General features: G+C 45.3%; 37 protein-coding genes and 2 tRNA genes (2 of these 39 running past the window's edge). 9 read left to right on the top strand and 30 right to left on the bottom strand.

Annotated features, from left to right (window positions below; all coding sequences use genetic code 11):
- From BLR32_RS21110 to BLR32_RS21080, 7 genes are all read right to left on the bottom strand, one after another.
- Positions 1–1,068, bottom strand: the 5' portion of a protein-coding gene (locus BLR32_RS21110; RefSeq protein WP_089834841.1) for a glycoside hydrolase family 30 protein. The gene continues 390 nt to the left of window position 1, outside the view; only the first 1,068 of its 1,458 coding nucleotides appear in the window; its start codon is at positions 1,066–1,068; the stop codon falls past the left edge of the window.
- A complete protein-coding gene (locus BLR32_RS21105; RefSeq protein ID WP_089834840.1) occupies positions 1,065–1,922 on the bottom strand; it encodes a glycoside hydrolase family 16 protein in 858 nt (285 codons plus the stop codon). Before BLR32_RS21105 ends, BLR32_RS21110 begins: the two co-directional genes overlap by 4 nt.
- Positions 1,923–2,019: 97 nt before the next feature.
- On the bottom strand, positions 2,020–2,877 hold the full coding sequence (locus tag BLR32_RS21100) for a cupredoxin domain-containing protein (protein ID WP_089834839.1): 858 nt from the start codon (positions 2,875–2,877) through the stop codon (positions 2,020–2,022).
- 38 nt (positions 2,878–2,915) lie between these two features.
- The gene (locus BLR32_RS21095) at positions 2,916–4,454 is read right to left on the bottom strand and encodes a RagB/SusD family nutrient uptake outer membrane protein (RefSeq protein ID WP_089834838.1); all 1,539 of its coding nucleotides are present in this window, start codon (positions 4,452–4,454) and stop codon (positions 2,916–2,918) included.
- Between the two features lie 21 nt (positions 4,455–4,475).
- Entirely contained in the window at positions 4,476–7,832 is a 3,357-nt protein-coding gene (locus tag BLR32_RS21090; protein ID WP_089834837.1) for a TonB-dependent receptor, read from the bottom strand.
- Between the two features lie 300 nt (positions 7,833–8,132).
- Positions 8,133–9,320, bottom strand: a complete 1,188-nt coding sequence (locus BLR32_RS21085) for a FecR domain-containing protein (protein WP_089834836.1) — start codon at positions 9,318–9,320, stop codon at positions 8,133–8,135.
- Positions 9,321–9,399: 79 nt separating this feature from the next.
- Positions 9,400–9,990, bottom strand: coding sequence for an RNA polymerase sigma factor (locus BLR32_RS21080; protein WP_089834835.1), 591 nt, complete (start codon positions 9,988–9,990; stop codon positions 9,400–9,402).
- A 216-nt stretch (positions 9,991–10,206) separates the two neighbouring features.
- Between BLR32_RS21080 and BLR32_RS21075 the strand changes: the two genes are divergently transcribed.
- A tRNA-Asp gene (locus BLR32_RS21075) sits at positions 10,207–10,280 on the top strand.
- A gap of 3 nt (positions 10,281–10,283) precedes the next feature.
- On the opposite strand, the gene BLR32_RS21070 is transcribed toward BLR32_RS21075, so the two are convergent.
- From BLR32_RS21070 to BLR32_RS21055, 4 genes are all read right to left on the bottom strand, one after another.
- Complete coding sequence (locus tag BLR32_RS21070; protein ID WP_089834834.1) at positions 10,284–10,961, bottom strand: PDDEXK nuclease domain-containing protein; 678 nt, start codon at positions 10,959–10,961, stop codon at positions 10,284–10,286.
- The gene (locus BLR32_RS21065; protein WP_089834833.1) at positions 10,954–11,595 is read right to left on the bottom strand and encodes an NAD(P)-dependent oxidoreductase; all 642 of its coding nucleotides are present in this window, start codon (positions 11,593–11,595) and stop codon (positions 10,954–10,956) included. Before BLR32_RS21065 ends, BLR32_RS21070 begins: the two co-directional genes overlap by 8 nt.
- Positions 11,596–11,668: 73 nt before the next feature.
- Positions 11,669–12,916 (bottom strand): MFS transporter, encoded by a 1,248-nt coding sequence (locus BLR32_RS21060; protein ID WP_089835077.1) that lies wholly within the window; start codon positions 12,914–12,916, stop codon positions 11,669–11,671.
- 24 nt (positions 12,917–12,940) lie between these two features.
- Complete coding sequence (locus tag BLR32_RS21055; protein WP_089834832.1) at positions 12,941–14,089, bottom strand: FAD-dependent oxidoreductase; 1,149 nt, start codon at positions 14,087–14,089, stop codon at positions 12,941–12,943.
- Between the two features lie 190 nt (positions 14,090–14,279).
- On the opposite strand from BLR32_RS21055, the gene BLR32_RS21050 reads away from it, so the two are divergent.
- The gene (locus tag BLR32_RS21050) at positions 14,280–15,149 is read left to right on the top strand and encodes a helix-turn-helix domain-containing protein (RefSeq protein ID WP_089834831.1); all 870 of its coding nucleotides are present in this window, start codon (positions 14,280–14,282) and stop codon (positions 15,147–15,149) included.
- A gap of 98 nt (positions 15,150–15,247) precedes the next feature.
- The gene (locus BLR32_RS34640; RefSeq protein WP_089834830.1) at positions 15,248–15,379 is read left to right on the top strand and encodes an alpha-L-fucosidase; all 132 of its coding nucleotides are present in this window, start codon (positions 15,248–15,250) and stop codon (positions 15,377–15,379) included.
- A gap of 203 nt (positions 15,380–15,582) precedes the next feature.
- Here BLR32_RS34640 and BLR32_RS21040 read toward each other — a convergent pair whose 3' ends face one another.
- The 19 genes from BLR32_RS21040 to BLR32_RS20955 all read right to left on the bottom strand — a co-directional run bounded on the left by BLR32_RS21040 (position 15,583) and on the right by BLR32_RS20955 (position 51,273).
- Positions 15,583–16,485, bottom strand: coding sequence for an alpha/beta hydrolase (locus tag BLR32_RS21040; RefSeq protein WP_218124230.1), 903 nt, complete (start codon positions 16,483–16,485; stop codon positions 15,583–15,585).
- A gap of 125 nt (positions 16,486–16,610) precedes the next feature.
- Positions 16,611–16,745, bottom strand: coding sequence for a hypothetical protein (locus tag BLR32_RS34500; protein WP_262487430.1), 135 nt, complete (start codon positions 16,743–16,745; stop codon positions 16,611–16,613).
- A 95-nt stretch (positions 16,746–16,840) separates the two neighbouring features.
- Complete coding sequence (locus tag BLR32_RS21035) at positions 16,841–18,433, bottom strand: RagB/SusD family nutrient uptake outer membrane protein (protein ID WP_089834829.1); 1,593 nt, start codon at positions 18,431–18,433, stop codon at positions 16,841–16,843.
- An 18-nt stretch (positions 18,434–18,451) separates the two neighbouring features.
- On the bottom strand, positions 18,452–21,475 hold the full coding sequence (locus BLR32_RS21030; protein ID WP_245705486.1) for a SusC/RagA family TonB-linked outer membrane protein: 3,024 nt from the start codon (positions 21,473–21,475) through the stop codon (positions 18,452–18,454).
- Positions 21,476–21,594: 119 nt separating this feature from the next.
- Positions 21,595–24,450, bottom strand: coding sequence for a TIM-barrel domain-containing protein (locus tag BLR32_RS21025; RefSeq protein ID WP_089834827.1), 2,856 nt, complete (start codon positions 24,448–24,450; stop codon positions 21,595–21,597).
- 274 nt (positions 24,451–24,724) lie between these two features.
- Positions 24,725–26,500 carry a hypothetical protein gene (locus tag BLR32_RS21020; RefSeq protein WP_143011536.1) on the bottom strand — a complete coding sequence of 592 codons (1,776 nt, stop codon included), beginning with the start codon at positions 26,498–26,500 and terminating at the stop codon, positions 24,725–24,727.
- A gap of 391 nt (positions 26,501–26,891) precedes the next feature.
- Complete coding sequence (locus tag BLR32_RS21015) at positions 26,892–28,847, bottom strand: sialate O-acetylesterase (protein ID WP_245705485.1); 1,956 nt, start codon at positions 28,845–28,847, stop codon at positions 26,892–26,894.
- A gap of 65 nt (positions 28,848–28,912) precedes the next feature.
- Positions 28,913–29,203, bottom strand: a complete 291-nt coding sequence (locus BLR32_RS21010; RefSeq protein WP_089834825.1) for a hypothetical protein — start codon at positions 29,201–29,203, stop codon at positions 28,913–28,915.
- Positions 29,204–29,231: 28 nt separating this feature from the next.
- On the bottom strand, positions 29,232–31,319 hold the full coding sequence (locus BLR32_RS21005; RefSeq protein ID WP_089834824.1) for a beta-galactosidase: 2,088 nt from the start codon (positions 31,317–31,319) through the stop codon (positions 29,232–29,234).
- 2 nt (positions 31,320–31,321) lie between these two features.
- On the bottom strand, positions 31,322–33,511 hold the full coding sequence (locus tag BLR32_RS21000) for a glycoside hydrolase family 3 C-terminal domain-containing protein (protein ID WP_245705484.1): 2,190 nt from the start codon (positions 33,509–33,511) through the stop codon (positions 31,322–31,324).
- A 20-nt stretch (positions 33,512–33,531) separates the two neighbouring features.
- Entirely contained in the window at positions 33,532–35,475 is a 1,944-nt protein-coding gene (locus BLR32_RS20995) for a glycoside hydrolase family 97 protein (RefSeq protein ID WP_089835074.1), read from the bottom strand.
- A gap of 24 nt (positions 35,476–35,499) precedes the next feature.
- Positions 35,500–36,954, bottom strand: a complete 1,455-nt coding sequence (locus BLR32_RS20990; RefSeq protein WP_089834822.1) for a cellulase family glycosylhydrolase — start codon at positions 36,952–36,954, stop codon at positions 35,500–35,502.
- Between the two features lie 29 nt (positions 36,955–36,983).
- Positions 36,984–38,201 (bottom strand): glycan-binding surface protein, encoded by a 1,218-nt coding sequence (locus BLR32_RS20985; protein WP_089834821.1) that lies wholly within the window; start codon positions 38,199–38,201, stop codon positions 36,984–36,986.
- Between the two features lie 22 nt (positions 38,202–38,223).
- Positions 38,224–39,801, bottom strand: a complete 1,578-nt coding sequence (locus BLR32_RS20980; protein WP_089834820.1) for a RagB/SusD family nutrient uptake outer membrane protein — start codon at positions 39,799–39,801, stop codon at positions 38,224–38,226.
- Between the two features lie 28 nt (positions 39,802–39,829).
- On the bottom strand, positions 39,830–42,988 hold the full coding sequence (locus tag BLR32_RS20975; protein ID WP_089834819.1) for a SusC/RagA family TonB-linked outer membrane protein: 3,159 nt from the start codon (positions 42,986–42,988) through the stop codon (positions 39,830–39,832).
- 381 nt (positions 42,989–43,369) lie between these two features.
- Complete coding sequence (locus BLR32_RS20970; protein ID WP_176842372.1) at positions 43,370–47,452, bottom strand: hybrid sensor histidine kinase/response regulator transcription factor; 4,083 nt, start codon at positions 47,450–47,452, stop codon at positions 43,370–43,372.
- A 95-nt stretch (positions 47,453–47,547) separates the two neighbouring features.
- Positions 47,548–49,182 carry an alpha-L-fucosidase gene (locus tag BLR32_RS20965; protein WP_245705483.1) on the bottom strand — a complete coding sequence of 545 codons (1,635 nt, stop codon included), beginning with the start codon at positions 49,180–49,182 and terminating at the stop codon, positions 47,548–47,550.
- A gap of 228 nt (positions 49,183–49,410) precedes the next feature.
- A complete protein-coding gene (locus tag BLR32_RS20960; RefSeq protein ID WP_089834816.1) occupies positions 49,411–50,208 on the bottom strand; it encodes a helix-turn-helix domain-containing protein in 798 nt (265 codons plus the stop codon).
- 18 nt (positions 50,209–50,226) lie between these two features.
- The gene (locus BLR32_RS20955; RefSeq protein ID WP_089835073.1) at positions 50,227–51,273 is read right to left on the bottom strand and encodes an SDR family oxidoreductase; all 1,047 of its coding nucleotides are present in this window, start codon (positions 51,271–51,273) and stop codon (positions 50,227–50,229) included.
- 196 nt (positions 51,274–51,469) lie between these two features.
- Here BLR32_RS20955 and BLR32_RS20945 point away from each other — a divergent pair.
- The 6 genes from BLR32_RS20945 to BLR32_RS20915 all read left to right on the top strand — a co-directional run.
- Positions 51,470–51,541 (top strand) — tRNA-Met (locus tag BLR32_RS20945).
- Between the two features lie 267 nt (positions 51,542–51,808).
- Positions 51,809–52,738, top strand: coding sequence for a pentapeptide repeat-containing protein (locus tag BLR32_RS20940; RefSeq protein WP_089834814.1), 930 nt, complete (start codon positions 51,809–51,811; stop codon positions 52,736–52,738).
- Positions 52,739–52,748: 10 nt separating this feature from the next.
- Positions 52,749–53,498 (top strand): ABC transporter ATP-binding protein, encoded by a 750-nt coding sequence (locus tag BLR32_RS20935; protein WP_089834813.1) that lies wholly within the window; start codon positions 52,749–52,751, stop codon positions 53,496–53,498.
- A gap of 9 nt (positions 53,499–53,507) precedes the next feature.
- A complete protein-coding gene (locus BLR32_RS20930) occupies positions 53,508–54,275 on the top strand; it encodes an ABC transporter permease (RefSeq protein ID WP_089834812.1) in 768 nt (255 codons plus the stop codon).
- A gap of 68 nt (positions 54,276–54,343) precedes the next feature.
- Positions 54,344–55,966, top strand: a complete 1,623-nt coding sequence (locus BLR32_RS20925; protein ID WP_089834811.1) for a serine hydrolase domain-containing protein — start codon at positions 54,344–54,346, stop codon at positions 55,964–55,966.
- A gap of 336 nt (positions 55,967–56,302) precedes the next feature.
- A protein-coding gene (locus BLR32_RS20915; RefSeq protein WP_089834809.1) for a SusC/RagA family TonB-linked outer membrane protein crosses the window boundary here: on the top strand, positions 56,303–57,671 show its start. It continues 1,706 nt past the right edge of the window; the window shows 1,369 of its 3,075 coding nt (coding positions 1–1,369); the start codon lies at positions 56,303–56,305; its stop codon lies beyond the right edge, outside the window.

The raw sequence follows: 57,671 nt of genomic DNA, 5'->3' as shown, positions 1-57,671 counted from the left end.
CCACTTCAGGTCATTTGCGAAGTTGCCGGGGCCGCCTACCCATTGTTCTGTGAAGTAAATATTCTTTTCAGGGTAAGCATCATGCAACTGCGTCAGTGCGGTGATACTGCCACCATACAGATGAAAGGCCGAACCATCTACATAAGGATAAGCAGCTGCATCGCTCAGGATAGCGGCAGGATACTCAGGCTTATCTGCATTATGGTCGTATACGATGATTTTTGTAGTAAGACCGGCGGCTTTAAAAGCAGGTCCCAGGTGATTCTTTACGAAGTCAGCCTGTTCATTGGCCTGCATGACCATACTGGGGTTATTACCGCCGTGTAAGGGCTCATTCTGCGGCGTAATAGCATCGATCGTAATACCTTCTGCCTTCATTGCCTGGATATATTTCACAAAATATAAAGCATAGGCAGCATAGTATTCAGGCTTCAGACTACCGCCTTTGGATGCGTTGTTTGTTTTCATCCAGGAAGGAGCAGACCAGGGCGATCCCAGTATTTTGATATTGGGCGCCAGGGTAACTATTTTCTTCAGTACAGGCAGCAGGTCTTTCTTTTCCATGTCAATGCTGAACTTCGCCATGCTGGCATCTGTTTCACCTGCAGGAAGATCATTGTAGGTGAAAGGCGCTGCGCTCAGGTCAGAAGCGCCAATGCTCACACGCAGATAGCTCACACCGATATGTGTACTATCTGTCAGGAACAGTTCTTTCAATAACGCATCCTGTACATCTGCAGAAAGAGAATTGATCAGCGTGGCGCTGCCACCTGTCAGGCAATAACCGAAACCGTCTATGGTCTGATATGCCTGTGCATCATCTACTTTAATATCAGGATAGATATTGGTTGTGTCTTTAAAGAGCAGTCTTACCTGTTGTTTTTTAAACAGCACTGTTTTATCTCCGGTCGTCAGCCACATATTTACATCTGTGGTATCGGCCATGGGTGGGTCAACAGTGGGGTCGGGCACTTCTCCCCCATTTTTATCTTTGCAACCTGCAAAGGAGATCAGACCTGTCATCAGCAATACAGCCAGGCTGATCGATGTTTTATTAAAGCATCTCATTTTTCAATCATTTTATAAACTCTTACATAATCCACATCCATTGTTACCGGATAAATGGACTCGTCCATACCCTGTGCGCCGCCCCAGTCGCCGCCAACAGCAATATTCAACAGGAGATGGAATTTCTTATCGAAAGGCCATACCTGGTAGCCTTTTCCTTCATTAGCAAACTCAAAGATGAGCTGATCGTCGATATAGCCACGCAGTGCGTAAGGCGTCCAGTCCATTCTGTACACATGGTATTCTGTACTGGCGTTCTGTATTTTCTTAACGCTTGTTTTCTGTGTGTTTATTTTGAAGTAATAAGCTTCTGTATGCGCGGTGATATGGATCACATCCTGATCATATCCTACATGCTCCATAATATCGATCTCTCCTGATTTTGGCCAGCCTCCGTATGCCCAGTCGGTAGGCAGCATCCAGATAGCAGGCCAGGTACCTTTACCGGCAGGCAGTTTTGCTTTGATCTCAAAGCGGCCATACAGGAAGTCGCCTTTCCCTTTAGTTACCAGTCGTGCGGAGGTATAGTTACGGTTCTCCTTCACTTCTTTCTTAGCTGTGATGGTTAGTTTACCATTACCTACTGACGCATTGTCAAGGCTGTTGGTATAATATTCCAGCTCATTGTTCCCCCATCCACCGCCACCGATATCATATCCCCATTTGGTATTGTCAGGCAGTCCGGTATAATCAAATTCATCTGCCCATACCGGCGTTGTTTCAAAAGTCCAGTGCTTGTCTACCGGCCCCTGCGGACTTACAGGATTCGTTGTAGTATCCTTGTCGCCTTTTCCTGAACAGGAAAGAATATTAAAGCCCAGCAACAGGAAAGGAAGGAATTTCAATGTTTTCATACGCGATCTTTAGTAGATAAAAAATTAGGAATTGGGACCAGGAACCAAGCTATGCACCCTATTCCCGATCCGCAATTCCTAATCCAAAAAATTGGCTTTATTTCTCTTCCAGGAATTTCACATCGTCGATAGTGATACCGCCGGTTCCCAATGTACCACCGGAGCTACCTGCTTTAATCACAATATAAATATCTCCTGCCTTAGTAAAGGTCATAATACCGTTTTTATCTTTACCAGTACCATCACAACCGATCTTAGCAAGATCGTTGTCAAACGCTACAGTACCACAACCGGACCAGGTGTTCAGAGAAATGAACTTATTTCCGCTATAGTCCGAACCCTGTTTAGGCACAGCTGCATCAATGTAAACTTCAAACCAGGAATTAGTAGCGCCGCTACCCTGAACACGTCCTGAGAAAACATAGGATTTACCGGTCTTTACAGTCACCTTCTGATAGATAGCGCCATTGCTGTTGCCGGTATTACTGAAGACCATTTTTCCATTCTCTATTTTGATACTGGTCTGTGTACCTCCGGTGTTCAACAGTGTCCAGTATTGTTCACTACCTGCTTCCATATTACCACCCTGCAGGATATCCTGTGTTTCAGCATTCTGGGCGATAGTAATTTCCTTAGCTGTTTTTGCATATCCGCCGCTGGTGAATACTGTAAACTGGATCTTATATTTTCCGGCCTGGAAAAAGCTCAGCGTATCAGTTTCACGTTTGGATTTATGTCCTGCATCATCTGTCCATTCAAAGAGAAAGCCCCCCTGTGTTGTATTCTTTACAACGATCTTATTCGGGTTGCCGTTCAGTGGCTCAGCGGTGAAAGACGCTGTAGGCAGCGGGCCTAGTTCATTATCAGATGATTCCGGCGTACAGGCGGAAACAGCGCCGGCCAGCAGAGCGGCCATTGCTATAGTACGTGTATGTTTTATATACAGAAAGTTCATTAGTGCTGTTTGTTAGATCATGAATGCTGTTAATACGCTTATTTCCACTCAGGATTTTGCTGAAGCTTTGTATTCTCCAGTTCCAGTAATGGAATAGGCAATACTTCATGTTTACCTGTTTTGAAACCGCGGTCGCCCAGTGCTGCTGCCGCTCTGCCGGTACGTACCAGGTCAAACCAGCGGTGACCTTCACCAGCCAGTTCGAGGCGTCTTTCTTTGAAGATGTTATCATCTGTTGCCTCAATAGGATTGAGGCCTACGCGTGCACGTACAGCGTTCAATAATTCATATGCACGTGAACCTGCACCACCGCTCTGACCTGATTTCACCAGCGCTTCCGCTTCCATCAGATAAGTATCTGCCAGACGGATCTCATACAGGTTCTGCGGGAAGTTCAGCTCCATGTTACCAGGACCGGTAGATTTATCACTTACTTTCGCGGCAAATTTATTCAGGAACCAACCGGTATCATCATGTCCGGGAGAATAGCTGGCGATACCGTTTGCCTTCAGACTATCCATGTTTAATACGGTAGCATTATAACGCGGATCAAAGTGAATAGCATCAAACAGGCTTTTTGTAACAACCAGGAAACTCCAGCCGGATACCATCTGGGGTGCAGTAGGTTTCAAAGCAGTATAACCTCTGGGGCCTACCATGATGTTCAATACATTACCTTCGGTACACCCTACACAATTCCAGTTACCACCTGATTTAGAACTAAACGCTGCTTCGAATATTGATTCACTATTGAATTTATTGGCGTTGAATTTCCAGAGGTCAGCATAATTGGCCAGCAGCTTATAACCGTATTTCGGGCTTGTCTGTCCTGGTGTACCGTTTACCTCTGCCAGTTCTGCAGCAGCTTCCGCCCATTTCTCCTGGTACAGGTATACCTTACCCAATAGTGCGTGTGCAGCACCTCTCGTAGCACGTCCACCCAGTGAATCTACTGGCACCTGATCAGGGAAGTTAGGCTCTGCAATAGCATCCTTGATGTCCTGGATGATCAGATTGTATACATCAGCAGGAGGAGACTGTACCACATTGTACATTTCCGAAGCAGTTACGGATGTGGTCAGCAAGGGAATATTTCTGAATAAACGCACAAGGTCGAAATAGAAGAATGCCCGGAGGAATTTACATTCAGCGACAAAACGTTTCTTCAGATTGTCATCCATAGGAACATTAGGCAGCTTGCCTAACAACGTGTTTGCACGGAAAATGCCAGCATAACCTTTTTTCCATAGCTCTTCCTGAGGGCCCTGATCGGGAGCGAGTGTATATTTTGAAAATACCTGGAAGGCAGTCACATCACTCGCACCACCACCACCGGCCAGATGGTCATCTGAACCGGCATCCATAGCACCTACTTTGGTAACATAGCCACCACCCTGCCAGCTTACCACATCATATACTGCCACCAGGCCATTATAGGCTTCTGTTGCATTACGGTAATAGTTGGCTTCGAGGTCAGTACCTATTGGTCGTATTTCGAGAAATTTGTCGCTACAGCCGGCAGCCAGGTTTAATCCCATGGCCATGGCAATTATATATGGAATTTGTCTTGTTTTCATCTTGTTATCAGCTTTAAATAATTAGAACGTAGCATTTACACCTACCATGAAGGAGCGTGCCTGCGGATAGATACCTCTGTCGATGCTGAATACACCACCACCAATTTCAGGATCGTAACCGCTATATTTAGTCAGGGTCAGCAGGTTTTCACTCATCAGGTAAACACGGAATTTCTCGATGTATGCTTTCTTCAGCAGGGAAGCAGGCAGATTGTAACCGATCTGCAGGGATTTGATCCTTGCATAGTTGCCACTTTCCAGATAGAAATTGGATGGGTTCGTGAAGTTATTATTGTCGTTACCTGGTTTTGTAGTCAGACGTGGATAGTCATTGCTTGTACCTGGACCTGTCCAGCGACCCAATGCTTTGGTCTGCCAGTTGGCGGTCGGGATATCCAGACGACGCAGCCCCTGAAAGATCTTGTTACCAGCGGCCCCCTGTACGAACAATACCAGGTCAAAGCCTTTATAACCGGAATTCACTGTAAAGCCATATGTCCAGCTTGGAGTAGGATTACCCAGGAACTTACGATCACCTTCATATTCTATTTTGCCGTTGCCATCAAGATCTACCCAACGGAAATCACCAGGTACCGCACCAGGCTGAATTTTCGTACCATCTTTGTTTACATAAGCATCTACTTCCTGTTGTGTCTGGAAAATACCATTGGTCTGGAAACCAAAGAATGAACTATATGCCTGTCCAACAGCAGTACGTGTGATTGGCTTGCTGGTAGATTGAATGGATTCTCCGCCGGATAGATAGGCAATATTACGACCAAGGTTGGTTACCTTATTCTTCAGGTAGGAAACATTACCATTGATAGCGAAATTAACGTCGCCAAATTTCTTCCGATAACCCAGTTCCAGTTCCACGCCTTTGTTTTCCATATCAGCTACGTTAGCTGCAGGATTGGAGATGGCCCCTACGTAGAATGGGATACGTGGATACTGCAGGATGTCTTTCGTTGCCTTTCTAAACAAGTCGAATGACACGGTAATGTCGTTCAGCACTGTTGCTTCAAAACCGATATTTGTCTGGCTGGTGGATTCCCATTTCAGATCAGGGTTGGGAGGCGCATTAGGACTGTTTCCAACCACGTATGAGTCGCCTGTTCCAAAGCTATAGTTCCTTCCTCCGCCAACAGTAGAGAGGAATAAGAGGTCGCCGATATTGTCATTACCTACCACACCGTAACCACCACGAACCTTCAGGAAGTTGATGATCTCGTTACCCGACAGGAAACCTTCACTGGAAGCCACCCAACCTAGTGAGAAGGATGGGAAGATACCATATTTCTTATTGGCGCCGAAGCGGGAGGAACCATCACGGCGGACAATAGCCTCTGCAAGATATTTTTCATTATAGTTATAGTTCACACGTGCAAACAGAGATGAGAGCTTGTGATCTGAACTTTCACTACCGCTTGCGTCCTTCTGAGATGGCTGTACACTATACTTCAGTGATGCGTCTTTCAAACTGGTTACAGGAAGGTCATAGAAGGTCACAGAACTTGACCTGGTGTGGTTATCAACATACGCACCCTGTCCAACTAACAAGGTTACATTATGCTTGTTAAATGCTTTCGTATAGGAGACGGTATTTTCCACGTTCCAGTTAAAACCGTTGTTATAGCCACGGTTAAAGTTGTTACGGGAAGAGATGGTAGATGAGTTAAGATAAGATATCGGCGTAAAGGTCTCACTTCCCCAGAAAGCGATCTTGGAACCTAAGGTAGAGCGTAATTTCAGACCTTTGATCGGCGATACTTCCAGGTAAGCATTACCTACGATATTATGAGACCAGTTATACCTGTTGTCCTTACGGGTAGCTATATATGCCAGCGGATTGGTAATCTCCTGGAATACTGCGTTTGAAAGACCATAATAATTCCCATTAGCATCTTTCGGTACTCTTGGATCATATGTCGCTGCAACCGCAGGATCGGTGATAGTAACCGGAGTAATCGGATCCAGGTTAATAGCAGATGCCAGCGGACCGCCAAACTCACTATTTGTGTTACCCAGACCGATAGACTTATCGTATGCATATCCGACGTTCTGGCCGAAAGTTACCCACTCAGACAGTTTATGTGTAGAGTTCAGACGGAAGTTGATACGCTGGTATTTTGAGATGTCAGAAGCAACAATACCCTCCTGGTTCAGATAGCCGAAGGAAGAGTAGAAGGTAGATTTCTCACTACCACCGCTAACACTGATTTCATGATTCTGACGGATAGCATTGTTATTGAAGATCTGTGCCTGCCAGTCAGTGCCCTGTCCTAAAGACTGAGGATTGGCATATTTAATGCCTTCTCCGCCGGCCATAGAGGCTTCGTTGACTAAGGTGGCATACTGAGTGGCATTCAGCAGTTTCAGCTTACGTGCAGGAGCGGAAGTGCCATAATAACCATTGTAGTTCACGCTCAGCTTTCCGGCTTTACCTTTCTTGGTAGTGACCAGGATAACCCCTGCTGCAGCACGTGCACCATAGATAGCCTGGGAAGCCGCATCTTTCAGTACTTCGATAGACTCGATATCGTACTGGTTGAGATAACCAATACCACCGTTATCCACCACAACACCATCCACGACCCACAGCGGATCGTTGTTGTTGAAGGTGGTAATCCCTCTTACCCTTACAGAAGACCCTGAACCTGGCTGACCAGAGCTGGAAGCAATGGTAACACCGGAAGTTCTACCCTGCAGGGCGCTTTCAACACGGGTAATAGACTGGCTTTCCAGGTCGGAAGCTCTCACGCTGGTGATAGCGCCGGTTACCACGCTTTTCTTCTGTACACCATAACCCACCACAACGGTTTCGGTCAGGGAAGTTTCAGAACCTTTCAGTCTGATGGAGAGGTTGCCATTACCCACGGCCTGCGTATAGGTCGCAAACCCCAGGGCGCTGAATACCAGTGATCCTTCGGCAGGTGCTTTCAGTTTGAAGCGGCCGTCCGGATCGGTAGCAGTACCGATGGAACTGTTCTTTACGCGAACGCTTACACCGGGAACAGGCTCCCCTTTCTCATCCGTCACCCTTCCGGTCACGTTGATGGTCGTATCTGCCGCAGGTTTATCTCCTGGCAGGCTTTTTACGATGATGCGGGCGCCATCGATAGTATAGGCAAATGGTTGATTGCTGAGGCAGATATCAAGCACTTCTTTAACGGTAGCGTTTTTAATATCGATAGTTACCGGACTGGCCGTTGCGAGTAATGTTTCATCGTACACTATAGAAATTCCTGCCTGACGTGCTACCTGGCGAAGCACTTTCTTGAGGGGAGCTTTCTTTTCAGATATAGAGATCTGTTGCGATACCCCTTTTGCGCTGATCTGCAAACAAACCACTAGCAACAAAAAGGTGGTTAGTTTCATAACGGTGACAATTTTGGCTGGTAGAGGCGTCTGCGCACAGAAAGCCCTACCACTAAAGTTTAAATGCATACTTTTGTAGTGTTTGGGAATTTAGAAGATCAATAGTTATTAACGTGACGTGGTTTTTCAGAATGTCCCGGACAAGTCTGCCGGAAGTGTTGCAAGCGCTTCCGGTTTTTGTTTCATGGGACAATCCGCTTCTTTAGTTAATTTGTTTCAGTTACTAATTCCATAACGTAATCGTTTTTACTTGAATAATATCCCTGTCTGTTTTTACGTGGATTCAGTACAGTACAGGCTTTACTTTCCCGATGTAACAGTTAGCTTTCTTCCTGACAGTAAGAATGTAGATCCATTTGCTTCCAGCATATGCAGAATATCAGATAGAGGTAAGCTCCGGCTAATACGTCCCCCAAAGAGCCGTTCATTTCCCGTCTGGTTGTAACTAATGTCAATATCATACCACCTGGCCAGTTGACGTAGAATAGCTCCGAGGCTGGCGTTGTCGAATTCAAAAAAGCCTGTTTTCCAGGCAATTACCTGATCAACATCTGCCTGTTTTACTACCATGCTACCGGTAGCCGGGTCCACGATGGCCTGTTGTCCTGGTTTCAGTCGTTGTTCAGTTGTCCCATTTTTTACGTTTACGAGTCCTTCAACCAGTGTTGTATTGATACTCTTTTCGTCGGCATAGGCCATAATATCAAAGCTGGTACCCAGTACCTGTACTTCAAGATTGTTCACTTTTACGAAGAATGGCTGGCGGGCATTAGGCGCCACTTCAAAATAGCCCTGTCCCTGTAATTCCACCTCCCGATGATCGCCGTTAAAGGCGGTAGGATATCTCATACTGGAGGCCGCATTCAGCCATACACGGCTGCCATCGGGCAATACGATATTGAACTGACCTCCCCTTGGCACGGTCAGCGTATTATAAACAACGGCATCACTGTTGCCTTGTACGGCGTATTCCAGCTGTCCATTCTTCTGGCGAACGATGGTCTGCCCCTGGTTGATCACCTGATTACCGGCGCTGTCCAGCGTTACCACATCGCCGTTGGCCAGTATCAGTATAGCTTTATTAGTACCTGGCGCAATATCTCCGGTATCAGCCACCGCATTGTTACTTGTGGTAAACGTCTTGCGGGACGAGACGGCGCTCATATAATAATACATGCCACTTCCCAGCAGCACCAGTATTACAGCAGCTGCAGCCCAGCGTATGCGGGTACGCTGCCGGAATTTCACCACTTTCCCGCGGGATATATCCTGTAAAAGTCTTGTTTCTATCCTGTCGCTCACTTCAGAAGGGATCTCATGGTGTTCTCCCATGGTCTTTTGGAACTCCTGCTGCATAGCTGCAAGCAGGGAACGGTGGGAACCGGTCGATTGAAGCCAGGCGTATAATTCCTCGATTTCGGCCACAGTACATTGGCCGTCAAGGTATTTTTGCAAAAGTTTTTCGTTGTGGTCCGTGGATGATGACATAAATGATAAGCACCTTTTGCGGGTACTGTATATATTATCCGCAAATCATCAAACAGGGTACCTCCATCTTAAAAAAAAGTTAAAGAATTTTTCCGGCGAGGTAAATGGCGAGCAGAATATCGCCATGCCGGTGCACATAATCGTATATGAAGCGCATGCTCAGGACCATATGTTTCTTAACGGCATTTCTGGAAATACCCAGCAAAAAGGCTACTTCGTCATAGCTTTTCCCCTCCTGCCGGCATAATTTGAATACGTTCAGCCGTTGGGGAGGCATTCTTACCAGCGCTTCCTGGAATAAGCGTTCATATTCCCTGGCCCGCACCTCCTGTTCCGGCTGGGTACCGGCGGCTTCATTCAGCTGGTTGTATAACTGGTCTCTGAGCACTTTATCAGTGGCGAGTTTGTCGATCGTCTTTATAACATGGTTCCTGGCGATCCTGTATAAATATCCTGTAAAGGACAGTTCCGGGTTAATACGATCCCTGATCTCCCATACCTTGAGGAATACATCATGTACCAGATCTTCTGCAAGCGAAGGAACCTTGCAAAACCGCAATACATAGATGTAAAGAGAGGCGTGATAGTGCCGGTAGATCTTCGTGAACGCAGACTCATCTCCCTGCTTCATCCTTAACAACACCTCTTCCTCGGATGGCATACGATCCATATCAAATTGTACATTAGTAGGAACCCCCTAAATGGTGTAAATCTAAAGAAAAGTGGTAAATGTACAAATTAGTCAGGATTTCATGCAGACAGGCGCTGGAAGGGTACTTTTTACGCATATCTGTTGCGGGGATTTCAGAGTTGTAAATATTTCTACATAATTTATTTGCGCAATTGAAATAAATGTTCATATATTTGCACCCCCGACAAACGGGAAGGATCAGTAGTTCAGTTGGTTAGAATGCCGCCCTGTCACGGCGGAGGTCGCGGGTTCGAGTCCCGTCTGGTCCGCAACTAAGTAAAAGTGGGTATAATCGAGCAAAAGTGCTTAATTGTACCCACTTTTTTATGGTGATATAATTCCATTTGGCTTTTATGGCCATGCTCAAATTTACCCAGCTTTAGATCTATTGCGACCAGACGTCTTAACTTACGATGATAAAATAAAAGATCTATATAATAATCGGTATCATCGATAGAAATACGTTTTTGCCGGGATAAAAATGCGAAGTCATTACCCAGCTCCAAAATAAATAACTGCAACTGATATATAATACTTTGCTCCAGATCTCTTTCGCTATAGCTATCCTGTAACCCTAAAAAATTCAGAATATATGGATCTTTAAATGTAAGATCCGTTGTCATTTCTTTATTGCTCCGTAAGAGTTCAAGATCATTTTGAATGATTAACTCTGGCTTCTTGCTAATAGCTGTACGCTCATACAACATAGAATTTATCCGCTCCTGCAGTTGGCGGCTGCTCCATCTTTCATTTGACGCCATTGTCAGGTAAAATTCACGTTGTAGCTCATCTTTGAGATAAACAATTGATTTTATATGTGTCCAGCTTAATTGTCTCTGCACTGCGGAGACAATTTGTGCTTCGGAGAAAGTCTCTGCACAGCGGAGACAATGCCGCAGCGTCTTGTCATCCCACCCTTTGCCAAAGGCTTCTATCAGCTGGTCAGACAATTTCTTTACAACCTGTTAACGCAACATGACAATGTAAAAATTTGGAATGTTCTGCTTCTTTGACAAGATAGTCTGCTACATCTGCTCTGGAAATCTTGCTTATTTTTATTCCTTTAAATAGTTTACTTATTACCTTGTAGTTTGATGTTAGTGGTCCATTAGTTAACATTCCAGGTTTCACAAACTCCCAGTTCATAGAGCTCTCAGAGATTATTTTCTCCAAACGTGTCTTGTCCTTATATTGATCCTTTAGAAAAAGATTGATGACCAGGCGCAGAAAAAAGGTTAAATAACGAGCGCTTTCGCCAGTGCCAAAGCCGGTGACTATAATCACTGCCCCCATGTAGTTCAATTCCGATGTGACCATTAACAAGGTTTTAGCCAGATCGGAAAACAAGGTCGTTCCTTTTTTCTTTTTAGTTCCAACGGTCACAATCACTGCGTCCGTTCCGGCAATAGATTCTTTAAGATCACCCGCTGATAATGCAGTGCCGGTTATCTTAGTTAATGACTCATGTTCGGGCAGAGATGCATTGTTTCTTGAAAGCGCCCTGATTGAATGCCCACGCTCCAATGCGAGTTTTACAGCTTCTGCACCTATTCCTGCAGAAGCACCTATGATCGCTATTTTCATTATAAGTTTTTAAAAAAATTGATTTATCAGGTAAGTAAAATATATGTAACAGAGAAAATTATAATCGCCATATTCAATTTACATCTAAGCTTGTATCAGCACTACTTAGCCGGTTTATTCTAAACAGTCTATAGAACACAGCAACGATCAAAAGACCTGCTATTCCCTGACACAACATAGTCATCGGCGCTCCTATTTGTTGTGAAAGTGTACTTATCAGTAAGCTTCCAAGAGGTAACATTCCGAAGAACGCTAATACGACGTAACCCATAACACGACCTCTCATCCGGGGATGCGTCTCCGTTTGAATGATCGTGATACTTGTTGATATTGGAGTTATGGAGCCTGCACCCAGGATCAAAGCAAATGGTAGTGCCAGGCTTAGCGTTCTGGTTTGAGAAAACAGGATCAATCCGATGGCCATTGTAAAGATGCTTGCCAGTACAATTTTTATCAGATCGAAGCCGTTGGGAACTGAGGCTATCAGTAGTGTACCAATCAACGCACCAAGGCCTATGCTGCTGCTGATATAGCCGTAAGTTGCGGCGTTCCCTTTAAAAACTACCTTAGCAAAGACTGGCTCCAGCGTATCATAAGGTAAGATCAGCATACTCAGACAAGTAATCAGCAGGATAACCATGGAAATGGCAGGCGTTTGCCGGAGATAGCTGAATCCTTCTGCCAATTCTGAAATTACTTTTTTCTTTACCGGAGGTGGCTGGTACTTTGGAAGCTTCATCAGTAGCAGGGAAATGATCACCGCAATAAAACTTCCGGCATTTATAATAAAGCAAGTACTTGCACCAAAGCGCTGCAAGATTAGCCCCGATAATGCCGGCCCTGTAAGCTTGGCCAAATTTGCCATAGCAGAATTAAGCGCAATAGCATTGGTCAGATCTGCTTTGTTATTAACCATTTCATGTACGATCGTTTGCCGGGCCGGTACGTCAAGCGCATTAATCGCACCAAGAACAATGCTAAGCAAAAGTATTTGCCATATAACATAATGATTAGTGAACACCAACGCAGCAAGGAATATTGCTTGTATCATTGCTGCAATTTGGGTAAAAATCAAAATTTTATACCTGTTATATCTATCAGTAATTATACCTCCGAAAATAGAAAGCAGAAATGAGGGAAATAGTTGCGCAAACACTGCCACACCTATCATGGAAGAGGAATGGGTAAACGTATAGACAATCCATATAACCGCTGTCTGCTGCGTCCATGTGCCTATTTGTGATAGTGATTGACCCATGAAGAACAAGGTGAAGTTCCGATTTTGGAAAGCGCGAAAAGTATGATGTTTCAGACTTTGCATGTTTAAGAAAGCCATTTAATTTTACTATTGTGACGATCGCGCAGCACTATAACCCTCATTGAGCATCCAGTGCGTAAACGCGGCGTATCGTGTGGCAAAATCCTTATAATCCCTGGACTGTTCCACATCATTCGAAAACCTGCGTACTGTCTCAAAATAAGGCATCCGCTGCTTCTGATAGCGGTTAAGGGCAGCAGCCAAATCGGGTTCGGCTTTTATAGCATTGGTGAGCACCATCACATCTTCGATACCTAATGCACCACCTGCCGCAATGTGAGGGGAAAGGCCATGTGCCGCGTCACCAATAAGTGCTACACGCGTTGATACCCAAAAAGGCAACTCAGGGACATACAGGATCTGATTAAACAAGATTTTATCTTCGGGAGTCGATTCGATCAATCTGATAAGCGATTCGCCCCATTTCCCATCATTCAGGTTTCGGGCACGACGTAAGGCCTCTTCTTTTTTCGTTCCTGTAGGTTTAGCGCTGTTAAACTGGTTGATCATCCAGAATACCTGGTCGTCGAAAGTTTTGGCTAATCCGCCCCTGGTACGGTCAGCCCCTACGGTTAGGATCGTATTATCAATTTGCTGACCATCTAACGGAACCACAGCCCTCCAGACATGATGGCCTTTATGCTCCATTGCAGGATACCCTGGTAGCATTTGCTGGCGCACCGTAGAGTATACCCCGTCCGCTCCGATTAAAAGGTCGGCCTCAACCCTTCTGCCATCTGTCAATGTAACCGTTACCTTATTGGCTCCTTCCTCAAAACTTGCCAGTTTACTGTTTAACAGAATATATTCTTGTCCAACCGCATCACCAAGTATAGTATTCAATATGGGTCTTGAAAAGAGGGTGAATGCATAATCTTCCGGATCAAAACCAGCAGCCCGGAAGCGATGCCCGGAAGCGTTGTGAAACCATGCTTCTAAAGGGGCTCCAATGGAACGGATCTGCTCACCGATTCCAAGATCGTCAAATACATCTAATGCATTTTTCCATAGGTTTATAGAGGCACCGGCTGCTCTGATTGCTGAAGCCTGTTCAAGGACACATACGTCTGCCCCTAAACGCTTGAAAGCAATTGCGGCTGTCATACCCACTAAACCTCCCCCTGCAATAACTACTCGAAGCTTCGCCCTTCCAGGGTTATTGAAATTGTCTACCATTACTTTTATATTCTTTAATGTTTGTACTATCTAAATGCAAAGATAGAGGGACCATTAACCTGAAAACATCAGGATAACGGGCATTTATATCAGGAATCGCGGATTTATAATACATTTGTACGATAAGTAACAACTATAACCCACATTCTCTTTTGAGGCAGTGATTTAAACAATTGGCTACTGGCAAAAAATGGCAAAAAATAAGATTGTGCATATTCCTAAGTTCCGCATGGCCGATTCAGGATCCAAAGGAATAAAGCTGAATAAACTCGATCCTGGCACTGAGGTTGCCGGTGAGCACAGTATTGCTTTCCCTCATCGTGATGATCACTACATGCTGGTTATTATAGAGCAGGGAAAACTAGGCGGAAATATTGATTTTGAGAAAATCGAGTCAGAGGGCCCTTTTTTAATGGTTGTGTTTCCCGGACAAGTGCACCTGCTTACACCGCAAACACCATTATCTGGCTGGATCATTGATTTTGATCCGGCTTTAGTTGATCCACAATTACGAAACGACCTGGACTCCAGGTGCAAATATCTTTTGCCGATGCATCAATCTCCATCTGATGCAGCCTTCCGGCAAGTTCAAAAATTATTAACGGTAATACAGGCGCTGTATGAACAACCTTCGGATACCAGGCATAAAGCAATTGCAGCGATATTAACCGGCGTTTTACACATTATAAATGGCCTTGCTTTGCATATTGCGGAAACAGGGAGTCGAAAAAATAACAGGCCACAACAAATTAAACAGCAATTCCTGGCCTTGCTTTACCAGCATTACAACGAGTGGAAGAAGCCGTCCGAATATGCAAAAAGGCTTGCTATTTCTACCGCTCATCTCAATGATACCTTGAAGCAACTTACTGGCAGATCCACGATGTCAATTATCCAGGAGCATTGCGTTATGGAAGCAGAACGTTTATTACATTTCACTGATCTGAGTGTAAACGAGATCAGTTACCGACTTGGTTATCCTAATCCAAGTCACTTTATCGCAATTTTTAAAGCACAAAGGGGTATTACACCCTTGCGGTATCGTGTTCAGTCTATATGATAGATCTTTCAATGATGTTTCACCTGCAACATCCTATACCATTAATTGTAACATTTGAGGAAGCTGTCCCGGGATAAACAGGGTAATTTTGCGAAGACCTGCAATGGTGGAAAGATTCCAAGTTTGGATTGTTTATTCATTTTGGACTGTACTCGGTTCTAGGCGAGGGCGAATGGGCGATGTTCAACAAACGGATGGATACATCTGAATATGGGAAGCTGAAGACATGATCGTGAAGCTAACTTTGAAATAGGCCCCTATCCATTTGGCGGTTTGCCCACCCCCAGATGGTTACACTGTCATTCTGTTGCAGCACCATGTTGCTGCCAACGAGTGCCGGTAATCTGATGGCGGCATTAAGTGCTGCAGGGAATAGGCAGCGCAATGCCGTAAAGGAGGAATTTTCCCATCTTTAATATATTTACCTTTCTTATTAACGTTTAAAAATCTGTTGTGAAAACAGATACAAGTTACGGTCCCACTCCGTATTGTCATGTCCATTCGTGTCTACATTCCAAACGTGGGGAAAACTAATTTCGTTAAGGTACTGATGGGCCTTTTCACTGATCCGCCAAAGGCCATCTTTATTCCCGCATCCTATCCACAGCAGCTTCAGATTTTTCCGGGCAGCGTTAATATCCGGAATAAATTGCACATCTGTATACATATTACCAAACGTATTCGTATTAGGCGCCGAAGAAAATCCACCTACATAGGCAAATGTTTCCAGATGATGCAAACCTATATTTAACGATTGGCCGCCGCCCATTGACAAACCTGCCAATGCACGATGTTTCGGGCTGCTGATAGTGGAATAATGTGAATCGATGTAGGGAATGATATCTTTCAACAAATCCTCTTCAAATGGTTTTCCGTAACCCTCAAAATTATCTGCTCTCCCCGAACGGCCGGCAGCCGCTGTATCTGTTACGGTGAGCTTAGTATCGCAGTTGGGAAAAACCATTATTACAGGCTGAATTTTACCTTCTGCGATCAGGTTGTCTACAACGTTATCTGCCTGGCACCATTCAGTCCATTGCCCATAGTTCTGGCCCAAACCATGCAACAGGTATAACACCGGATATTTCTTATCAGCAGAGTATCCCGGGGGCGTATACACGCTCATTTCCCGGAGTTTTCCGAGCGTTTTTGAGCTGTACTGAACCACTCCTAATTTTCCGCGGGGTACATTACTATGCTGCTTATTAAATCCGGCAGGCGGATCAGGGAAAGTGGGTATAGTGTCCGTTTTAAATGAACCCGTCTCTGTTTGCGCCCGGCAGATATGGCCGGCAATAATAAATACGATCGAAATAAACAAATGCCTGTTACTCATTTTTTATAAGGTCAATTTTATATGTTCCAAAACAGTGGGCCCTGGATCTTTAAATCATTCCAGCACCATTACAAATCCTCCACTTGCATTCAAAGTAAGATCAAGCTTCTTTTGTTGCGTTGTGTTCAGAACTGTTTTGAAAACAGCTCACTTTTTACACCGTCTGTGAACAGCGTTGCCTTTCCTTTACCTGCACCATTCCCTCCGGTGATTGTGCATAATGCCGTTTGCCCGACAAGAATAAGAAAGCGCCAGCTCAAAGGCGGGAGTGGTTTTCCTGCCTGTGTCAGATGGTTCAACCAGGGGGCCGGAATGTTGCCAACCAGCCCCCTGGTAAATGATTCCTATAAGCCTTTTACCATCCTGCGTTTTGTTTCAATACGTTATTAGACAATGTGATCTGGGCATAAGGTATCTGCACCAGGCCTTTTGTTTCTGTGACCTTTGATGCCAGAATGGCTTTGGTTGTATTCACACCGCCGTTTTGAACGGTCACTGATCCGGCAATGGCGGTTGCTGCAACGTTTATGCCCTGGCGAAGCAGATCCCAGTAGCGGATCCCTTCTCCTGCAAACTCAAGCTTCCTTTCATTCATAATATTTGCCTGAGTTACCGGGAGCTGCACAAAGCTGGCGCCCAATGCTCTTTTGCGCACATCATCAAAGTAGTTCTGTGCACCGGCAGCACCTAATTCGGCGGCCATCAGCAATACATCCGCGTAACGGATAGATACATAATCCTGATACTGGCTGATCATGAAGCTCACACCGCCCATTTTTTCCGCCAGGCTTCTACCTGCTGCATCAGCCATGGGTGTATATTTTTTAATGCAGTAGCCTGTATACTCCCTTTGATCTTTTATATTCTGAAAATCAAGCCCTTCATCCTTTATAGAAATAATAGAGGCGCTCCTCCGGCTGTCGCCCGGCGCGTAGGCATCCCAGAGCTTAGGGTTCACGGTGGCGCCGCCCCAGCCCATTCCATACGGGTAAATACTCTGAATACGGATGCCATACATTACCAGCCAGTTATTGCCATCCACATTACCGTTCCAATTACTGGTATAGGTGTATTTGATGGCAAACACGGTTTCCTTATTATCTTCTCCTACGTAATTATTGAGAGAAGCGGCAGGCCATAAATTGGCAAATTTTTCCACCAAACCAAATCCTCCGTTGTTAATAACATCTTCCAGGTAAGCAAGCACCTGTGCTTTTGACACCTCTCCTACCAGGTCTGCTTTGTTATAAGCGCCGGTATAATAAAGGAATACACGGCCTATCAAAGATTCGGCGGCCCATTTGGTTACGCGTCCGCGGGTAGCGGCATCCTGGCCGCCGTAGCTGATGGCAGGCAGGTTAGCTGCCGCAAATTTCAGATCATCTGCGATCAGCTTATAAACGCTGTCTACACTGGTCTGCGGTACATTATCCGTAGTAGGTTTTGTGATCAGCGGAACATTTCCAAACAGCCTGACCATATCAAAATAGCAGTATGCGCGTATAAACTTTGTTTCCGCTTCGTAGGTCTTGCGTAAATCGTCATTCCCTTTCCAATCCACCCCATCCATATGCAGCAAAAGCATATTGGCGCGGTAAATAGCCTTGTAATAAAGGGCCCAGGTATCGCCAAACATATTCTGATCGGAAGGTGAGCGAAGCTTGTCAAATTCGTCTATCATCTGAAGCCCGAATCCATCTGCATTGCCGCCGCCGCCAAATGCTTCGTCAGACATCACTACAGATGCTACCGGAAAAGCAAAGCCGCCAGACCAAATGCGCTGTAATCCATCATACACGCCTACCAGCGCTTTCCAGGCGTCGTCCGGTGTTTTATAAAAGTTCTGCTCAGTGGCGGAAGTTACATCTTCCGTGTCCAGGAAGCTCTTACTACAGGCTACCAGTGATAACAATGCAGCTGATAGTATATATATTCTTAAGTTTTTCATTGCTGATTCTTTTTTAGTTTAAAAGCGGATGTTTGCCCCAACCATGTATGTCCTGGGCCTGGGATAATATCCAAGGTCCACGCCGGATGAAAAGCCTTCATTATATCCAACTTCCGGATCCATTCCCTTGTAACCGGTAATGGTGAACGCATTCAGCACAGAGCCATATACTCTTAACCTGCCCAGGTAGCTTTTCTTAACCAGGCGTGCAAAATCATAACCAAGCGTAATGGTGCTGATACGGAGGAATTTCCCATCATAGATATACAGGTCAGAGAACTGCGCCCAGTTCACGCCATCTTCCGTTACCCTGGGGATCCTGTTGGAAGTTCCAGGGCCATGCCAGCGCTGCAGCACCTCAGTAGTATAGTTTCCGAAACCACCCGGGCCTCTCCAGGACTGCACCAGCTGATTGCCGGAAACACCGGACGCCTGTATGAACAGATCAAAACCTTTATAGCCCAGCGCTACGTTAAAACCAAATGTGAGGTTAGGATTAGGGTCGCCGATCTTGGTCTTATCGTTAGCATCAATGGTGCCATCGCCATTCAGATCCACATAACGGATATCTCCCGGCAGGGCGGTGGGCTGAATGGGTGTACCTGTTTTACCTTTATAGGCCTGTACTTCCTCTGCAGTTTGAAAAATACCGTCTGTTTTATATCCCCAGAAATAACCTACCGGCTCACCGTTTGCTGCGCGGTAAAACTCACCGGCATTGGCATACAGCACATTGGTATTGCCATGCAGCACATGATCATTTGTAGGAATATTCCCGATCCGGTTCCTGTTATAGGCGCCGTTAATACCAACTGAATAATTGAAGTCCTTACCAATGCTGTTCTGGTAATTGAGCGCCAGCTCAACGCCTTTATTCGTTACATCGCCGCCGTTGATCAGCGGCGCATCAGCGCCGGCAGTGGCCAGAATGGGTACGGTAATTAACCAGTCTTTTGTTTTCTTGTTATAATAATCAAATGTTATGTTCAGTCTTTTCAGCACGGTAGCATCAAAGCCGATATTGGTCTGTTCGGAGGTTTCCCATTTTACATCAGGATTAGCGATGCGGCTTGGGAAGGCACCCTGCGTATTTGCCCCTTCAACGGGTCCGAAGATATAGGCCGTATTACTAAAGCTGATGGGAGACAAATATTGATAAGCCGCCACATTCTGATTACCTACCCGGCCCCAGCTGCCGCGGATCTTCAGGAAATTCAGCCAGTGAGCGTCCTGCATAAAGCTCTCCATAGAGGTCACCCATCCTGCCGATACAGAAGGGAAATATCCCCAGCGGTGCCCGGGCGCAAATCTTGATGACCCATCAGACCGGAAGGTGATATTCAGCAGATATTTTTCACGGAAATCATATTGCAGCCTGCCGAAATAAGACAGCAAAGCATTTTCAGTCGGTCCCCCGCTAATGCTCATGTAAGGCGCGCCCCTGTCCACATTTTGGGCCACGGAAAGGTAGGCATGCTGCAGATCGGCCACGCGCAGGTACCAGTTATTACCACTGATATTCACCGTTTTTGTTTTCAGCGAAGAACTGCCGGCCATTACGCTGAAGTGATGGTCATTAGCCACATTAAAATCATAGCTCAGCAAATTATCGAACTGAAGGGTTAGCCCGTTGCCCATTGACTGGCTTACCTTGGAAGTATCGTTAAATGAATAAATAGAGAGGTGATAAACCGGCGTATAACCATGGCTTTGATTAGAGGTATAATTCACCCCCAGGCTGGAGCGGAACTTTAATCCCTTAATGGGCTCAGCTTGTATATATACATCGCCAAATAAGCCCTGTGAGCTGTTACGGTTACGCGTAGTATAATCCATTACTCCATATGGGTTGGATTCTGTATTGTTCCATGATTGATCAGGTTTTCCCGGATACCAGCCTTTCTGGTCGCTGCTGAAATAATTGCCGTTCGCGTCATACATGGGCAGGAAAGGGCTTGTACTGAAAGCACTGCGTAAAGTGTTGTTGTACTGGCCATCTACCAGAATCCCATGCGTGTTCTGGTAATTGAACGTAAGATGCTCGCCTACCTTGATGATATTCTGGTATAAGTTGTGGTCTGAGTTTATCCTGAACGTATAGCGCTCGAAGTTAGAAATATTGGAACCGCCTACAATACCACCCTGGCCTGTATATCCCAGTGACAGGGAATAGGCTGAACCGGCGCCACCGCCCTGTACGCCCAGCACATAGTTCTGGGTGGGTACATTGCTCTTAAACATCTCATCCATCCAATTGGTATTTACCGGCAGATTGTTAATTACGTCATTGCTGAAATAAGGCGCTTTACCCGAGTTTACAGCCGCTTCATTTATAATGGTGGCATACTCTTTTGCATTCAGCAGCTTTGCTTTACGTGCAACGTTCTGGGCGCCGTAAAAAGCATCCAGTGTTACCTGCGCTTTCTGATTATTCTTTCCTGAGCGGGTGGTAACCAGGATAACGCCATTGGCCGCCTGGGAACCGTAAATAGCAGCAGAAGCGGCATCCTTCAGGATGTCAATGGATTCAATGTCCGCGGGATTCAGGTATGAAATATCACCGGTCTGAACGCCATCAACAATATACAGCGGAGAAAAATTACCCACCGTACCCTTACCACGGATAATTACATTCATGCCTGAACCGGGCTGCCCTGAATACGAGGTGATCTGTACACCCGGCGCCTGCCCCTGCAAAGCCTGCATTGCATTGGTGGTATTCTGCTTTTGAATATCGGAGCCTTTTACCTGTATGTTGGCGCCTGTTACCAGCTTTTTCTTCTGTGTGCCGTAACCGATCACCACTATATTCTCCAGCTGGTTCTCCGATTCCTGCAACTGGATCCTTAGTTCCGGCGATTCAACCTTCACTTCTTTCGCAATGAATCCTACTGAAGTAATCACCAGCACATCGCCGGTGGATGCATTAATGGAGAACTTTCCCGATTCATCCGCAATGGCGGAGGTTTGGGTATTCTTCACATTAATGGACGCGCCCGGAACCGGGGCGGATGTGCTTTGGCTTGTTATGGTCCCGGTCACTTTTGCGGTTTGGGCAAAAACGTTTTTGCTTTGGGTAAAAATCATGATTGTCCCCCAGAGCAGCAATATTCGCAAGCGAATAATTTTGGCTGACTTCATACGTGTGAATTTAAAATTGGCTATTTTTTGATACTTAGATGTTTACCTTCATAAACTACTTCCTTATCGCATGTTGTATCAGAATCCAGGCCCCTGGTTTTACCAGGCGTTATCATATTTATACGGAACGTTCTTTTCTGCAGCATTCCATTGAATGATCCCTTCCGGTCCCCGACGGTAACGGTTCCTGTTGCCTCGTTATACTGTACCGGTATAATGGAAAAAGCGCCTTTTTCGTAATTGTAATTGGCTCCTTCATCTTCATACAGGTTAAAGGAGGCATCTGCGCCGGTGTAAATGTTCAATGTGACGGTATCGGGCTGTTTTTCCGTAGTATATTGCAATTCGGGTCCGAAAGGCAGTATGGATCCGGCTTTTACAAATAGCGGCATCCGTTCATAAGGCGCTTCGGCAATAATCTTCTGACCGCCGGCATACCATTTTCCGGAATAGAGATTATACCAGCCGGCACATTGGGGCAGGTATAGCGCACGCTCCGTTTTCCTGTATTCACACACGGGATTTACCAGCAGCGCAGGGCCGAACATATATTGGTCCCCGATGTTCAATACAGCGGTATCTGCCGCAAAGTCCATAGCAAGGCCCCGCATGATCGTATAGTCATTATGGTAACCCCACCCCGCCAGTGAATAGATGTAGGGAAGCAAACGGTAACGCAGCTTATCGTAATAAAGAAAACTTTTATAGGCAGGATGATCCTCCGGGGCTGTATTAAATACTTCGCGGTAAGGGAATTGACCGTGGGAACGGAACAACGGAGCAAATGCGCCAAACTGCGACCAGCGGGTCATCAGCTCCCTCCATTCTTCCAGGTTCTCTGCATCCGGTTTTTCAAATTTTGCGGGCACTACAAAACCGCCTATGTCCATGGTCCAGTAGGGCAGCCCTGACATAGAGAAATTCAGCCCTGCGGTTATCTGCGCTTTCATATCCTGCCAGGTGGAGCCAATATCACCGCTCCATATAGCTGCTGCGTAGCGTTGTGAACCTGCAAATCCTGAACGTGTGAGCAGGAAAACCCTTTTACCGGGATCTGTTGAACGCTGCCCTTCATAGATCCCTTTTGCATTCTGCAGGGGATAGGCATTCAGAAATTCGGCTGCGCTGCCTAAAGCGGTAGGAGTCATTTGCAGCTTTCTTTTTTCGGGGCTTACGTTAGAGAGAATGTCCGGCTCACTGGCATCCATCCACCAGGCATCAATTCCTTTACTGTAGATCTTATCATTGATCAGGTCCCAGAATCCTTTCCGGGCATCTTTATTAAAGGCATCGTAAAAAGTAGATACATATCCCTGGCCAATCCAATCCCTTTGCTGGTCGGCTATATTTCGTTTATAGAGCCAGCCGTTCCTGTCAAACTTGTTGTACGCTGATATGCCTTCATAAAATTTAGGCCATACCGAAATCATGATCTGGGTGTTGTATTTTTCATGCAGCACACCGATCATGCTGTCGGGAGCAGGAAAACGCTTTTCGTCAAACTCCTGGCTGCCCCATTCGGCTTCCCTCCAATAGCTCCAATCCAGCACAATATTGTCCAGCGGGATCTTTCTTTTACGGAATTCATCAACCGTGGTAAGGATCTCGTCCTGTGTTTTATATCGCTCACGGCTTTGCCAAAAACCCAATGCCCATTTTGGTACAATAGGCGCCTTACCTGTAAGATCCCGGTAACCTGAGATCACCTCATCCATATCGCTCCCGTAAACGAAGTAGTAATCAACCTGCCGGCCGGCTTCCGAACAAAAGCCAAAACTGTTTTGCTCGTCCTGGCTCAATGGCTCCTGCCATTTCAGAGAGAGGTAGGACTCAGCTCCTTCCGGTGTCCATTCGATTTTAACAGGTATTTTCTCTCCTTCTTTGAAATTCCACGGCAACACTGCAGACGCAGGGTTCCAAGCCTTCCGCCAATGGTTCAAAACAAGCTTTCCATCCAGCCACACTTTCAGCGAGCCGCCGTAGGTGAACCGGAACTGGTGCAGGCCTGACAGGTGGCTGCCAAGGCTCCCTTCCCAGGTTACCATGCCCGTAGCAGGTGTAAATTCCCGGGGAAGCCGGATCTTTGATTCTCCCAGGAACTCCATATTAATATTTGCCTCTGCTCTTTCCGTACTTATCTCCTGCGGCTTATGCATATTGTTGGAATAGGTGGCGGTAAGCCAGCCCGGTTCTCCCTGCTTTGAAAAAAGCTGCATAGAGGAAAGCGGGTGAAGCGGCCTTACATCGCCGGCCCTGGTCAGGGAATAATTATCCCACAGAATGCCATAGTTCTTATTGGATATTAAAAAAGGGATGGCTACTTCCGTATTGTTCTGGAAGAAAGTAACCTGCTGCCCACGGTAATTCATTATTCCATCCTGGTGCTGGCCCAATCCATACCATGCATCATCGCCCGTTCCCTGAAAGGTTTGCGTCAGCGTGTAAGACCGCTTGCCGTCAAATACAACGGATTGAAAACTTCTTCCGAATGGCTGTTTTTCAGCCAGTATCTTTTTACCGGTAAGATCCGTGAAAGTAACGGCCCCTGTTTTTCGGTTGATCGTAGCGATTAATTTAGACGTTTTGAGTATGAGGCTTTCTTTGGAGGGGATCACATTCCAGCTAAGTCCCGGCTTTTTTTTGTAAACGGTGATCAGGCTGTTACCGGGCGTGATCTCCTTTCCAGGAGCTGCGATCACTCTTATGATATTGTCAGCAATCACTTCCAGCTTAACGGCATTCGGAGAGCCCGTAAGCAAAGGGTCTGTAAAAAGCATTACGCCATCCGGAAGTTTGACATATGTGGGCGGAATTGCCCATAAGTCATTCAAAAACGCAGAAGCCAACAGGCTAAACAGCAGCAATTTCAAGTTCATACACGTGGATTAGAAATGCTGTAAAGCTATTACCCGGCGGTTTGAAAGCAGGCGGTTGAATGTTTCAAATTAGGGGGTTAAATGTTACAAACAACTGATTTTCAATTTCTTTCACTCATAGAGTGGCGAGCTAGTTACCCTCAGAAACAAAAAAGCCTTCAGAAATACATCTGAAGGCTTTTTTGTTTCTGAGGATCGGTGATACGCGGTCTCTTCATGAATGATTTTGACCGTAACAGGTCCGATCTCCTGATTACTTATATAACAAGCAATATTACTTCACTGTAATCTTTGCTATCGCAATTTTGGTTTTTCCAAACATACGGTCTGTTTTACCTACCAGATACATCTCATTATTGATGATAGACCCTAAACGAGGCATCGCTGTAGGCACATCCGTATTGGAAAAGAACTGTTTTCTTCCAAGTTTACCAGATACCGCATCGATATTTAGCACATAACAATCAGACTTGGCATAACGGTTGATCCTTTTTGCCTTCTGGCCCGCCTGTGTAACGCCAATATTTTTTGGACTATCATTAAAGATGACCTGAATATTACCATCTGTTTGCATAGCACCAAAGCCTGAATAAAAAGGCCTGTTTCCTTCATCAAAGTATCCGGTATAACTGTAGCTGAGACCAAGGCCCAAACCACCAAAACCCATACCCATACCGGAAGAAGAACCCGTCATCGATATTACTTCCCGCTGATCCTTAGGAAGGATCTCCAGCCAGCCGATATTCCCTCCGGCATCGATCTTACACATCATCAGATCGCCGGAATTGTAATGATATGTAGTCGTGGTGCTTCCGCCTCCCATTATAGCACCAGCACCAGCGCCTGCCGAACTTGTACTGTGTGAGACCGTTACATATTCTTTATATTGTTCTGCCAGAATAACCAGTCCATTGTCAGGGGTATAAAAAATGTTCCTGAACTGCATGTATTTGGAGAACCCTTCTCCTTCATCTTTCAGTTTATTCAACCTCTCTCTTTCCTTTCTCTCCTCTTTGTCATCATCATCTTTATCATCATCCTTATCATCATCATCATCATTGTCTGCAGTTAAAAGAGAATTATTAATCGCTTTATCACTAGTCGAGAGAACTGTGCCGTCATTTATATTGATCCTTTGCACCAGCAAACCATCAATGGTCTTACCTTTTTTGGTATTGCTGTAGAACGCAGCCAGTACAAGGTCATTGTTCTTTTCCTGTACCACTTTAGTACTGTTCAACCATTTACCATTGACAGTGGTGTTGATCTCTGCCTGTTGCTTTCCTTTTTCGTCATACAGGCGGATGTTATAATTGGTGAAATCCAGGAATTTCGCTTTCTTCCTTTTACCTTCTTCATATTCATACACCCGTCCAACAAGCAGAATCTTATTATTGCCCAGGTATAGTAAATCCTGAAGCTGATATTTCTTTGCTTCAAATTCATTTGTAAGCACTACCGGCTTACCGATTTTTTTGAAATTTTTATCAAATTCCTGCACCGTGTATTCATTTCTTTCCTTTCCTTTTATACTACTCACCAATATGATCTTGGTACTGTCTGCATTGTAGGTGATTTTAAAATCAATATCATCCTTCTTTTCTTCTTTCTGAAAGATGGCTACTTCTTTGAATTCCCCGGTGAGCTCTCCGGTGCTTTTGTTCACCGCAGAAGCGTAAACAGCCTTTGTCTTGTCGCGACGGCTGTAATCAGATGAAATCAGAAATAATTTATCTTCAAATGGGAAGAACTGTTCAAACTCCTTACCTCTCAACTCCTTGTTGAAATCGTTGCGGAATACTTCAGTTAAATTCTTATCCACTTTTACAAGAGACGCGGATTCGCGCATGCTAGCGCCTACTACAAAATAACTTTTCAGGGCCTGGTGACTTTCCTGCAGATAGGCGCCGGATTTGTCTACCGATATTACTTCAAGGTCGCTACTGCCTTTACGCAATTTAAATTCTTCCCCCCATTTAATAGTTGGCTTCTGAGCAAAACAGGTCATACTAAGACCAATGGAGGCCAACAAAAGACTGAATGTTTTCATTTGTGATTTAGGTATATGATAAATAATAAGATCCCAGGGCTATAGGCGGCACCTATTTATTTCATGGTATATTGTACAATTATGTTTCGGGGAACAAGATATGAACGAAGGAATTGAAAAGCAAATATATTATTTATTTATAATCAATAAACAAGCATCCAGATTTACACTACCTTGGCTCCTACAGTCGAATTGTTTTCATTTTCGACATTCATTTTAAGATCAATAAGCAGCTAATCTAAGACATAGTTTGTTTTTTTGCTGCTTTAAGCATTGCCTTAGACCGACCTACCACAATGATGTACTTGAGTATAGTAGAGATTCGCTCGAGGTAGCCTGATTCTCCCTTAATCTTCCGTTCAGAAGTAACATGCGCATTAGTGTGTTTGGCTTATTTCTGAGTAATCCCCTTCCATTCATCCGTCCTGAAAGGAACAGCCGGCAAGTTTGCTGAATTTATCAGGTTGCATTCCGGATTGTCTGCCCAGGCATATCGTACAGCTACAGGTTCGGCGACTTTATCAGCATAAATAATCACTTCATTGCCTTCGATGATCGCTTTTGCCCAATAAAATTGCTTGTCTTTACCAGCAATGGCAAAACCCGCGACTTCCTTTCCATCTTTCGTGGAAAGACCTGTGCCAATGTTTGTAAAGCTGATGCGAATGCGATTGCCTTCTTTTTTATAATTTTTATACCTTGGGCCCGATGCGATGCATGCTTGCTTGTACACCATTTTATTGGCAACTAAAGCCAGGCGGCGGCCCACTTCCTGTTTATTCTTCGGATGAATATCATTCGCTTCTCCAATATCAATAACGCAGGCCATGCCTGTATTGGGCTGCGATAGTGTCAGCGTTTGTGCTTCTCTCAATTCGGCCCATTCACTTTCTGATGGAAGCGGTTTTGTTTTCATGTAATTGGCCAACTGAACAAATAAAAACGGAAGATCGCCCTGCCGCCAGCGTTTTCTCCAATCCGCAATCAGCATGGGAAACAATGTCCGATAATCATAGGCAGCTGCGGCATTCGCCTCACCCTGGTACCAGATAAATCCTTTAATACCAAAAGGAATAACCGGGTTTATCATAGTATTAAAGAGCACCGTGGGATAATACTGGTAGTTGAGTATTTTAGGTAGCGCGCCTTCGAGATCCTTTTTATATATCCATTTTCCCTTTAGAGAAATTTTAGATGAACCATCGGCAATATAAATATCATCTAACGGGCTCAAACCACCTCCGCCCCATAACATGGCTATTCTGACAGCAATAGTATTTTCTCCGCTCTTTACCATGTTGGCGGGAATGGTATAAGCATGCGTTGCATTGGAATACCATACATTCTTACATATTTCCTGGCCATTAAAGTAAAGTGAATAATTCATCTCAGGATGCCCAAGGTTGATGGTTATATCTTTTTGATTAAATGATGGAGGCAATGTAATTTTTCTTTTCAGCCAGACCACTCCTTCATAATAACCAATTCCAAAATCCTTTAGCACATTTGGCATTTCAACGGTCGTCCAATCGGCATCATCATATTCCACGGCGGGCACTATCTTATCCGCATTATTTTGCGGATTATACACCATATTCCACAAGCGTATCTGATTCAGACTGTCCTGTACAAAATCTTCACGATCCGGAGCCAACGTATCATTGCTAAGCGTTTTTTCCCTGGTGATCGGCGATGTAAGCAGCATCTCCCTGCTTGTCCATGCTTCTATGGGTGTGCCTCCCCAGGTACTTTGAATAATGCCAACAGGAACCTTTTGATCCCGGTGAATTTTACGGGCAAAATAGTAAGCAACTGCAGAAAACTCTTTCACATTTCCCGTATCACAAACTTTCCATTTTCCGGCTGAAATATTGGTTTGAGGTTTTACCTGTTTACTATGTTCAACTACCAAAAACCTCACTTGCGGAAAATTGGCATTTGCTATTTCCTTACCTGCATCTTTTGCTTGCTGCACCTGCCATTCCATGTTTGACTGGCCGGAAGCCAGCCACACATCGCCGATAAGAATACCTTTCAGCTTGATCGCAAGGTCCGGTTTTCCCGATTCTGCAACTTCGAGTACATAAGGCCCTCCAGCTTTAAACACAGGAAATCTGAGCTGCCATTTCCCCAGATGATCAGCTTTCGCTGTTGCCCGCACGTTACCAAGCTTTGCAACGATTAGAGCACCGGGACTTGAATTACCCCAAACCGGAATTTTGACACCTCTCTGCAAAACCATGCTATCGCCAAATACATGTGGCAAACTGACCTGAGCATAAATAAATGTTTGGGAAATAAAGAGGGCTGCGAAGAATAGCAGCGAAGTTCGAATCCGGCATCTCATTGTATTATTCATTTTGTTTTAATCATGTCTGTTTCTTAAAGATTTGTCAATGAACGATGAGCTTCTTAGTGAAAGTGGAGTAAGTTCTTCTCATAGAATTTAATTTCGTTTAGGTACTTGTGTGAAAACATCCGGTTAACTACAGTTTGCTGTTGCCAATCTGCCCGTAACCCTTCGTTGGCCCGGCCTGCGCCCACACACTCATTAAACATAGTATTCAGCTTCCCGGCTGTTTTGTTGAAGTCAATATTAATTACCCGTTCCTGCATGGCCAGCTTCTTCTGGTTTGCTGTCTGGGCAATCAGTGTTCCTGAAATGGCAGCAAACAGGAACGTCAATAGCATTACATTTTTCATCGTTAAGCCTTTTTTACCTTTCTTATAATTATTCGTTCCAGACCAACACACCGCCAGGTTGCAATATTTTTTCACCTATGATAATACTGGCTGTTCCAGGCATGTTCATGGTATAGTTATCCGAAGAATAATTTACCGCTACATAAAAGCCATCCCGCCAATAAACATATATACCAGGCGGATAATTTTCGGTAGTAGCTCCTGCACCGGTATAAATGTCGCGCAGTACGTCCTGTTCCAGTTTTGCATCATCCGTATCCACACCAATATAGGTTACAGTGCCTTTACCAACTTTATGTTTTACTACCGCTGTTTTTCCTTTATAGAACTGATTGTCAAATACAGCAAGTGCTTCCGTGCTTTTATCCGGCGCCAGCAGATCGGCCCAGTTGTTCCAGCGGTAATGGGCTGATCTCATAAGGATATCTCCTTTGCCGTTATTAGAAAGCATATCGGTTGCCTTCACATGTGCTCCTATAAGTCCGGATATGGGTGCGGCCCATTCCGCTTCCCAGAAATGTCCCATGCGGTCTTTGGTTGCGGTACGACAGGTAATGATCAAATGCCCACCATTAGCAGCGTATTCACTCCATTTCTTTACCAAAGCACTATCGGCCATTTCGTATGCCGGGATTATTACAACCCTGTATTTCGACAGATCAGCAGTTTCCGGGATCACATCTGCCGGCGCGCCGAATGATTTTGCTATTTCAAGGAATTTAACCGGGTAATTCCAGGTGTCCCATTGCCAGGTTTGTTTTTGCCTGTCAAGCGTCCAGTAATTTTCCAGGTTCCAGAGAATGGCTGTTGACCGGGCAGCCAGTTTTGCAGGCATGGTCACACCTGGTTTATATTTTTTCCGCAGCTCTTTTATTTCTTTGGTGAATTGCATATACTCCTCACCCCCTTCCGAAGGGGTTATACCGTCTGGTTGTATCACACCGGCATGGTACTGCTCCGCGGAATAATTTATCTGGCGGAACCGGTAGGAACTGGCTAGCTTTCCGCCTGCAGCAAAGGTGTGGTACAGCCACATACGCACGGTACCTGGTAAAAGCAGCGGGTTATAACTGCCCCAGTTTACCGGGCCAGGCTGAATTTCCATTACGCCAGATACGCCACCTGTTGTTTTGTAGTATTCGGCAGCAAAGAGAATTACCTTACCATTACCCAAACGAAAACCCTGCTCTCCGATATTATCGCTGCCGCCATTCGGATAAGCGGTATAAGTAGCAAAATCAAGCTTATTTGTTCGCCGGGGATCAGCACCTGTAGAAACGGCCGTATAATTGGTCGTCACAAACTGCTCCTTCAAAATATGACTCCGTAATATGGCTGCCTCAAAATCGAGGAATTCTGCCTGGGCGTCTGCAGAGTACCTTTTAAAATCAAGCAAGGCATGGGGATTATTGCCCCACCATCCAACCAGGCTGGTATTCGGAATAATGATCTGATCAAAATCACTGTACCACTGACTCCAGAAGGCTGTTCCCCAGGCAGCATTCAATGCCTCAATGGTTTGGTATTTTTTCTTTAGCCATTGCCTGAAAGCTTCCTGTGAGGAAGGACTATAATCAGGTTTCGCATCAGGCTCATTATCGAGCTGCCAACCAATCACATTCTCATTGTGACCATAATGCCTGGCCATTTCTGTGACTATTTTTTCTACAAATCTGCGATAGACCGGATTAACGATTGACCCTAATCCCCGTGTGCCATGCTCGCTACGGATGTAATGACCATCCATGACAAAAGTTTCTGGATAATTAGTCCTCATCCAAACCGGCGTGGCCGCGGAAGGTGTACACATCAGCACTTTCAGATTATATTTAGCGCAGAGGCCTACCACCTTGTCGAGCCAGTCAAATTCAAATTTGCCCTCTTGTGGTTCCATTTTGAACCAGGCAAATTCGGCCAGGTGCACAAACTCATAGCCCATACCGGCGATTTTCTTTATATCCCGTTCCCATTGACTTTCATTCCAATGCTCGGGATAATAATAGATGCCGGTTGTTATAAGATCTTTCTCAGGAAAGAACCGATTGCCCACCTGTGCAGTTGCGGTCAATACCGAGATCAAAATGGCTATAATAACAGGTACAGTGTATTTATTCATCTCTATTTAACCAAAATTTTTACCGATCCTGAAACATTGTTTGATGAATTGCCAATGTGTAATACAAATTCACCTGGTTCCACATTCCATGCTTTTCCAGCTTCATCATAAAAAGCCAGATCAGCGACTTTTACATTAAGCTCAAGCGTTTTTGATTCGCCGGGATGCAGAAAAACTTTCTCAAAAGCCTTCAGCTCTTTTTCGGGACGCAAAACAGAACAAACCGGATCGCTGACATAGAGCTGTGCCACTTCTGCTCCATACCGGGAACCCGTATTTTTTACGGTACACTTTGCATGGATGGTTTCTCCTTTTCTATAGCTGGTTTTATCCGTAGAAAAATGGCTTATTGAAAAACCGGTATATGAAAGTCCATACCCAAACGGGAATTGAGGAACAATTTTCTTTGTTGCAAACCAACGGTAGCCTACTAAAATATCCTCTTCATAATTTACCTGAAGATTCCTCCCCGGGAAATTACCTAATGCATGAGCGGGCGATTGATCCAGGGACACGGGCAATGTGAATGGCAGCTTACCGGATGGATTTACTTTACCGCTCAGCAGATCGGCAACGGCATTTCCGGCCTCCATTCCACCAAACCATGACCACAGTATGGCAGGTACACGATAAACAATCCCTGATAGTTTTACCGGTGAACCGGCAATAATAACAACCACTGTATTAGGATTTGCTTTGGCCACTTCACGGATCAGAACATCCTGTCCATAAGGCAGATCCATATTTTGCTTATCGAAAGATTCTGTATCAAAATCATGATTCAACCCTCCGAAAATGATCACTGCTTCTGACTCCTTTGCCACTTTCACCGCTTCATCAATCAGCTTCCAGTCAACCATATCTGAGCTTGTTTGTCCGGCATTGCTGCCTTCTTTGAAAGTGGATTGCTTTTCATATCCTTGCGCGAAATTTATTTTCACTGTAGCGCCAAACTTTTTCCGGATAGCGTCAAGCGGAGTAATTTCGTACAGGGCTTTTATTTCAGAGCTAAGGCCGCCATTGCAATGCTTACGTGTAGCATTATCTCCAATAATCGCAATGGACTTTATTTTATTGAAGTTCAGCGGAAGTATGTTTCCATTGTTTTGTAATAACACGGCCGCTTCAGCGGCATCGTTATATGCGGCTTGCTGATGCTCCGGCGTATTCATCTTCCCTTTTTCCCGCTTTTCTTCATCAAACATCTTTGTCTTCATCATCACACGCAGTACATTGGCCACCTTTTCATCAACAACAGCCACAGAGATCTTGCCTTCTTCTACTGCGCGGATCAATGGATCGGCGAAATACCATTCGTTATAATCCTTTTTATCCGTTCCCATTTCCAGATCCAGACCGTTTAAAGCGGCTTTTATTGTTGAATGTGCGGCCGCCCAGTCGGTCATCAAAACTCCCTTAAAACCAAACTCTTCACGAAGGATCTCCCTATCAAGGTATTCATTCTCAGCACACCAGTCCCCTCTGAACTTATTGTATGCGGCCATTACCGTGTAAGCACCTCCCTCGGTTACAGACGCTTTAAATCCAGGTAAATAAATTTCACGCAATGCTCTTTCGCTCATATGCACATCAATAGAATCTCTATGCGTTTCCTGGTTATTAGCAAGCCAGTGTTTTACGCTCACCGCTACATCTTTTGATTGCAATGCTTTGATATAGGCAACCGCCATTCTTGAAATAAGGAACGGGTCTTCGCTCATGTACTCGAAATTCCTTCCACAGAGCGGCGACCGGATAATATTGATACCGGGCCCGAGTAAAATATCCTTTCCCCTGGAACGGGCTTCTTCGCCCAATACAATTCCGCGCTCATAGGCGAGTTTAGGATTCCAGGTAGCTGCCAGGGCTGTACCCGGAGGAAAACAGGTGGCAGCATCATTGGTCCATCCGGCATAAGCCCAGTCGTGCCGGTTTATTTCTGCGCGCACCCCATGAGGCCCATCGCTCAATGCCCATTCAGGAATACCTAATCTTTTTATTCCTGACACGTAAAATTTTGAATTTGCATGCAGTAGGCTAACTTTTTCCGACAGCGTCATCTGGCTGATCAATGAGGAGATCTTTTCCTCCTGCTTACTGTCGTTTGCCACAAGCTGCGCACTAGCCATACCTGCCGTCATCACACCGGCCAAAACGAGCACAAATTGTCTTACTACTTTTTTCGATTTCATCAAATTCCTATTCAATACATTCATTTATTAAGTTTAACAGGATCGGAAAGTACTGCTGCAAAACCGCCCCGGCGAAGCATTTCAACTTCAACAGTACTAGATCTGTCCACCACTAAATATTGGGTTGTAAGCGCTTTATCATGCTTTCCATCACTAATTAATGTCAGCTTGTATTTAACACCTTCCGGCAAAAAGCTGAAGCTGATCTTCTCCGTTCTTTCATACATGGCGGCACTGATTCCGCCGATAAACCATGTATTGTTCCTGCGGCGGGCAATCACTACATTATTACCAGGATCCCCATTCAGCAAACGCGTATCATCCCAGGCTGCCGGAATCTCTTTTAAAAGTGCTTTAGCTGCATCAGGTAATTGACGATAACCTTCAGGGCGGTCTGCCAGGTGCTGGATACCGGATTCAAAAACAATACTCAGTGCCAGCTCATGCCCATAAGAAGTAATATGTGGATTTTGAGAATTAGTAAAGGTAACGGGTGTGTAATCCATCGGACCAACCACATTACGTGTAAACGGAAGAATGGTGTTATGCACCGGCGCCGCAGTTGTAAATACGGGATCATAGTTGTACCACTCCGCCCCGCGTACAGCTTCGCTGGTCATCAGATTTGGATAGGTTCTTGTCCAGCCCCGCGGTACCAGGCAACCATGGAAATAAACCATCATTTCAAACTGAGCTGCATCCTCAAGGATATCGAGATAGTACCTGATCATATCCTGCTTCTCACTCTCAAAAAAGTCAACTTTTACACCTGCAACGCCCAGCTTTTTCAGCCGTGTAAATTCTTCCACTCTCTTTTCATGTGTTAGTAGCCTGTCGCGGGGAGTTGAGCTAACACTTGTATGAGGGCCGCCTGAATTGTACCACATCAATGGCTTCACTCCTTTTGATTGAATGTATTGAAGGGCATCTTCAAGATGGCCGCCGTTGCTCATCGAATCCCATTCCCAGTCAAGCAGGGTATAAGGCCAGCCCATTTCGGCAGCCAGGTCGGCAAACTCACAAACGATTTTATAATCCTTTGTGCCATGATTGCTCGACCAGTAATTCCAGGAGGCAATCCCGGGTTTAATCCAGTCAGTATTCTTTACCACTGAAGGTGCAGATACATCATCCACTAATGTAGATGCTACTATATCCGCCAGGGTACCTATCATTATCACACGCCAGGGTGATTGCCAGGGAAGCGTTATCGTAGGTTGCGATGCCCCCTGCCCTCTTCCGTCCCTGGGATCCGGAAATGTAAGCTTGTATGTTGATCCATCAGCTGTATTACTGAGCTTCGTACCGCAGTAATTCCTGTTCACGTCTGCTTCATGCAGCAGGAACCAACAGGAATTGTCTTTCGATCTAAAAAGCGCCGGGTAAGACCATTCCTTTTCCTGTACGTTATTATTGCTCATTGAATCGTAACACTCTTCGTTGGGGGTATTCCACTTTTCCATCCAACGCGTTGTTTCTTTGGGAATGGAATAAGCGGTCAGTTCATCTTTTACAACAAACTCACCCTGCTTCTCCGGAAACTCATAGCGGAAAGCAATACCGTCGTTGTACGCCCTGACAATAACATTCAGCCTGGTATTAGAAGGATTTTCAAAAGAAAAGATCACTTCATTCGCCGAATTAGTACAAACAGATCTCTTTCCATGCAATGCGGTGTATTGTTCATGGATAAATGTGGGTTTACCGGCTTTGAGGAATTTCAGCTCCTTTGAAAAATCCTGATCGCTACGCAAAAGCCCCAGATCAATATGTGGAATAGCGTCTGAGATCTTTCCATTGTTATTGTAAGATGCTTTGATGTACCATCTTCCAACATCATTATTTTGTTCTGAGAACAGGGCGACACTAATTCTCCGATCAGGCGATTGAACCACCGCCTTCTGCGCAAATGACGGCAAAGCGTACAAAGAAAAAAAGAGAACGGAGACAATCGCAAACTTCATATTCACCATGTTTGTATTTAACAGTTATTTACTACCCGCCACGATGGCATTAATCGTACGTTGATCAAGTACAGTATTATTCCTTCTGTCCAAAGCACCGCCGGTATCCCAGTAAAAGGGTTTAAGCCCATTCGCAATGGCTTGTTTTGTTACATAGGTCAGCCAATAATCCACCGCATCATTGTGGGTGGCCAGGTCTTTTGGAACATACTTACTATTGCCACGCCTGTAGGTTCCATATTCACCCATGATAACAGGGATCTGTTTATCGGTGTATTTCGTTTTCATCCTGGCCAAAGAGCTGTTTACATCACTTTCCTCACCCCAGGTGGCATTCCGGTCAGGCTCAATGGTAGAATGATGCCCTGTACCCCAGTAATAGAACATTTTTCCCCAGGATGCGTCGCCATCCATCAGCAAACAGAACTGGGATGGGGAATAATAATGTACTTCCACCATCATCCTGTCTTTCGCAGGATCTGTGGGAAGAGCATTCATCAGGTCATTGGTTTTTTCAATATTTGTTTGCGGTCCCTGCACCACCAGCACCCGGTAACTGTTACGGCCACCCGTAGACCTGACTGCATTAACGAAGGTTTGATGATAACTGGCGAGTACTGCCATTTGTTCCGCATTCTCGGCAGCGGGTTCATTGGCACTTGCAAACATCAGGTGCTCATCAAAATCACGCATGCTGGTAGCAATCTGTTCCCAGAAAGCCTGTTGTTTGGCATTAACCGAATCCTTCTTCTGCGCATTAATGTTGTTTTCCAGCCAACCACCATCCCAGTGGATATTGAGCAAAACATACATATCGTTATTGACACAGTACTGAACCACCTGCTTTACCCTGTTAAGCCAGGCATCCTGGATCTTAGCGGTAGCTTTATCGGAATGCGAGTCCCATGCACAGGGCAGGCGGATGGCATTAAATCCCTGCTGCTTTACAGCCTGGATGTAACTCTCGGTAATTAAAGGATTACCCCAGGCAGTTTCTCCACCAATAGCTTCCAGCGTGTTTCCAATGTTCCAGCCCAGCTTAAATTTAGCCGCCAATTGCACGGCAGTACTTCCCATGCCAGTTGCATCAGCTGGTGCGGGCGATACATTATAGCCCGGATATAAACTGCTGGCTTGCGTTATGTTTATCCGGCGCAGCTGTTTGTTTCCCGCGTTAACCTCCAATACTACTGAACGGGTAGTTCCTGTGGTATTGGCTACAGCGATCAACTGAATGGATGCCTGGCTGCCACTGCCACTTGTTTTGCTCAATTGCAACCAGGAAGAAGCAGGGTTGCTAATATTCCATTCTACGTTACTCGTGATCGTTACCTCAGCGGTGTCCCCTTTCGCCTTAAAAGCAATTTCAGATAAAGAAACCGACAAGGCCGGTGTGATCACGCTCTTTTTACTACAGTATGCAGACATTAGCGCCACAATTATAAGGGCGCTAAGTGCATACCAACTCCTGGTTTTCATATTTGTGTATTTGGTTAAAAAAATTTGCGTTATTTAATCTTCACCACCCTGATATTATCAATGGCGGCCTTTAAGCCGGAAGCTGATGGTGAAGCAGAAAAGTTCTTGGTCTGGATATTTACCGCTCCATTACCAGTGGCGCCAAGCAAAGTAGTCAGGCTTGCAACTGCTGAACCTTTACCGTCATTGCTCCTGAACATCGACAACGGAATAGTTACCGTACGCCAGCCCTTTGTAGTGAAGGCAGTCACAACACCATTGGTACCTTGCCACGGCTCATAACGGGCCATATAGTCAAATGAATAACCTTTTATGATATAGATAGAAGTACCGGTCCATGCGTCGGGAACGCTGATCTCAAACTTAAGGGCATAGTCATCAGGAGAAAGACTTAAACTGTCGGCAGGAACCCACTGTACATCGTTGGTATTTATGCTGCGCTGCCAATCCCACCAGGTACCATCGCCCGCCGGCAGAATGCCATTACTCAGCACTGCGTAATTGCCCCTGTTACCGGGAAAATTGACGCTGCTATTATCAATGCCGGTACCCCAGCTGAAAGTATTTACCTTATCAAAATCACAGAGAACGCCCGTTGTAGCATCGTTTACATTGAAGGGAGTGGAGGCCCTACCAGATTTTGTAGCCACTACTACAGGTCCGCTTTGTGTAAGCGCTGGTAACACAAACCCTATAGAAGTACCATCACCAGCTGTGGTGTATTTCGTAACCTGCGTACCAGCAAAAGTGAGCTCATTTATAAAAAATAAGTTCAACCCGTAAATATAAACGGAATCGCCCTCATTGGCATTTTCGTTGGATATGCTTGTGATGGTAGGTGGCGGGGCCACAATATCAAATGTAAAAGTGGTAGCCCCCTCCCGCGTAACATAACGGATAGTGTTCAGTTCTTCTGCAGGCACTGACGGAAATGGTATCACAGCGGGTACCAGCACAGTAGCGCTGGTATCAGAGAACATTGTGCTGTTGATGGTAGCAGGTACGCCATTGAAGGAGATCTGTACAGCGTTTTTCAGGTTATGTCCGATCAATACCACCCATTGACCAGTGGTAATGTCATTCACAAGGGTATCTGCAGGCGACGCTGCATAATTCCTCACACTTGTAATAACAGGTGCACCTTCTATTGACTCTTTTTTACAGCCGGACTGCATCCATGCAAAAGCCGTAGCAAGTGCCAGGAACAGCAAGCCTTTATAGTGCCGGTTGAATATTACTTTATTCACGGTATAATGTTTTTAGTATTGCTTAATAATATGATACCGGAGCTTCCAACAATTTCGGGTTGGCAGTAGCCTCAGAAGATGGTATTGGGAAAGTGAAGCTTTGAATAGTTGCAGGTGTAATAACGCCGTATGGACTCGCAGGCGTCAAAACACCATTTGGCAACGTAAATGTCACGCGCTTCTCTCCGTTTAATTTACTGATTGCCTTCGCCGGGTTGTAATAAGATAGCCGGACCAGGTCTATCCAGTATTGTCCTTCCGCTGCAAGCTCAATCCTTCTCTCATTAATCAGGGTATCTATATCTATTTTAGTAGTTGGATCAATCCCGGCTCTTTCACGAACTTTGTTAAAGTAAAGCAGTGCCTCACCGTCACTGGTGGAGCCGTTGTTACCAAGTATCGCTTCAGCATAAATGAGGTAAACATCTGCCAGTCTTAATAATGCATTGTGTTCTGTAGAGGAGGTCAGGTTCATAGTTGGCGCATTATTATCCTTGTTTGTACCAATAATATGCTTCTTCAATCCGCAATCACCCGTGAACTTATATCCTCCACCCGCTGCGTTCAGCTCCGGGTAATAATCACCATTGATCATAAAGGTGGCCTTACGCCTTACAGAATCTTTCGTGGTGTAAAGTTGGTACATATCTATGGTTGGGCGGATATTAAACCAGCCGGCCGAGCCATTAGCTGATATTTCAGTACCGCCAGGGGAATAGATCTGCAGCATATTTCCTTCCAGCCAGCCTCCACCCGGCGCCCACTGCAATGCAAACAATGACTCGGGATTATCGTTAAACTGACTTTTAAAGAGGTTGGCATAATTAGCGACCAGCGCGAGGCCGCTGTTCTTACACACATTCCCTGCGTATTTTCTTGCACTATCCAGGTAAGCCTGATCGCGGGTACCTCCCTGCTGATTCAATCCCGCTGCTGTCAGATAAACCTTACTTAACATGCCTTGTGCAGACCAGGAAGTAACCCTCCCGGCAGCATCGGCAGGCGGTAGATTTCCTGCTGCAAAAGTCAGGTCATTAATTGCGAATTTATATACGTCCTCCGTTTTTATACGGTTAATCAACGGAGATATAATCAGTTTACTATTATCCTCAATAATAGGTACAGCCCCCCATAACACCGCCAGATTGTAATAGGCAAATCCACGTATAAAGCGGGCTTCGGCAATAGCAGCATTCCTGTCCTTGTCAGGGATAGATGCGGATGCCTTTTGTGTGATGGCATTAATGGTAACATTACAGTGTGCAATGACAGTATACATCCCTTTCCAGTTGGAGACCATGATGCCGTTTAGGCCGGTAACTGTAAAAGTATTAAGCTGCACAGCATCTCCCCAGTAACCAACCGCCATGTTTCCACTCAGCACATCGCCTACAGGTAAATAACAGTTATAATTCCAGTCGCCCCAGGGTGTACCGGCATACAATGCGGCTGTTGCCAATCTAAGATCATTGGAAGTTTGATAAAAGTTATCAGCACTTATCTGCGACAGCGGTGGACGGTCTAAAAAACTTTTGGAGCATCCTGTTATAACAATCGTAGCTAACAGGAAAGCCATTATTTTGTCCAATATTGATCTCATAACTATTTATATTAAACAGATGAATATTTTACTTACCCAATTTGATGTTAGCTCCAATGGTATACACCCTGGGCTGCGGATAATAACCTCCGTCAACACCTGCGCTTAGCGGATCCCATGATCCGATCTCAGGATCCATTCCCTTGTAATTGGTAAGAATAAAAGCATTTGAAACGTTGAAATAGACTCTCACATACTTAATGTTAGCTTTCTCAATAAGCTTTTGTGGGAGCGTATATCCTAATGAAATATTCTTACACCGTACGAAAGTTCCGTTTTCCACAAACTTGTCAGAGTTCCTGTTATTATCATTGGTATTATCATTTCTGATTCCGGGAATCCTGGTATCGGGGTTTGTCACCTTTATATTATTAATATCGGTTGCCGATCCGTTCGGGTCTATCAAAGTAAGTTTTGCATAATTCATCAGTGCCCTGAGATACCCAAAGCTTGTTCCCGGATATTCTCCGTTTACGCGCAGCTGATTATATACTTTATTGCCGATGTTTGCAGTGAAGAATATATTCAGATCAAAATCCTTATAAGAAAAGGTATTATTTAAACCAATCTGGTACTTAGGTATGGGAGAACCGAGGAATGTCTGATCATGTTCATTAATAACGCCATCGCCATTAAAGTCTTTGAACTTCAGATCACCATACCAGATACTACCACCGGCAGCGCCTACCGGCAACGGCACACCATTTTTAGTGGGCAATGCGTGGGTCTTAAAATCTTCTTTCGTTGCAAACACACCTCCGTCAATAACATATCCGTAGAACTCACCAATAGACCTACCCACAACAGTTTTGCTATACTGTCTGTCCAGTGAGGCGCCATCCGTATTGAGTTTCAGCACCTCGTTAATATTGCGCGAAACGGTTACATCCGTTTTCCAGGTAAAACTTTTGCTTTTAACATTGGTAGAACTGATCCTAAAGTCGAAACCCTTGTTATTAACTGTACCTACATTGACGTATGGGGCGTCCAGCGAGCCTGGTGAATAGCCGATCGCCGTACCGGAATACAATGGCAAAGGGATCTGTAATATAAGACCATCGGTTCTGCGATTGTAAAAGTCGACAGAGAAGTTTAATCTCCAGTTAAAAAGCGTACCATCCAGCCCTATGTTTGCATATTTCGTTTTTTCCCATTGCACATAAGGATTTCCTACATTCTGGGTAAGCTGTGCTATACCTGTAAGCCCCGTAGCCACAGTAGCCAGTGTAGAGGTATAGGCATAATCCCGGATATTTTGATTGTTCGTTAAACCATAGCCCAGGCGCAGCTTTAATTCATTCATACTTTTTACAGACTGCAGAAATGCTTCCTTATTAATCTTCCACGCGAATGCTCCTGAGTAGGTATTCACCCAGCGGTTTTCAGGAGCGAACTTTGAAGACCCGTCTGCCCGGAGATTGGCGGTAAACAGATACTTATCATTGATCGCCAGATTTATACGACCAAAGTATGATTCCTGGGCGCTTTGCCCCTTGCTGCCTGAATTAGTGGCGGTAGTAGGATCGCCACTACTGATCACCTGCACATTGTTGGATGGAAAATTCGATCTTCCGGCAGAAGTACTTTCACTGGTGCTTAGCTGCGCTTCATGGCCCAGCAACACATTTACATTGTATTTACCTTTAAACAGATGTGAATAGGTAAGAAAGTTCCTTATAGTTGTAAACAGGCTCTGCGAAAAATTATAAGATGCACTGTTCGTATTATTTTTTACCAGGCCGAAGGTGTAAGAAGGATTAAACCGGTCTTCCGTTGCCATTGAAAAGCTTGCTGTTGCTTCATTCCGGAGGCTCAGGTCTTTGGTAAAAGCTATTTCTGCATATAAATTACCAAAAAGCTGTTTCCTGTTTGCCTGGTCTTTGTTAATAAGGGCTATTGCATACGGGTTCACCGTACTATTGACCCATCCATTCGGATTATAGGCGCCGCCCCAGCTACCATCCTCATTTTTTACAGCTATATCCGGTGTCTGACTTAATGCGGTGTTAATTACATTCGAACTGGTTGAATTCACATTTTCTTTGATACTGACAAGTTGCAGGCTGGTACCGATCTTTAGCCAATCGGTCGTTTTATTGTCGAGGTTTAACCTTAATGATATCCTGCGGAAATCGGACCCAAGGGCAATACCCTCCTGGTTGAAATAAGAGCCGGACAGCAGGTATTGTGTTCTTGTATCTCCCCCACTGATGGTCAAGGTATGGTTTGACATCGGTGCATTTCTAAAAAGCTCTTTCTGCCAGTCAGTTCCCTCGCCCAGATATTTGGGATTTACGAACTCCGGCCGGGCATCAAATCCCCAGCCTAACCCCGTATTTCTTTCATTTATGAAAGCCGCATATTCCCTTAAATTCATTACAGGCAGCTTTTTAGGTATTTGCTGGTAGCCTGTATACATATCATAAGAAATACTTGGCGGAGCCACCTGTCCTCTCCTGGTTGTTATTACTATTACGCCATTTGTTGCCTGGGACCCATAAATTGCCGTTGCAGACGCATCTTTCAAGACATCAATGGATTCAATCTCAGAAGGATTGATACCGGCCAATGGATTGACACCAGCGCCCAATGTGGCGGTGCCGCCAATAATGACCCCATCTATTACATACATAGGTGAGCCACCGCTAAAAGAAGACAAGCCCCGGATCTGGACAGATACCGCTCCACCTGGTTGACCTGATATTTGTTGCGCCACTAACCCAGGCACCTTTCCCTGCAAGGCCTGATCAAAGGTGACAGGTTGTGTTTTACGGATCTCATCACCAGAAACAGAAGATATGGCACCTGTAACGTCTTTCCGTCTTGTCTTGCCATAACCAATTACCACCACATCCTCCAGCTGTGAAACATTCTCAGCCAGTTTCACCTGAATGGAGGTGCTTTTATTAACAACCACCTCTTTTTTCAGGTAGCCTATCATTGTAATCACTAATACGTCTCCTGTTGACGCGTCGATCGTAAACTTTCCCGTTTCATCGGTGATTGCGAAACGCTGGGCGTTCTTTACAGCAACCGATGCTCCAGGAACCGGAGTAGAATTACCCTGGTTGACGATCGTACCACTTATCTTGAGTGTTTGTGCGGAGAGGTTTATGCTGACAAGGGATGCCAAAAGGATACCCAATAGCGGCAGCATTCGCGAGCGAATCATTTTGGTTGACTTCATGCTTTAATAATTTTAACTTAACCAGATTATTATCCTTGCGGCTGTTCTTCAGCGGGGATGACATTTCATCCGGGCGGCTTTTAGCTTCACTGTTTGGGGTGATCCGGTAGGTATAGGGATAAGAAAGATCGTCTGGCCCCCGGGATATCCCATACAAACCGGGGATCCGGTTAATAAGCCCCTGAACAAGGCATAGGCAGACAGGCAAGGCTGTAGCAGTTGTAGTTTCATACGCGTGGATTGAATATTGTATAGTGTAAAGCTATTACCAGACCGTCTGAAATGGGGTGGTCGAATGTTTCAAACAGGGGGAACAAATGTTACAAATAGCTGATTTTCACTGCCCATATTCAGTCAAAGAGGAACTAATTATCTTTCTTTCTAATGTTTGTTGTATTGTGAAGGCAACATATTAAACTCTTCCTTGAAAAATTTCGTGAAGATTTTGGGATCATTAAATCCTACCTGATATGCAATTTCGGCAATTGACATTCCACTTTTATCTAATAGTTGAGCTGCTCTTTTCAAACGGATCGAACGGATGAACTCTAAGGGCGACCTGCCGGTAAGTGAAACTATCTTTCTATAAAAGGTAACACGGCTCATGCACATCTCACGGCTAAGATCTTCCACCGAAAAATCCGGGTTATCTATTTGCTTTTCAACGGCCTCTAAAGCCTTTTTCAGGAATTTTTCGTCCACAGGAGTGATAGTAACCTCTCCGGGATTGACCTCAACCTGTTTCTGGAACCTTTTCTGCAATAATTTTTGCTGTGTCAGCAGGTTATTAATGCGTGAAGCCAGGATCTCAAAAGTGAAGGGTTTTGTAATGTAATCGTTCACACCTGCTTTCAAACCCTCCAGCTGCTTCTCTTCACTTCCCATGGCGGTAAGTAAAACAATGGGAATATGGGCGGTGAGCGTTTCGGTCTTAATTTTTTTAGTTAGTTCAACCCCATCCATTAAAGGCATCATAATATCGCTCACCACAAGGTCGGGGTTTAGTTGTTTTATCTTTTCCCAGCCTTCTTTGCCATTTACGGCTTCTTCTATATGATATTGCCCCTTCAGGTTGTCCTTCAAATAAAAGCGCAGGTCCTCATTGTCTTCCACTATGAGTATGGTTTTCCGCTTATCGCCCCTTTTACTTTCCTCAAATACTAATGATTCTCCATTTTCTGGCGGTAATGGGCTTATCACAGCCCGGGGCGAAGCTTCATAAATTTTCTTTGCCGGAAGCACTACGGTAAAACAGGTACCCTTATCCGGCTCGCTTTCTACGCTAATGGTCCCCTTATGTAATTTTACAAACTCTTTTGTAATAGCCAGGCCGATGCCGGTTCCCTGGTTCACCATGCTTTCCGGCACCTCCGTTTGAAAGAACCGTTCAAATATCTTTTCATGCTGAGCGGCCGGGATCCCGATACCTGTATCTTTTACTTTAATGATAAGTGTTCCATCTCCCTCATTATTCAGTGGCGGCTGATAGATAAGGTGAATGTCCACGGCGCCGTTATCATGCGTATATTTAAAAGCATTCGAAAGCAGATTGAATAGGATCTTTTCAATCTTATCCTTATCGAAATAAATTTCCACGCTGTCAATGTTAGCGGAGAAGGAAAACCGGATCTTTTTCTTTTCCGCAATATCGGTAAAAGAGTAACTCGTGTCCCTGCAGAACTTTACAATGTCGCCGATAGAAGGATGTAATTTTACCTCCTGTACTTCCATCTTCCTGAAATCCAATAGCTGGTTTACCAGGTTCAATAAGCGTTTTGCATTACGCTGTACCAGGTTTAATTGCTTTACCTGCTCTTCATCCGTAGTATGCTTAATGATCTTGTCCAATGGCGCAATGATAAGGCTTAAGGGTGTACGGAATTCATGGCTTACGTTGGTAAAGAATTTCGTCTTTAACTGTTCCAACGCATGTGCTCTTTCCGCTTCCCTGCGTTGTTGCTGCATTTCAAAACGCATCTGTATCCTGTCGAGTGTAATGCGCCGGACAAGCAGGAATAATCCGACAGCTATTAACGCATAGATAAAATAAGCGAGCGGCGTTCGCCAGACCGGCGGTTCGATATTTATCTGTAAGGTCTTCACATCACTCCAAAGGCCGTATCCATTTAAAACCTTTACTTTGAAAACATAATGCCCCGGATCAAGATTTGTATAGGTAACCCGCCGTTGATTACCGTTCACATATAACCAATCTGTATTGAATCCTTCCAGCATATATGCGTACTTGTCCTGGGTACTATGATCGAAATCAAGTGAGGAAAACTCGATCGAAAAAACATTCTCATTATGTTTCAGTTCAATTTCGGGAACCCTTGTCAGTGATTGCCGCAGTATCACACGGCCATTGACCACAGTTCCGGGATCTATGTTATAGTTAAAGACCTGCAGACCAGTGAAAACGATCTTCGGGTGGTATGAAGGCATTCCGATTTTGCCAGGGTCTATAATATTAAAACCGGAAGGTCCGCCAAACAACAATTCACCTGCATGGGTTTTCAGCGCCGCATTTTCATTGAATTCCCGGTTCTGGATGTTGTTCATCTCATCGTAACAGACAATAGCGAAACCGGCGCCATTCTGCTTTTGTGTTGGAACAGCGTTACATAATCCATTGGGTGTGGAAAGCCAGAGGTTGTGATGATCGTCTTCAAGAATATCCAATATCACATTGTCAGGCAGGCCGTTTACAGTAGTAAATGAGGTAAATTCTTTGGTTTGCGCATTAAACAGGTTCAGGCCATCCCGGCTCCCTACCCAGATCCTTCCCTTACTGTCTTCCAGAAGGCAGGTGATGGTATTGCTGCTTAAACTGTTCTTAGCGCCTGTGTGCTGATAAATAAGCGGCGTATGTTTATTTCTTTCGAAAACGGCCAGGCCGGCAGCGGTTCCAACCCATAAATTCCCCTTGTTGTCTTGCAGGATAGCGCTTATAGTATTAGCGGGTAAGCCACCCGATCCGGCTTTATAGTGTTCAAATTGTTTTTTGTTCCTGTTGAAACGGTCCAAACCACCATTTAAAGTGCCTATCCATAACTGCTGGTCTCTATCTTCAAATACTTCCCATACATTGTCATCTGCCAGGCTGGAAGGATCCTTATCACTATGTCTGTAGTGCGTAAACTGCTTTCCGTCAAAACTACTGAGACCACCCAGGTAAGTACCAATCCAAAGGATCTCATCGTGATCGATCCACAAGCTTACGATCACATTATTACTCAGGCTGTTCTTATTGTTCGGATCATGCAGGTATTGTGTGAACGTATTAGTTTTTCTGTCAAAGTATATAAGCCCCCCGCCGTTGGTACCTACCCATATATTACCCCGCCGGTCTTCAGCAAAACGGTTTATATCATCGTATTGAAGACTCTTTGCATTCAGTTCCTGGTGATGATAATATGGAAACTGTACAATATCACTGTTCAAATAATTCAGGCCCTGTTTGTAAGTGCCCAGCCAGATAATTCCATGATCATCTTTGTAGATAATAGTGATGCTGTTCTGACTGAGGCTCTTCGGCTCATCGGGGTTGTTCAGGAGATAAGTAGTGCTGAAATGCTCATCTTTATTGATCAGTGTTACTCCGCCATGGTCTGTTCCTATCCATATTAAACCGTTGTTATCCTGCACCACCTGGCTTACCACATCCGAATTCAACCGCGAAGGGGACGAATTTTTATTAAACTGTTTGACGGTGCTATCCGCGGGATGGAAAAGAAAGACTCCGCTGTTGTAACACCAGGCCCAAAGATCTCCATCGTTGTCGATAAAAAAGTTATAAAAATCGCTCCCCTGATATTTTTGCTGTATAGCAGTACTGGAGTAGACAACCTTACCTTGTTCCGGGTCATATTCCTGCAAAAATCCATTTTGATAGATCAACCATAGCTTCCTGTCTTTTGATTCCTGAACAAAGGTGATCTTTGCTGAAGGGGACAATGGGTGCTGCAGCCTTACCGGTCTTGCACTTTTAGCAGTAAGTGAATACACGTATAAACCCGTTTCCTCGTACAGGAACCAGTATCTGCCATTGTTGCCTTTGACAATATTCCTGATCGTACCGGAAGGTAAACCCAGGGAGTGTAAATAGCCGCCAGGATCAGCACTGAATTTTTCAGTTCCCGGATCATAGATACAAGTGCCTCCCGCTGTAGACACCCACATCTTTCCATCCGGCAGCTCATAGAGTGCCCCTATATTATTATCAGGAAGCGAAGTGCTGTCATTGTGGTTTTTCCTGAATACCCTGCAGGAATATCCATCATAACGATTGAGGCCCGACATAGTGCCAAACCATAAAAATCCGTCATGATCTTTCAATATAGCCTTCACCTGGTTATGTGAAAGCCCGGTATAGGTGTTTAGCTTGGAGAAATTATAATGACTGCTTTGCGCAAAAGCAGGAAGCGATTGCAAGGCGCATACAATCCAGATAAGAAAACGCATCATCACGTGTTTAAGCTCGGGAGTCCCCTGCAGCAGCAAGCGCAAGGTTCTCCACCACCTTCCACAATATAACGAAATACCATCAATAAGCCGCCTCAGACGATTTTAAAGCATAAGGCCTCCTGGTTGGGCAGCCTATCAGGCAACTGTGCTATCAGTGCATCCTTCGTCCGTTCTACAGCTACTTCACCATGGCCCAATAATTCAACACGCGTAATGGCGGAAGGATGATACTTACCGTCTGCAGCCAGCGATTTGATCCTGACTTTCCCGTCCGTCGGCAAGCCAAGCACTATGGCATAGAGCTGATCTCCCTTGCTTGTAAAGCGGATATCTTCCGGTCCAAAAGGCTTTCCTTTACCTTCATTGAATCCCTGGGCATTAAGGGGCGCTGCCGATTCTATAGCCGGCCCTTCCCCATATATTTTCCAGGGACGCGTGTCATATATAGACTCGCTGTTTTGTTGCATCCAGGAAGCAATGCCTTCCACAATAGCCAGTTCAGCTGAGTCAATGGTGCCATCTCCCCGTACCGGTACACTGAGCAAAAGATTACCATTCTTGCTCACTACGTCTGCCAGTGTGTGAATGACCGTTTTAGCCGATTTATATCCCTGTTGTTCATAGACCCTGCGATCATAATGCCAGCTGCCGATGCAGGTATCTGTTTGCCATACATACGGCTCAATCTGCTGACTTTGCCCCCTTTCAATATCCCAAACCATACATTTTCGCTGCTCTTCATTAAGTATCTTTCCGTTAAGCACCGCCTGCAGCTTGCCATGCTTTTTAATGCTGCGGTTATAAAGATGCGCAGCTATACGCAGACCGGCATCGCTTACCGGCCACAAAGGCAACACCGTATCGTCGAAATATACCAGGTCGGGATCGTAGCGGTTGATCAGGTCTACAGTGCGGTTGAAGAACTTTTCACAATAACTTTTACTGGGCTTGCTTGCGCCGGCGCCCCAGGCCCATTGCTGATTGAAAGCATCCCAACCTTCTACTTTGGCGCTACGCGGATGACTTTGTGCATATAGCTCCTGTGGATCATATCCGTTCCACCATGCATTTTTGCCATCAGCCCTGGTGATCTTCCCATCATAGGGCACACCGGCAAGCGCCCCGTTCTTATCCGCCCCCTGGGCAGGCTCGTACCAGCTCCACGCATGCGCCGCATGCACGCTCACGCCCAAAAATAGCCCCTGTTCCCGGGCTGCTTTTGCCCAGCCTTCCATGAGGTCTTTTTTCGGCCCCATGTTTAAGGAGTTCCAGGAGTGGTATTTACTATTGTAGTTGTCAAAATTGTCGTGGTGATTGGCCAGGGCAACAAAATACTTTGCGCCCGCCTTTTTATACAATGAAAGCAGCTGATGGGGATCCCAGTTCTCAGCCTTCCATTCATTTATCACATCTTTGAAGCCAAACTTCGAAGGATGTCCATATTTCTCCAGGTGGTATTTATAATGGTCGCTTCCCTCCTCGTACATGCCGCGTGCATACCAGTCGCCATGTTCCGGCTGACACTGAGGACCCCAGTGCGCCCAGATACCGAATTTGGCGTCCCTGAACCAATCTGGGACCTGGTATTGCTTCAAGGATTCCCAGGAAGGTTTGAAAGGCCCTGGCGCAATCTGCTCTCCGGGCAGGGAACTTTCAAAAAGAGTGGCAGCATTAACATAACGTGCGGCCAATAAGGCAGGAAGGGCTCCGGCCAGGCCTCGGATCATTGTTCGGCGTTTCATATTCCAAAAATACCCATCTCCTTTTTCCCCTTCATACCCTATATCGACAAAATAATTGCACTTTATCGATATCCCCATCTCACATTTGTTACAACCAGCTTGAATATGAGCGGAGAATGCAAGTCCCCGCATTTCATTTTACTGAACATTAGCCACACATTGTACTTCACCATCTGACAAGGGTGTATACTATGCAAGGCCCGAGGGCCGCAGTCAATACTTTGCAGCGTTACCACTGGTTGGATTATATCCAAAATGCTTTTTAAAGGCGAAGGAAAAGTGGGAAAGGTCCTCGAAACCAACGTCCAGATATACTTCAGATGGTTTTCTATTTTTTTCAAAGATCTGGTAATGCGCCAGCTCCAGTCGTTTTTGCGTTAACCAGCGCCCAGGTGTTATTTTAAAGGCATCTTTGAAATCTTTTTTGAAGGTAGTAAGACTCCTGCCCGTCAGATAACCGAATTTCTCCAGCGGCAGGTTGAACATATAATTTTGTTCCATAAAACTGACCAGATCCAGCTTACCCGGTTCTTCAAACTGCCCGAATAGCCCATCTACCTTTGGATCAATGGCACGGAGCACCCGGATGGCTTCTTCAACCTTATAAGCAGCAATATCCTTGGGCAAAGCATTAGCCAGTTCAAAATAAGGTGACAAAGAATTGAAAAGACTTTTCAATAACGGATGTTCCCGAAACAAAATAGGTTCATGCCTTTTCGGGACCTGCGGATTGATCTTGTTGGAGGAATAGTACTGCTGTAATCTCTCTTTGCGGAAAAGCAATGATATCACTACGCAAGGCTCTCCGTTCAAGGGCATTTTACTCATTTTGCCCAGTTGGTTACGAGGCAATAGTACAGTATCGCCTGCAAAAAAATGATAGACCCGATCTGCGCCGGCAATTCTCATTTCGCCGGAAACAATGCGCACCAGCGCTGGTTGCGGCAAGATCAGCTCCCGGCTGTAGTGGACTTCCTTTTTGCAGGCGATAAATATTTCGGCTACCTCCATCAATATAAAATTAAACAATTATTGCTCAAGCAGGCGAAGTCTGATCAGGCTCTTTGCTGTATCCAGTATCGCTTCCTCCCGGGTACGTGGCGACCATTTCAAAAGCCTGATCGCCTTTTCGCTGGTAACGTTCATCACCATACCCAATAGTGGGATCATACTTTTTACCTTAGCGTCTTTAAGCGCTGCAATGCGGATCAATATACTGGGCAGTTCTTTTACAGGTACTTTGCCAGCTGCATCTCCCAGATGTTTTTTAAGCGTTTTAGCAACATCAACCAACCAGATACTCTCGCCTGCAGTTGCAATGAAACGTTCGCCTTTGGCTGCCGGATCCGTCATGGCGCGCAGATGCAGATCGGCAACATCACGAACATCCACAAAACCCGAGTTGATCTTCGGACAGCCGGGTATCTCGCCTGTTAAAAGATTTTTGATCAGATAAATGGAGTGCGAATAATCAGGGCCTAATACCGGTCCCATAACCGCTACCGGATTAACCGCTGATAGTTCCAGCCCATTGCCTTCCCTTTCGATAAACTCCCATGCGGCCCGTTCCGCTAATGTCTTTGATTTCTGATAAGCGGGCGCCTTTCCGGAAGCATTAGTCCAGTAGCTTTCATCAAAAGGTGCTGTTTGCGCAGGATGACCATACGCAACAGCACCTATGGCAGAAGTTAATACTACGCGCTTTACACCGGCGTCCCTTGATACACGTAATACCCGCAGCACACCTTCCCTCGCAGGAATGATCATTTCATCTTCGTGCTTATAGTTAACAATCGGTGTAGGCGAAGCAACATGCAATACATAATCACACCCGTTTACCGCTTCGCTCCAATGAGCATCCGCTGACAGATCAGCCTCAATAAACGTTAAACGGTCACCCGCTTCCACACCTCCTTCTCTGAGCATAGCTCTTACCTCCGCCTCCCGTTTTAGAGAACGGAGTGTTGCCCTTACCTGATAACCTGCATTTAATAGTTGTAAAATACAATGGACGGCAATAAAACCAGCTCCCCCAGTCACCAGTACTGTCTTTTCAACATTTGAATCTGTATTCATCATTATTTATTTGATGAATCAAAATTCGGGTATAAATAGACTGGCGTGTTTGTTTAAAAGTCGCAATTTGCTTTGTTTAAAAGGCGGGGGCGCGAAGCTGGTTGACGGCGCCCGCATCTTTGTTCCCGGAAATGAAAGATCCAGGCAAAAACAAATTTGGTTAATTATAATCATTTATGCACCTTTGCCCCCTCATTGTGAGGTAGAGCAGAGGTAGCTCGTCGGGCTCATAACCCGAAGGTCAGAGGTTCGAATCCTCTCCTCGCTACAAAAAAAGTCCTGGCTAAGCCGGGACTTTTTTTTAAAATCAGGCTAAAATCCCGTCTTCCCCGAATCCTCCCCCACTATCACACACCTGGATTACGGATCAAGTTGCCCCAGCAACAAGCATTGATTTTCAACACATACAACCACCAGTTGTTAAATTACAACCACAAGTAGCGTATCTTACAACTAATAGTTTCTGCCCTTTTGCTGATTGTAGGAATGATCCCAAATATCTTTGCTATGTCAAAAAAAACAAAAGACAGCACGTATGGATACCAAGATAATCGGCAGCAAAATTGCCCAGGCACGAAAGAAAGTAAATATGTCTCAGGCGAAACTTGCTCAACTACTATTTATCAGCCCACAGGCAGTCGGAAAATGGGAACGCGGGGAATCAATGCCTGATATTACCACTTTTAACCGCCTTGCGGAGATCCTGGGTGTTGACCTTAATTACTTCTCAGAAAATAATGAAGGGGCTTCCAGGACGTCTACTAACGGTATTGGCGACACTGAACAAACAGCACAGGAAGATACCAGTCTCTCCCGCTCGCCAGAGCGCCAGGTACAGATAAACCTTACCGCGGTCGATCTGGAAAAGAGTGACTTCGCAGGTGTCATTCTACACAAAGGAAAATTCAAAGCAAGCCCATTACGCGGTGCCAACTTTGCAGGCGCCGACCTGACCGGTAGCTCGTTTGATGTTATCGATGCTCGTGAGGCTAGTTTTGACGGTGCGAATCTGACAGACTGCAACTTTTCCGTTACCGACCTCACGGATGCAAGCTTCCGTAAATCTATTCTTGTACGCATGATCCTGAACATGTCAGGGCAAGGCGCAAAATTCATAGATGTAAACCTGGTCGATGTCAGGCTGACCAAAACTGACCTTAGAAAAACAACCTTTGAGAACTGTGTCTTTGACGGTGTTGATTTCAACCATTGTGACCTGCGGGGAATCTGTTTTGACGGGCAGACCTTCATCGGTGTCAAGTTTGATAAATCCGCCCTGAACGACGTTTCATTTAGGGGAGCAACACTCAGGAACGTGTCCTTCACGCTACCCTTTTCCCTGACAAACAAATCTTACCAGGCTGTCAAAACCATCTGCTTCGACGGCGCTACAATGGATAAGCTGACCTATGCCGCATTGAAGGGCTTACAGGTCGTCGATTTATCAAAAGTTACAATTATTTAAGGAGGAGAATATGAAAAACTCAATTCAAGTAAAAGGACTGCACAAGTCCTATAGGGAGCTCCATGTCCTGAAAGGCGTAGATTTTGAAGTGGAAAAAGGTAGCATTTTCGCGCTGCTTGGCTCCAACGGCGCAGGCAAGACAACAATTGTTAAAATCCTCAGCACGCTGTTGAAACAAGACAGTGGAGAAGCAACAGTAAATGGATTTGATGTGATATCAAAACCCGACAATGTGCGGCAATCAATTAGTCTGACAGGCCAGTTTGCCGCCGTGGACGACGTATTGACCGGACGGGAAAATCTTGTGATGATCGCCAGGCTACGCCACCTCGACAATCCGCGCCAGGTAGCAGAGGATCTGCTTACTCGCTTCGGGTTGATCGATGCTGCCGACCGCAAGAGCTCTACCTATTCAGGCGGTATGCGCCGCAGGCTCGACATTGCCATGAGCCTTGTTGGAAATTCAGCCCTTATTTTCCTTGATGAACCGACCACCGGACTTGATCCCGAGGCGCGTATTGAAGTCTGGAAGATCGTCAAAGAGCTTGCTGACAATGGAACGACTGTTTTCTTAACCACACAATATCTCGAAGAAGCGGAACAGCTGGCAGATAGAATTGCCATTCTTCATGAGGGTAAGATTATTGTGAACGGTACGCTCGCAGAGCTGAAGAAGTTGTTCCCGCCTGCAAAAGTTGAATACATTGAAAAACAGCCTACACTGGAGGATATCTTCCTTTCAATTATTGGTAAAAAATAAAACGTAAAAATGGAAACGATAAAGAACTATTATTTCAGAGATATGGGTGTTATGCTTGGCCGTTCCATGCGCCATGTCTCCCGCAGTATGGACACTATCATCACAGTCACCATTATGCCGATTGCGCTTATGCTTTTGTTCGTTTATGTGCTGGGCGGCGCTATTCAGAGCGGCACAGACAAATATGTAAATTACCTGTTGCCCGGTATACTGCTAATGGCCATTGCAAATAGTATAGGCTATGTGTCCTTTCGCCTGTTTACTGATATACAACGGGGGATATTCGAACGTTTCCACTCCATGCCGATTGCACGTTCTGCTGCACTGTGGGGACATGTACTGACTTCACTTGTATCTAATATAATTTCAATCACTGTAATTATTATTGTTGCGCTCATTATGGGCTTCCGCTCACCGGCAGGAGTATTATCATGGCTTGCTGTTGGTGGTATACTCGCGCTGTTTACACTGACCCTGACATGGATCGCAGCGATTGCGGGATTGTCTGCCAAATCTGTAGATGGCGCGAGTGCAATTGCTTATCCTATTCACTTCCTGCCGTTAATCAGCTCAGCGTTTGTACCAACCAAAACGATGCCGGCAGGTGTCCGCGCCTTTGCCGAGAACCAACCAGTGACTTCAATCGTAGAGACCATTCGTGCACTACTTTTCAATCAGCCGGTAGGCAATACAATATGGGTTGCCCTTGCATGGTGCATTGCAATTATGATTGTGGCTTATTTCTTTGCGATGAGGGTGTATAAAAGGCGGAAGTAAAATCACAGCCTGCAACAACTAAATAAAATTCCGTAGATTTAAGAGAACCTAAAGTATACCCAACTATCATGACCTCGCGCCGCACCTTTCTCAAACAATCCTCTCTGATCACTACAGGCTTACTGACCACTGGTCTGATAACAGAAAGCATCCCCGCTATTGCAGGATCTCCCTCTGATCAACTGCGTTCGGACCTAAAACAAGCCATGCAAACGCTCCGGATTCCCGGAATGCTGGCAGCGGTAGTCAAAGATGGCCATTTGAGTTATGTGCAGTGCGAGGGCCTTGCTGACCTTGACCGTAAAGTACCCATGCGTCAGGACATGATATTTCCTGTGGCATCCCTTACCAAAACCTTTGCCGCAGTGGTGATGGCCCAGTATCACCAGGAAGGAAAAGCGTCTCTGGACGACTATATCCTGGACTACCCTTTTCTATCCGTTGGCTTTACGCCGGAGCGACTTCCCAGTCCTGATGTCCGCATCTGGCACGCGCTGAGTCATACATCTGAAGGAGTACCAGGGACGGAATATATTTACAACGGTGGCCGGTATAATTTTGTGTATGGCGTTTACGAGCAGGTAAGCGGGAACACCACACACTATGAAGCATTTGCTGAGGAAATGAAGAAGCGGGTTATTACTCCTTTAGAAATGCAGCACACATATCCGGGATACCCTAAAGATAAAGCACTGGATCCTTCCAGGATCATTACCACATACAAGCTGGATAAAGCGACCGGCAACTTTTCCATTCCGGATAAAAACCAGGCTACGCAGACGATTTTATATCCTTCAACAAACCTGTTTACCTCGCTGGAAGACCTGGCTAAATACACCAATGCACTGGACAATAACCTGCTGATCAGCAAGGACACTTATACCAGGATCACCACACCTACAGTAACACCGCAAGGAAAGACGCATCCCTATGGTATTGGCTGGGCCACTCAGTTATTTGAAGATCAGCAGATCCACTGGCATTATGGATATGGCGATTCATTTGCGGCATTGATTGTGCGCGTTCCCTCACAGCGGCTGACCTTCATTTTGTTCTGCAATGCGGTACCGGCTTCCGAGGCATTCCGGCTGGGCTATGGTAATCTGATGAACTCTCCTTTTGCAGTATCCTTTTTAAATCATTTTGTGGCCAGGAATAAGCTGAAAGCAGATGGCTTTGATCTGCTCTTTCCGCAGGCAATGACACTCCATTACCAGGAGCAGACCTTTGGTACACATAAAGGCGAGGCGAAAACATTACTGAGGAACCTCGCAGCAAAAGAACCACAACGATTTAAACAGCCGGATAATACACTACTCTGGCTGATGACTAGTCTTGCTGATCAGGAATTGTCTGAGCTTACAGAAAAGGCAATTGAGGCTTACCGGAATAGTGGACAGTTTCAACCCGATCTCCACCGGGAAATTGCCGGATACTATCAGCAAATTGGAAAAGAAGAAGAATCACGCTCCTGGTATCATCTTTTAGCTGATAGCACCGGTTTTGAAGAGCAGGGTCCTGTACGCGATGCCTGCACATTTTTAGGCAAGTATTACCTTTCGGTAGGACAGGCAGCGCAAGGCAGAAAATATTTATGGAAAGAAGTGCTGGCAAATCGCATCATGAATAACGGAACTGATGACGCGGCAGACAAGATAGCATTAATGAAACCCGGTAAACCGTCTGCTTAACACCTTTTTTTCTTCGCTATTGCCACCAACCCTTCCAGCCATTCCTGATGACCATTTATCATAGGATCAGGTTTTGTTTCGTCCAGGCCCGGCGCAAAAAAATAACTGCCCATCGGGTAAGCGGCAGGTTTGTAGCTGGAAATATTATCCCTCTGTAAAAATCTTATTAAGTAGTTTAAAAATGGTGTCATTAAGACATCATGCTTATCTATAGGGGTTAGTTAATAAGATTATCCACATAAAAAATTGAAAAGTCCCTATCCGGCTATTCAATAAAAATTACCTTTAGCACACGTTATGTAAACTATCGCCAAAATCACTAAATCCAATTTCCGTATGACAAATTTCCACGGTGTGAACTTCTCACCTCGAGCCGGGTGTAAACCAATCATGCTGCTATTATTTCTCTTTTCGTTCCTGGCGGCAGATGCACAAAAAAAGATATCCGGTAAAATAACAGATGCTGATAATAAGGAACCTGTGTTCGGAGCTTCTGTTCGTGTTAAGGGCTCCTCAAAAGGAGCTGTAACCGATGATAAAGGAGTCTTTACGATTGATGCCGCCAAAGGCAGCACACTTATTATTTCTTCCATGGAGTATGGAACTATTGAAGTGAAAGTGGAAGATGCTTCCTCCTACGACATTCCCATCAAACGCAGTGTTTCCGGTTTAAATGAAGTAGTTGTGATCGGATATGGTACGGTAAAACGAAAGGATCTTACCGGGGCCATTGCATCTTTAAAAGGCGCAGATATTAAGACAGAAGGCGTTAGTAATGTGGGGCGCGCATTGCAGGGTAAATTACCTGGTGTAACAGTAGAATCGGCTGGGGGTGATCCAGGTTCCGGTACCCGCATCCTGATAAGGGGTGTAGGAACATTCAATAATGCTGATCCCCTCTATATTGTAGATGGTGTACAGGTAGCCAACATCAATAATGTTGCCCCCGGAGATATTGAGTCGATGGATGTATTGAAAGATGCTTCCGCTGCCGCTATCTATGGATCAAGGGCTGCGAATGGAGTTGTGCTGGTAACCACTAAATCAGGTAAACCAGGCAAAGCCCTTATCCAGTTCAATACCAATGTAGGCTTCCAGAAGATCCTCAAAAAGTATGACGTGCTGAATGCATCTGAATGGGCCACGGTAAGTAATGCTGCACATGATGCAGCTGGTCTGCCACGACTGGCTATTGCCGCTGATCCGTCACAGCTGGGGAAAGGAACTGACTGGCAGGACGCCATTTACAGAACGGCGCCTATTCAGCAGTATTACCTGGGTGTAAGTGGTGGCGGTGAAACCGCAAAGTACAGCATGTCAGGGCAATACACTGACCAGGATGGTATCGTGGATGTAACAGGCTACAAACGTTATGGTGCACGCGTGAAATCAGAAGCCACCAAAGGACGTCTGAAGATTGGTGAAACATTACTGCTGACAAGAGAAAGATGGATCCGCATGCCGGGAGGCTGGGGCGGCCAGGGAGGTAATCCTGTAGGTTCCGCAACAAAGATGATCCCGGTATTTAACATCTATGATTCCACTGCACTGGGTGGCTATTCCGGAGCATCAGGACCAGTTGTTAATGTAGCCAATCCGGTAGCACAGTTACATCTTGAAGATATCAGTTACGAACTGACTTCTATTCTGGCGAATGCTTTTGCGGAAGTTTCCATTCTCCCCAATTTAAAGTATAAATTCAATG

Source organism: Chitinophaga filiformis, from assembly GCF_900102545.1.
Classification (GTDB): domain Bacteria; phylum Bacteroidota; class Bacteroidia; order Chitinophagales; family Chitinophagaceae; genus Chitinophaga; species Chitinophaga filiformis.
This window is presented reverse-complemented; position numbering and strand designations above follow the sequence as displayed.

Coding starts and splice junctions, on each gene's coding strand:
- BLR32_RS21090 (WP_089834837.1), bottom strand. CDS start 7,832: ATGAAACTAACCACCTTTTTGTTGCTAGTGGTTTGTTTGCAGATCAGC.
- BLR32_RS20930 (WP_089834812.1), top strand. CDS start 53,508: ATGGAAACGATAAAGAACTATTATTTCAGAGATATGGGTGTTATGCTT.
- BLR32_RS20970 (WP_176842372.1), bottom strand. CDS start 47,452: ATGCGTTTTCTTATCTGGATTGTATGCGCCTTGCAATCGCTTCCTGCT.
- BLR32_RS21035 (WP_089834829.1), bottom strand. CDS start 18,433: ATGAAAAACTTAAGAATATATATACTATCAGCTGCATTGTTATCACTG.
- BLR32_RS21000 (WP_245705484.1), bottom strand. CDS start 33,511: ATGAAATCGAAAAAAGTAGTAAGACAATTTGTGCTCGTTTTGGCCGGT.
- BLR32_RS21100 (WP_089834839.1), bottom strand. CDS start 2,877: ATGAACTTTCTGTATATAAAACATACACGTACTATAGCAATGGCCGCT.
- BLR32_RS21080 (WP_089834835.1), bottom strand. CDS start 9,990: ATGGATCGTATGCCATCCGAGGAAGAGGTGTTGTTAAGGATGAAGCAG.
- BLR32_RS21040 (WP_218124230.1), bottom strand. CDS start 16,485: ATGAGTAACAGGCATTTGTTTATTTCGATCGTATTTATTATTGCCGGC.
- BLR32_RS21085 (WP_089834836.1), bottom strand. CDS start 9,320: ATGTCATCATCCACGGACCACAACGAAAAACTTTTGCAAAAATACCTT.
- BLR32_RS20990 (WP_089834822.1), bottom strand. CDS start 36,954: ATGAAAACCAGGAGTTGGTATGCACTTAGCGCCCTTATAATTGTGGCG.
- BLR32_RS20925 (WP_089834811.1), top strand. CDS start 54,344: ATGACCTCGCGCCGCACCTTTCTCAAACAATCCTCTCTGATCACTACA.
- BLR32_RS21005 (WP_089834824.1), bottom strand. CDS start 31,319: ATGAATAAATACACTGTACCTGTTATTATAGCCATTTTGATCTCGGTA.
- BLR32_RS20955 (WP_089835073.1), bottom strand. CDS start 51,273: ATGAATACAGATTCAAATGTTGAAAAGACAGTACTGGTGACTGGGGGA.
- BLR32_RS20940 (WP_089834814.1), top strand. CDS start 51,809: ATGGATACCAAGATAATCGGCAGCAAAATTGCCCAGGCACGAAAGAAA.
- BLR32_RS21020 (WP_143011536.1), bottom strand. CDS start 26,500: ATGAAAACATTCAGTCTTTTGTTGGCCTCCATTGGTCTTAGTATGACC.
- BLR32_RS20995 (WP_089835074.1), bottom strand. CDS start 35,475: ATGAAGTTTGCGATTGTCTCCGTTCTCTTTTTTTCTTTGTACGCTTTG.
- BLR32_RS21025 (WP_089834827.1), bottom strand. CDS start 24,450: ATGAACTTGAAATTGCTGCTGTTTAGCCTGTTGGCTTCTGCGTTTTTG.
- BLR32_RS21095 (WP_089834838.1), bottom strand. CDS start 4,454: ATGAAAACAAGACAAATTCCATATATAATTGCCATGGCCATGGGATTA.
- BLR32_RS21055 (WP_089834832.1), bottom strand. CDS start 14,089: ATGGTAGACAATTTCAATAACCCTGGAAGGGCGAAGCTTCGAGTAGTT.
- BLR32_RS20960 (WP_089834816.1), bottom strand. CDS start 50,208: ATGGAGGTAGCCGAAATATTTATCGCCTGCAAAAAGGAAGTCCACTAC.
- BLR32_RS21060 (WP_089835077.1), bottom strand. CDS start 12,916: ATGCAAAGTCTGAAACATCATACTTTTCGCGCTTTCCAAAATCGGAAC.
- BLR32_RS21015 (WP_245705485.1), bottom strand. CDS start 28,847: ATGAGATGCCGGATTCGAACTTCGCTGCTATTCTTCGCAGCCCTCTTT.
- BLR32_RS21010 (WP_089834825.1), bottom strand. CDS start 29,203: ATGAAAAATGTAATGCTATTGACGTTCCTGTTTGCTGCCATTTCAGGA.
- BLR32_RS20965 (WP_245705483.1), bottom strand. CDS start 49,182: ATGATCCGAGGCCTGGCCGGAGCCCTTCCTGCCTTATTGGCCGCACGT.
- BLR32_RS21105 (WP_089834840.1), bottom strand. CDS start 1,922: ATGAAAACATTGAAATTCCTTCCTTTCCTGTTGCTGGGCTTTAATATT.
- BLR32_RS20980 (WP_089834820.1), bottom strand. CDS start 39,801: ATGAGATCAATATTGGACAAAATAATGGCTTTCCTGTTAGCTACGATT.
- BLR32_RS21065 (WP_089834833.1), bottom strand. CDS start 11,595: ATGAAAATAGCGATCATAGGTGCTTCTGCAGGAATAGGTGCAGAAGCT.
- BLR32_RS20975 (WP_089834819.1), bottom strand. CDS start 42,988: ATGAAGTCAACCAAAATGATTCGCTCGCGAATGCTGCCGCTATTGGGT.
- BLR32_RS20935 (WP_089834813.1), top strand. CDS start 52,749: ATGAAAAACTCAATTCAAGTAAAAGGACTGCACAAGTCCTATAGGGAG.
- BLR32_RS21050 (WP_089834831.1), top strand. CDS start 14,280: ATGGCAAAAAATAAGATTGTGCATATTCCTAAGTTCCGCATGGCCGAT.